We start from the raw sequence: 56,244 nt of genomic DNA on the forward strand, positions 1-56,244 counted from the left end.
ACGCAGATGGGGCAGGAGCGCGCGTAGGGGGACGTAGTCACACGAATCGACATCCTGACAGCCGGAGTCACTCTGTGTGGCGGCTTCACAGAGATTGGATCAGAGCCAAACACACTGGCCATTGACACGGGCAGGAAACAGACCGTCTCCAGCGTGGCCTCGTCCGAGGCCTTGGCCAAGATCTCCTCGACCAGGGACAGACCGATCCGTTCGAAGACCGCCAGCATCGACGAGGTGACCCGGTTCCCGCCCTGCCGGTAGGTGGAGAACAGCGGTGTGCACGACACCTTCTGCTCCAATGGCCCATCGACCCCGGACCTGAGGAAACCCCAGACCGGGACGGGTGAACCTTCGTCCTCGCCTGGGGTCAGCGGCCCCGTGGAGCTCCTGGTGTGCTCCCCTGAACTGGTTGTCGCACAGGGGCCGGCGCCCATCACCGCAGGGGCCGCCGCACGGTGTCGCGGTGCTGGGGCCGCCTCGGCCGCCGCCTTCGGTCCGCCGGTAGTGGCCATACCCCGGCGCGTTGCCGAAAAGCACCCTGGCCCCCACCACGCCCACCGTCCGGCACCACCACCCCAGCTGACTGTTCCCCGCCCGGTGGCTGCGGCACGCGTCTTCTTGCCCGGTGCTCGATCACCGCCCGGACCGGGACCCGGCTGGGGTCACCGTACGACTCGGTTGAGGGGGAACCTCACTCCGGTGAGCTCCTCGGAGACGGTCCACAGGCGCTGCTGGGCGGCCTGGTCGTGGGACTCGGGGCTGGAGTTGACCAGCTTCGGATGCCCCCGGATCTCACCCCGGTTGCCGGGGCCGTAGTACTGCCCGCCGAGGACGGCCGGATCGGTGGCGGCGCGCAGGGTGGGCAGGGCGCCCATCTCGGCCTTCTGGGTGAGCAGCGGTGCGAGCCAGGTGATGGGCACGCGAAACGCGGCGGGTGCGTTGCGGACGAGTTCAGTGTTGGACACGCCGGGATGGGCGGCGACAGCGACCGTGGCGCCGTGCGGTGCGAGTCGGCGCTGCAGTTCGTACGTGAACATCAGGTTGGCGAGTTTGGCCTGGCCGTAGGCGGCGACGCGGCTGTACGAGTTCTCCCACTGCAGGTCGTCGAAGTGGATCGCGGCGCGGATGCGGTGGCCGGTGCTGCTGACCGTCACCACGCGGGACCCGGGGACGGGCAGGAGCCGGTCCAGCAGCAGTCCGGTGAGGGCGAAGTGGCCGAGGTGGTTGGTACCGAACTGCAGCTCGAAGCCGTCGGCGGTGGTCTGCTTGGGGGTGTACATCACGCCGGCGTTGTTGATCAGGAGGTCGATGCGCGAGTGGGCGGCGCGCAGGTCGGCCGCCGCGGACCGGATCGACTCCAGGGAGGTCAGGTCGAGGGCCTGGACGGTGACGTCGCCGGTCATCCGGGCGGCTGCCCTTGTGCCCTTCTCGATGTCGCGGACGGCCAAGACCACCGCAGCCCCGCGAGCGGCGAGCATGCGGGCGGTCTCGAAGCCCAGCCCGGTGTTGGCTCCGGTCACGATCGCCACCCGGCCGTGTTGGTCGGGGATGTTCTGCGCGGTCCAGTTGTCGCTCATGAAGCACTCCTTAAGAACCGCCGGTCTCTTATATCCACCAACGTAAAAGACCGCTGGTCTCCTGTCAAGGGACCGATGATCTTCAAGCTACGCTGAGGGCGTGGCATTTCAGCGGGCGCGCAGCGAGGAGCAGCGGGAGATCCGGCGTCGGGCGATCCTGGACACGGCGGCGGCGATGCTCGACGAAATGCCCGTGGCCGAGGTGAGCCTCAACGAGCTCAGTCGGCGGGTGGGTCTGGCCAAGTCGAACGTTTTGCGATATTTCGAGTCGCGCGAGGCGGTGCTGCTCGAACTGCTGGACGACTTCCTGGAAAGCTGGCTCGCCGAACTGGCGGACGAACTGGCCACAGGCATCGAAGCGCAGTCAGCACCGGAGGAGCGGGCGGGGCAGCTGGCCGAGATTCTCAGCCGGTCACTGGCGGAACGGGTTGTGCTGTGCGACCTCTTCGGCGCCCAGGGGAGCGTCCTGGAGCGCAACGTCTCGGTCGAGGTGGTCAAGCGGCACAAGCGATCCTCCCTCACCAGGCTCGCGACCATGTCCGAGCTCGTGCGCCGTCATGTGCCCGAGCTCGGCGACGAAACACCACTGTTCTGCCTGGTGAGCCTCGTCTCGGCGGGCGCCCTGTCGTCCTACGTCCCGCCTCCGCCCAGCCTCCTCACCGCCTACGCGGAGGAACCCGAGCTCGGCGTGTTCCACCTGGAACTGCGTGACGCTCTACGGGTCTCCTTCACCTCGACGCTCCTGGGCGTACTGCCGCGCGCCTGAACCTTTCCACTTGCGCTTCTCATCCGAGGACCGCAGGTTCGCGCCCTGCCGGGTGCGCCACAAAACCCCAGTACAGAGGGATGGAATAGTCTCAACGCTGGCGGTTTCGAGAACTGATGGCGCCGGGATGGAACCAAGGTGGGACCAGACCTCCCGGCCCGACTCGTCCGCACCCGTGCCGACAGGTCCCGACGCAGCCCCGGGCTCAGTCGAGAAGATCAGCCAACCGCCTCCCGTGCCGCCAGCGACGGCACCACGCCGACCGGGCACCGCCACCCCAGGCTCAGCGGTGGCCCGCCCCCGTGAGTGACGGGAGGAGCTCCCGTTACACACACCGCCTTCATCAGACTCAGCACGAAACACCCGGCGCGGCCCGCAGCGACACGCGAAGGCCCCGTTTCCTGGCACTGCCGGGACAAGCCAGGACGAACCCGAAGCCCACTCACGCGGCGACCCCCACTGAAGAATCGAGGCTGACACCCGAATGCCGTTTTTGAGGAGGACTCGGGAGGGGCCCTTCTCTTCACCAAGGAGATTTTTGGATTTCAGGGATGTCTGAGCGGTGTCTTTGTCGATTCCGTCCTCGGTGTGTTTTCGGAGTTCGGAGTCGACGTGAGACTCCGCTGGAGTTGAGGCAGCCTGCCAGGGTCCCGCAGGGTGTGGTTACGGGACCCCGGTGGATTGCGGGTCAGGTGGTGGTCGAGGAGCGGCCGCCCAGGTGGCGGGCGAGGAAGCGTTCGAGTGTGCCGTACAACTCGATGTTGCTGTCGGCGTTGATGAACCAGTGCCCTTCGTTCTCGTTGAGCAGGTACTCGACCTCGGCGCCACGGGCACGCAGCGCCTCGAAGACCCGGTCGGCGTGGCGGCGCGCCACCCGGACGTCGTTGGCTCCGTGGATCAGCAGAACCGGCGCGGTGATGTCGTCGACCCGGCTGATCGGTGAGCGGGCCAGCATCTGGGTCCGCTCCTCGGGGATCTCGGGGTCACCGAAGTAGCGCAGGTAGTTGTTCACGAGACTGCGTCGGGCGAACGGGACGATCCCTTCGGTCAACTCGGCCAGGTCGCTCATGCCGGTGTAGCTGACCGCGGCAGCGAACCGGTCGGGGGTGAAGGCGGCCCCCACCAGGGCCGCGTAGCCGCCGTAGGAGGAACCGTAAATGCCGACCCGGTCGGGGTCGGTGTAGCCCTGGGCGACGGCCCAGTCCACGGCGTCGAGCAGGTCGTCGTGCATCTTGCCCGCGAACTCGCCGATCGCGGCCTGGGTGTGCGCCTTGCCGTAGCCGGTGGAGCCGCGCATGTTCACCTGGAGCACCGCGTAACCGCGGTTGGCCAGCAGTTGCACCTCGGGGTCGTAGGTCCAGCTGTCGCGGTACCACGGCCCCCCGTGCACCAGCACCACCGTGGGCAGGTCGTGCTGTTCGCCACCGACCGGCAGGGTCAGGTGGACGGGCAGGGACAGTCCGTCGCGGGCGGTCAGCGTGATCGGGGTGACCGGGGCGAGCTGGGCCGGGTCCAGGTGCGGGAAGGGCCGGAACAGGCGCCGGGCCCGCCCCGCGCCGTGGTCGTAGAACCAGGTGACGCGGTGGTCGCGGTCGTGGGTGAAGTCCACGACCCACTTCTGGCCGGTGGCGTCGTTGGACACGAACGCCAGATCTCCGTCGGAGAGCTCGGTCAGGTGCGGCAGGACCTCGGCGAAGTGCGCGTTGAGCGGGTGGATCTCCTGGCGGGCGCCGAGGTAGCGGGCGCCCAACAGTTCCCCGGTGGTCGAGTGCACGATCACCGAGGAGGGGAAGCGGGTGTCGGCCTCCGGGCGTGGGGTGTCCAGGTCGAAGAGGGGGTGGGAATCCACGTCGGTCTGCTCGCCGGTGTCCAAGTCAAGGTGGACCAGGCGGACCAGGTCCGAGCCGGCGGCCGAGCCGATCCACAGTCCCGTGCCGTCCGGGGTGGGCACGATCGGCGTGACCCCGAAGGGCGCGTCGGTGCCCAAGAACCGTGCGATCGGGCGCGGCTCGCCCTGATTCCACCGCGAGTAGACGTGGTCGCCGTTCTCCTCGATGGTGTGGGCCACCACCCGGCTGCCGGTGGCCACCCAGCCGAAGACGTCGCCCGGGTTCTCGGCGACGGTGGTCAGTTCACCGGTGTCCAGATCGAGTTCGAACAGGTCGATCAGGTCGGGGCGGCGCTTGTTGAGCTGCACGTAGATCGTCCCAGGGCGGTCCAGGGGCTGGCTGGTGCCCATCAGCCGCACACCCTCGTAGGGGGTGAGGTCGACCTCGGACTCCTCGGGCCGGGTCATGTCGACCCGGTACAGGTGCATGTTCTCGTCGCCGTTCTTGTCTTGCTGGTAGAGCAGGTAGCGGCCGTCGACGGTCCAGAAGGCGGCCTCGATGTCGCGCTGGTCGTTGGCGGTGACGCGTCGCGCTCCCGAACCCTCGGCATCCTCGGAGGCGGACCAGTCCGAGTCCAGGTCGCGAACGAACACGTTGAGCCGATCCCGCCAGGGGGCGAGGTAGGCGACCTTGGTGCCGTCCGGGGACAGCACGGCCCGGCTGCGGGCGGGCGAGCTGAAAAACTCCTCGACGGCGATCAGCTTCCACAGGGCGGTCATGATGGGTCCTCCTGGTAGAGGGATACGAGCACTGCCCAGTCCAAACTCCGACGTCGCGGCGGACTCAAGACGAACTGAAGTGATCTGCATCACATTAGAATGGAAAACGGTGGGTCAGACCTACCGGAGAAGCCACTACACATCCTCACAGTCAGTGTTTGAGCTCGGGCTCGGCTTCTCATGCTCGCGTTCGTTGTCGCGCTCGCGCTCGACAACGAACGCGAGGTCGTGGTGCGCGGAGGCACCCTGGAGCATGACCAGGACCCAGATCGCGGCGAAGGCCATCACCCCGGCACCGGCGAGACCGGTCACGGTGATCGCTTCGGTAAAAGCGTTCCTGAAAAGGTCGAGGATGGCGTCTCCAGTGTCGTCGCCGACCTCGGCGGCCACCAGCAGCGCCTCCGCCATGGTCGCGGACGCCCGTTCAGCCAGGCCCACGGGTCAGGTCGAACGCTCGGCGGTCGGCGGTCAGCGAGGACGGTCCTGGTGCACCAGGAGACGAGCACCCCGCCCAGGACCGCCGTGCCCAGCGTCGTGCCGATCTCGTAGGCGGTCTCGGAGGTCGCGGCGGTCTGTTCGGCGCGCTCGGGCTTGACCGAGCCCATGATGATGTCGTTGCTCAGGATCAGCGCCATGCCCGCGCCCAGCGCGATCAGCCCGAGCGAGGCCGCGATCAGCGCGAGGCTCGACGTCGGTGTCAGGAAGGCGGTCAGGTCGAACCCGGTCACCGCGGACGAGTCCGGGAAGTCCGTGCTCACCGGTGAGAACGTGGGCAACGTGGCCGTCCAGGAGCCGTGCCCGAACAACGAGCCCGATCACCTGATGCTCGGCAGGACCGACCCCGTCGCCGCGGCCCTGCCCCTGGACGTCTTCGACGACCCGGGGCCGGCCGCCCCCGAGAGGATCACCGACGCGGTGTGCCACGCCGAAGCGCCCCAGGTCGACGCCGAGACCGCCGCCGAGGACCTGGAGCGGATGTCGGGATCACCGCCTGGCGCACCCTGCTCCATGACTGCGGCTGGGACCACGGCCGGGCCGAATCCTGGCTCGGCGCCCAGGCGGTCGCGGCCCTGGGCGGGCCGGAGTCCGGCTGATCTCGTCTGTCGGATCGCCCTTCCCCCCAACGGTCTCTCGATGACCGGGCAGCCGCGTCTCTGGTGGCGGTGATACGCATGATTAAACCCCACTGGTTGACCAATCATCAAATTCTGATGTCGGTGCGGAGTGTCAAAAACCTGCCCTGAAGTGGGTTTATGGTGTTTCGAAAGTCGAGGTCCGGACAGTCAATTCCCAGCAAGTGAGTTGATGTATCAACTACATGTTGCTAGCGTGACGACCAGGTCGAACCAAACAGGCCCGGACCGGCACGAGCCGGTCGGAGGCGGGCACCGCGGTGACAGGGGCAGGCATGAGCGGCGAATCCGGAAAGAAGACGTACGAGGGGCGTTCGATCGCGGTCACCTTCGAGGCGGAGCTTTGTCGGCACGCCGCCGAGTGCGTCCGCGGTCTGCCCGAGGTGTTCGCCATCGAACGGCGTCCGTGGATCCGGCCGGACAACGCCTCCGCCGATCGCACGGCCGAGGTGGTGCGGCGCTGCCCTTCGGGCGCGCTCGATTACCGCCGCGTCGGCTGAGACGACGGCTTTCGACCTTTCGAGCTTTCAGACACGTGGGCGAGGACCATGAGCACAGGTGCACATCTCGCGGCCGACACCTCGATGGGCGCCGTCACGCTGAACGTCGCCGACCTGGACACGATGACCGCCTACCACCGCGACGGGGTCGGCCTGACCGTGCTGGAGCAGACAGGGCCGAAGGTGACCCTCGGCCGGCCCGGCCGGCCGGTCGTCGTTCTCGTGCGGACCCCGGAGCCACGGTACGCCTCACCGGGTGAGGCGGGGCTGTTCCACACCGACATCCTCTTGGACACCGAGGCGGCCCTGGCCGCGGCGCTCGACGAGCGCGGACTCACCAGGGAGCCGATCGGGGACGCGCGGGTCGGCCACATCCACCTCTCCGTCGGCGACGTCGCGACCGCGCGCGACTTCTACGCCACCAGGCTCGGCTTCGACGTGACACTGGCCCTGGGCGACCAGGCCGTGTTCGTCAGCGCCGGCGGATACCACCACCACATGGCGATGAACGTGTGGAAGAGCGGCGGCGCCGGCCGCCGACAGCAGACCCTCGGCCTGGGTCGGGTCGACATCGAGGTCCTGTCCGACGACGACGTCGGCGAACTGACCGAGCGCATGCGGCACTACCGCATCCCGATCCAGGACGACGGAGCGACGGTCCGCTTCGAGGACCCCTGGGCCAACACCGTCCGCCTCAGTACGGCTTCGCACCCGAAGGGCACCGAGTCCTCCCCGAACAGCGTGATCGGGCCGGATGCCCTCTGACCTGAGTGTTCGACTCAAGCGCCGGATTCGCCGGCGCCACAAGGCGGGAAATCACATGACCGTGCAATTGGTGGGCAAGAGCTACAAGTTCGATCTGGGGCCGTTGAAGGTGAGGTTCACCTTCGACTCGCCGTCGCAGGGCAGTTTCGTCGTCGAGGAGGGCGGCGGGCTCGCACCGGACGGCCACGCCGAGACCGTCGCGCTCGACCTGAAGAAGATCCGCGAGGGCGTCTACCTCAACTCGTGGACCGAGGCCGGTGGCGCCACCGTGACCCATGTGGAGGACTTCGCGAACGCGACGCTGTACTCCAACGTCACCGTCGACGGCACCCTGTACAACCTCGTAGGAACCATCACGGAGGCCTGACCATGAACCCCGACACCGTCACCGAAACCGAGCCGGCCGAGCGCAACACCGAGATCGTGCTCACCGCGATGCGCGAGCTCTTCACCGAGAAGGACCTCACCGCGCTGGACCGGTACTGGGCCGAGCCGTACGTGCAGCACAGCCCGCAGATGCCCGACGGCCTCGACACGCTGCGCGCCGTGGTGCCCGGCCTGGAGGGGTTCTCCTGGGAGCCGCAGCGCACCGCGGCCCAGGGAGACCTCGTCTTCACCCACAGCCTCGTCCACGGCTGGGGGCCCGGCCCGGTGGTGATCGTCGACATCTTCCGACTGGAGGACGGCCGCATCGTCGAGCACTGGGACGTCGTCCAGGAACTGACCCTCCCCGAATCCACGGCCAGCGGAAACCCCATGGTGTGAATCGGTGGGCGGGGCGGGGCAGGGCGGCGCGTCAAGCCATGCCGGCCCGAAGCGCGGTTCCGCTCGACCTGATTTCAGGAATGGGGTTTCTCATGGGCCACGGTGCCCAGTGAAAATACGGCTTCGGTGCGAACACGTCCTGTCGCCGCGCGATCCGAACACTGAAAGAGAAGGCAGATCATGGGTTACGTCACTGTCGGGAACGAGAACAGCGCCCCGATCGAGATCTACTACGAGGACCAGGGCACGGGACAGCCCGTCGTGCTCATCCACGGATACCCGCTGAACGGCCACAGCTGGGAGCGGCAGACGCGCGCCCTGCTGGCCGCCGGATACCGCGTCATCACGTACGACCGCCGCGGCTTCGGCGGATCGTCCAAGGCCGGCTCCGGCTACGACTACGACACCTTCGCCGACGACCTGAACACCCTGCTGGAGACCCTGGACCTGCGCGACGTGGTCCTCGTCGGCTTCTCCATGGGCACCGGCGAACTCGCCCGCTACGTGTCCCGCCACGGCCACGAGCGCGTCGCCGGACTCGCGTTCCTCGCCGCGCTGGAGCCCTTCCTCGTCGCCCGCGAGGACAACCCCGAAGGGGTGCCGCAGGAGGTCTTCGACGGTATCGAGGCCACGGCCAGGGACGACCGCTACGCCTGGTTCACGAAGTTCTTCGCCGACTTCTACAACCTCGACGAGAACCTCGGCGGCCGGATCAGCCAGGAGGCGGTCACCAACAGCTGGAACGTCGCGGTCTCCAGCGCCCCGGTGGCGGCCTACGCCGTGGTCCCCTCCTGGATCGAGGACTTCCGTGCCGACGTCGAGGCGGTCCGCGCCAGTGGCAAGCCGGCCCTGATCCTGCACGGCACCGCCGACAACATCCTGCCCATCGACGCCACGGCCCGCCGCTTCCACAAGCTCCTGCCCGAGGCCCGCTACGTGGAGATCGAGAACGCCCCGCACGGACTGCTCTGGACGCACTACGACGAGGTCAACACCGCGCTCCTCGACTTCCTCGGCTAGCGGTTTTCCCGGCCGGTGGCCAGTCGCCCACCGACCGCTCGGGACCGCTGCCCCCTCTGAAAGACCCGTTCGGACCCGGGCGGTCCGACGACACGGTCGTCGGACCGCGCGGCGCGGCATCGATCGGCGGGGTCCCACGCCGTCCCCCGGACTCCAGCGTCCACACGGGCCGGCTACGGGACGTTGCTCCCTCCGGTGTTCGGCGCCGTGCGGGAGTTTCGCGAGAGCGCGTCTCCTCATGCTCCTCGGAGCGTGCGTCATGGCCGTGTTCACGACGTTCTGGACCGGCCTGACCGCCTGGGCCGCACAGCGGCGGCGAGTGCTCGCGGAGGAGCCGCCGCAGCAGCCACAGAGGGAACACGTCCCCACTGCCAGTTGTTGATTGGTCAACTAGATTCACATAGTGTGCCGCTGACCGGAAGTCGTCGGAAAAGAAGGAGTGCTCATGGCTGTCGAAGTGAACGACGCGCCCGCGGTGAAACGTTACGAGGCCCGTGTCGACGGGGCGTCCGAGGTGGCGGGGGTGGCGCAGTACATCCGTACGGACGAACTCGTCGCGTTCGTGCACACCGAGGTGGCGCCGGAGTACGAGGGCCGGGGCGTCGGGTCGGCGCTGGTGCGCACGGCCCTCGACGAGACCCGGGCCGCGGGCCTGCGGGCGCTGCCGACCTGCCCCTTCTTCGCGGCCTGGATCTCCCGTCACCCGGAGTACCAGGACCTGGTGTACCAGTCCAGGAGCAAGGTCGGCGACTGACCGGATCCCGCCCACCCGATGCGGCTGATCGAATGCGGCCCGGACGGCGACCACGGCCGCACGAGGGCCTTCGCGCCGAAGCCTTCGCGCAGCGCGTGGACGCCTCCGTCTCCGCCGCTCGGCCCGGCGACCGCCGCCGCGAGATCCTCGTTCCCCGGGTCGAGGACCCTGGGACCGAGCGCAGCGATGGTCGGGCGCCGGTCACACCCTCGCCCGGTTCGACCGCGGTGCCCGAGAACTCGTGCCCGGGGGACCTCCGGCAGCGTCGCCCCGGTGAGCGGTTGCGCGTGGCCGGAGTCGAGGCCCGTCGGGAGAGTGGTGGACGTGCGGGTCGCCTCCGCGGACACCGGGGAAGACGTTCCTCGGTTTCACCTGCCTCGGGCCGGGACCCGGGGAAACGATCTCATCAGGGGCGATCGCCGCACCAGTGACACCACGTCACGTCCTCACCCCTACGAACGTCATGTGCGGGTGTTGACGCGGCGGCACTACCCGGTGGACGCCCCGGCGGCTTGAATCGCAGAGCACCCGACCACCGCGACGCCGCGGAAGCAAGGACTGGACGACATGGCACTTCCCAAGCTCCACACCATCGAGGACCTCTTCGACTCGCCGCAGCGTACCAACGCGTCGATCTCTCCGGACGGCACCCGGCTGGCCTTCCTGGCACCCTGGAAGAACCGGCTCAACATCTGGGTCCAGGACCTTGAGGACGGCTCCGAGCCGCGGGCCGTCACCGCCGACGAGACCCGCAGCGTACAGAGCTTCGAGTGGGCCGACGACCCGCGCTGGCTGCTCTACCTCCAGGACGACGGCGGGGACCAGAGGTGGCATCTGTACCGGGTCGACCTCGACACCCCCGGTTCGGAAGCGGTCGACCTCACCCCCTTCCCCGGCGCCACGGTCATGGGTTTCGGCACCTCCCCGGTCAGCCCGGGGAAGGTGACCCTGCTGCTCGACACCCGAGACCCCGGGACGTTCGACTCCCACGAGCTCGACATCGCCACGGGCGAAATCGGCCTGCTGGCCGAGAGCCCCGGCCCGGGCAAGATCTGGGTCCAGGCCGGTGACGGATCACTGTTCCTGTCCGAGCTGACCGCCCGGGGCGACGTGGAGTTCTCCCGCCGCGACCCCGCCACCGGCGAGCCGCGCAGGGTCCTGGAGTGGAAGGGCGCCGACTACCCCGTGGGTTCGCCGTGGCAGATCACGCCGGACGGGACCGGCCTGTGGATCGTCTCCAATCGGGGCACCGACCGCACCCGAGTGGTCCGGGTCGACCTGGCCACCGGCGAGGAGACCGAGGTCGACAGCCACCCGGTCTTCGACGTCGACGCGCGCATGATGGTCAACCCCGCCGTGCCCGACCCGCTGATCCGCGACCACCGGGGTGAGCTGCTCGGGGTGCGCTACCTCGGCGAGCGCCAGGTCATCCACGCCCTGGCCCCGCACTTCGCCGAGGTTCTGGCCAACCTGGAACAGCTCTCCGAGGGCGACCTCTCCCACGTGTCCTCCGACCGGGACGGCCGCCGCTGGGTCGTCTCCTTCGAACACGACCGCGACCCCGGCGCCACCTGGTTCTACGACCACGCCACCGGGGAGTCCCGGCTGCTGTTCCGGCCGTTCCCGCACCTGGACCCGGAGACGCTGGCGCCGATGCGCCCGGTCTCCATCACCGCCCGCGACGGGCTGACCCTGCCCTCCTACCTCACCCTGCCCGTCGGGGTGGAGCCGAAGAACCTGCCGCTGGTACTGCTGGTCCACGGCGGCCCCTGGGCCCGCGACGCCTGGGGGTACTTCCCCCCGGCCCAGCTGATGGCCAACCGGGGCTACGCGGTGCTGCAGGTCAACTTCCGCGGCTCGACCGGGTTCGGCAAGGCGCACACCCAGGCCGCGATCGGCGAGTTCGCGGGCAGGATGCACGACGACCTGATCGACGGGGTGGACTGGGCGGTGGCCCAGGGATACGCCGACCCGGACCGGGTGGCGATCGTCGGCGGTTCCTACGGCGGCTACGCGACGCTGGTGGGGGTCACTTTCACCCCGGACCGCTTCGCCGCGGCCGTGGACGTCGTCGGGATCTCGGACCTGGCGAACTTCATGCGGACCCAGCCCCCGTTCGTCCGGCCCGGCCTGATCAACAACTGGTACCGGTACATCGGCGACCCCGAGATTCCCGAGCAGGAGCAGGACATGCTCGCCCGCTCGCCGATCACCCGCATCGACCAGGTCCGCACCCCGCTGATGGTGGTGCAGGGTGCCAACGACCCGCTGGTCGTCAAGGCCGAGTCCGACAACATCGTCGAATCCCTGCGCTCGCGCGGCGTGGAGGTCGAATACATGGTCGTCGAGGGCGAGGGACACGGGTTCGTGAACCCCGAGAACCAGATGGCCGTGTTCGAGGCCGCCGACCGCTTCATCGCCCAGCACCTGGGCGGACGGCCCGGACAGAGCTGACCGCCGCACACCGCACCGTCCCGTCCCGCCCCGGCGAGCCCACAGGCAGGAGCACCCGAAGTGAAATTCCACGAACCCGCACGCGACGTCACCGAACAGAGCAGGACCGCGAACACCGACCACACCGGCCGTGCCAATCGCAACGGCCACACTGACCGCGACGGCCACACCGACCGCGACGGCCGCGCCGAACCGCCCGCGGACCTGAAGCAGGAGGTGCTCAGGGGGCTGGGCGGGGTGTCGGGGATGGTCTACTCCGCCCTGCCGGTCGTGGTCTTCGCCGCGACCGTCCCCTTCATCGCCCTGCCCGCCGCGATCAGCGCCGCCATCGCGTTGGCCCTGATCCTGGGCACGTACCGGCTGTGGCGCGGGGAGCGGCTCATGCCCGCGCTGGGCGGGGTGATCGCCGTCGCTGCCGCCGGCGGCATCGCGGCCTCCACCGGCTCGGCCAACGACTTCTTCCTGTTCGGGATCTGGAGTTCCCTGGCCCTGGCCCTGTTCACTCTGGGCACGGTCCTCGCCCGCCGCCCGGTGACCGGTCTCGTCTGGAACCTCCTCCACGGCAACTCCCACGCCTGGCGTCAGGACCCGCCCTCACTGCGGGTACACGACCTGGCAACACTGGCGGTGACGGCCGTGCTCGCCGCCCGGTTCGTCGTTCGGCAGTGGATGTACCTGGCCGACTCCACCACCGGGCTGGCCGTCGCCGACACGGTGACCGGCTTCCCGCTCACGGTGGTGGCGGTGCTCGTCATCGTCTGGGCGTTCCGCCGCACCACCAGGCGGCTGGTCGCGCCGGACGGCCCCGCGACCGGTCCACGCGGCTGACCCGTCCCTCCCCACGGCCCCGTGCTTCACGGAGCCGCTCTACCAGCTCGCGCGTGCCCGCCGTCCCGGTCACGCGCGACCGACTCCCTGAGGAGGCCGGCCACCGTGCGCCGCAGCCCGACGATCTACTTCACCTCCTACGCGCTGTCCCTGCTGGGATCCGGGATCGCGAGCGTGGTGATTCCGCTTCTGGTGCTCGACCGCACCGGCGACGTCCTCGCGGCGGGCATCATGGCGACCGCGGGCATGGCCGTCTCCGCGCTGACAGGGTTCTTCTCCGGGCTGCTCGTCGACCGGGTCGACCGGCGCGCGATATCGGTCGCGGCCAACCTGCTCACAGCCCTGTCGATGGCGGCGCTGCTGGTCATCGACCTGGCCTGGGGCCTGAACCTGACCTGGTTCCTGGCGGTCGCCGTGGTCGGGGCGTTGATCCGGGTCCCGGGGATGACCGCCCAGGAGACCCTGCTGCCCGCCCTGGCCCGCCTCGGTGAAACAGAGCCCGGCCGGGAGGGGCGTCCGGTCAGGCTGGACCGGCTGGTCGCGGTCCGCGAGACCGTGGGCAACGTGCTCCTGCTGGCCGGTCCCGGTCTGGGCGGGCTGCTGGTCGCGCTGTTCGGCCTGTCCCCGGCGATCCTGCTCGCCACCGCAGCGACCGGCCTGCTCGCCGCGCTGAGCACGCTCGTGCTCGACCCGAGGGCCGGGCGGGTCCCGCCCCGGGACCCCGTCCCGGCGGGCGCCGCCGGTGGTTCGCTGCGCCGGGCCGCGGCAGATCTGGCCGACGGGTGGCGGTTCCTGTTCCGCAACCGGCTGGTTCTCGGATCGACCCTGGTCACCGGGGTGTTCATCGCGGTGCTGAGCATCCTGCAGACCACCCTCATGCCCGCCTACTTCACCGAGCAGAACCTCCCCGCGCTCACAGGTCTGACCCTGAGCGCGATCGCCGCGGGCAGTATCGGGGGCTCGGCCGTCTACGCCGCCTTCGCGCTCCGGGTCCGCCGCCGGGTGTGGTTCGTGATCGGGATGCTGGGCGTCCTGGTCGGCTTCGCAGCGGTGGGCACCATGGCCTCCCCCTGGTTGGTGCTGGGCGGCGCGGCCTTGGCCGGGTTCCTCTTCGCTCCGGCCGGAGGCGTGCTCGGGGTACTGACCATCGAGGCCACCCCGGACGCCATGCGCGGTCGTGTGCTGGGAGCCCAGAACACCGTCATGCTCTCCGCCCCCGCCCTGACCAGCGCCCCGCTCGCGGCCGTGGCCTCGGTGGCCGGTCTGCCCGTGGCCGGGGCCGTGATCGCGGTCCTGGTCGGGGTCACCGCGCTGGCGGCGCTGGCCGCCCCGGCGTTCCGCCGGATCGATGACCTCGGCTCCGAGCCGGAGGAAGCGAACCCCGACCCTTCCTCCGTCCAAGCGTGACGTACGGGCGTTCGAACCGGGGGCCGAAGCAGGCAACGGGAAGGGAGAGATGAGGACCGACAAGAGGAGACCACGACAGGTCTGCGCCCTGCGAGGGCTCAGGTCCCTGCGCCGCCGGGCGTAGATCGTCTCGGCGGGAGATGTCCAGATCGCGTGCCACGTCCGCGACGCTGCGTCCGGCCTGGACCAGGTCCAGCACCTTGCGGCGGAACTCGGCGGGGTATCCACGACGTCCCACGATGCCCTCCTTGAAGGGTCACGTGGTCCCAGGATCCAGAAATCCGACTCCGAAGAACGCGGGACACACCAATCGCTCCACCAGACTCGGTACATGCCACGCCGCCCTCAGCCCTCATGATGTCCGCGCCCGGCTGCGCCGTTCAGGAGCCGTGGCGGGGGGCGGTCGTGGTGCCGCGGACGACGAGGTGGGGTGCGACGACGGTCTCGCCCGGGGTCTCCTCCCCCTCCAGACGGGAGATGGACCGGCCGACCGCCAGGTCGGCCAGGCGGGCCACGTCCTGGGCGATGGTCGTGAGGTCGATGTGGGCGAGTCGGGCCAGGCGGCTGTCGTCGAAGCCGACGACCGAGACCCGGCCCGGCACCTCCACCCCGGATCTGACCAGTACGTCGAGGACGCCCGAGGCACAGTGGTCGTTGAAGGCGAGGACCGCGGTGAACGTCGGGCCGTCGGCGAGGAGTCCACGAGCCGCGCGGGCGCCGTCCTCCTCGCTCGGACCGGCCGCCACGACACGGGCGCGGTCGGCCAGGCCGTGGTGTCGCAGGGCGGTGCGGTAGCCGCGCCGCCGGTCCGCGGCGCCGGGTGCCCGGCCGCCGTCGACGTGGACGATGTCGCGGTGGCCCAGAGCGACCAGGTGGTCCACTGCCTGGCGCGCCCCCTGGTCGTCGGCGGTCCGCACGACCTCCACCCCCGGGACGACGGGTCTCAGCCGCCGGGCGACCGAGACGACGGGCAGCCGCGCGGCGAGCTCGGCCAGGCGGGCGGCGGGGGCCTGCGGACCGAGCAGGATCAGGGCCTCGCAGCGGTCGTCGAGCAGCGACTGCGCCGCGCGTTCCTCACTGCGCCCGGCGGTCACCGCGCTCAGCGCGAGCTGGTATCCGGCCGGTTCGGCCACCGCGTACAAACCTTCGACCAAGTCGGCGTGGAAGGGCTGTTGGAGGCCGAACTGCACACCGAGCAGGCGGGATCGGTGGCTGCGCAGGAGCCTGGCCCGCGTGTCCGGGCGGTAGCCGATCTCCCGAGCGGCCTGGAGGACCCGCTCCCGCGTGGCCTCACCCGCGCCCTTGGCCCCGCGCATGACGATGGAGACCAGAGCCGTGGACACACCCGCGCGCGCCGCGACGTCGGCGAGGGTCGGGCGCCTCCCCCGGGGGCCCGACGGCGTCGGTGGCACCACTGGCCCCTCCTGGTCGGCGTCGACTCCTGCCCGATGATCGTAGGCCACTCCGGGGGGTTCTCCACCACGCGACTATAACGTTCTAGTTTTTACCCGGACCCCCTTGACGCCCCCGTGGCACGGCCGGTCTACTGACGCCAGGAACTAGAACGTTCTAGAAGCGAGGCGGGCAGAGATGTACACGTTGGCGGCCTGCGCCGAGATGCTGTTCCTGGACCAGCCGGTCCAGGACCGCGCACAGCGCATCCACGACCTCGGTTTCGAGGTCGAGATCTGGGACTGGACCCGGCACGACCTGGACGCGCTGGCGCGCACCGGAGCCGTGTTCTCCTCGATGACCGGCTACGTCCGGGGCACCCTGACCGACGCCGAGGGTGCGGCGGAACTGCTGCGCACCGCCGAGGAGTCCGTACGGGCCGCCGACCGCCTGGGCTGCCCCCGGCTGAACCTGCACGGCACCGGCCTGGACGGTCGGGGCCTGCCGGTGCGCCCGGTGACCGGTGAGGCCACCGGGCCCATGTGGATCACCGCCCACCGCACGCTCACCCGCGTCGCCGAACTGGGCGCGCGGGCCGGGGTCACCTTCACCCTGGAGAACCTCAACACCGCCGTGGACCACCCCGGCGTGCCCTTCGCCAGGGCCGCGGACACGCTGGCCCTGGTCGCGTCGGTCGACCACCCCGGACTGCGGATGAACCTCGACCTCTACCACGCACAGATCGGCGAGGGGAACCTCATCGAACTCCTGCGCCGGGCGCACGGCCAGGGTCTCATCGGCGAGGTACAGGTCGCCGACGTCCCGGGGCGCCGCGAGCCCGGAACCGGGGAGATCGCCTACCCGGCCGTCGCCCGCGTGCTCGCCGACCTCGGCTACGACGGCACGGTCGCTCTGGAGGCCTGGGCCTCGGACGACGGCGAACGCGCTCTGGAGCGCTTCCGGGCCGCCTTCACCCCGTGACCTCCGCCCCGAGGGCGCGCGGCACGTGACCACGGATCCTCGACCACATCCAGCACCGCCATCACCGCTACACACGGAGAACGCCATGAGCCCTCACGTCACCGACCACGGCGCAGTCGCGTCCGCCACCGCTCCGCCCCTGGCCATGGGGCTCGTCGGTGCCGGACGGATGGGCGCCTTCCACGCCCGCACCCTCGCCCAACGCCTGCCCGGAGTCCGGCTCGCCGCCGTCGCCGACCCGGCCCCGGGGGCGGCCCGCGCCCTCGCGGACGAGCTCGGCTGCCCCACGGCACTGACCGACATCGACCGGTTGTTCTCCGACCCGGGCATCGACGCGGTCGTGATCGCCACCCCGGCCCGCACCCACGCCGACCTGGTCGTGGCCGCCGCCCGCGCGGGCAAGGCGGTCTACTGCGAGAAGCCGATGGCCGTCTCCCTCGCCGACGCGGACCGCGCCATCGACGCCGCCCGGGAAGCGGGCGTCCAGCTCCAGGTCGGCTTCAACCGGCGCTACGACGCCGGCTTTCGCGCCGCCCGCGCCAGGATCGACGCCGGGGCGGTCGGCACGCCCCAGTTGCTGCGCTCGCTCACCCGCGACCCGAACCTGGCCGACCCGGCCCGGATCCCGCAGTGGACGATCTTCCTGGAGACGCTCATCCACGACTTCGACACCCTGCGCTTCCTCAACCCGGGGGCCGAACCGGTCGAGGTCTGCGCCATGGCCGACGCGCTGGTCCGCCCGGATTTCCGAGACCGGGGGCTGCTCGACACCGCCGTGGTCACCATCAGGTTCGACAACGGGGCCCTGGCGACCGCCGAGGCCAGCTTCCAGGCCGTCTACGGCTACGACGTCCGCGGCGAGGTCTTCGGCTCGGGGGGCATGCTGACCATGGGCGACGCGCGTCGCACGCACCTGACCTCCTACGGCCCCGACGGGATCTCCGCCGACTGCGTCACCTACGACCAGGACCTCTTCCACGACGCCTATGTCGCCGAACTGGCGGACTTCACCGACAGCGTGCGCAGCGGCCGGGCCACGGCCGTCACCGGGGAGGACGCGCGCGCCGCCCTCGCCATCGCCCTCGCCTCCGTCCACTCGGTCACCACCGGCGGTCCCGTTCGCCTCGACGCCCTCAAGGACGCGTGACCCGCTGGTGCGGGTCGCCCCGAGCCCGTGGCCGCCTCGACACGATCGCGTGTGTGCCCGACGGTTCATGCGGAGAAGGCGGTACGTGGTCGAAGCGGCCTTCCTCACCCCAGCGCTTGATCGCACGGCCCCATCGCTCCCGCCGACCGAAGCGGGTGTTCCGTTCCGGGTGTGACGGGGGCTCTGGTCTGTGCCGGGAGGCGATCCCGGCACAGAGCAGAGTCCCCGATCAACCCGGCATGGAACAAGTTAATCTGTACCCCTATGTCCAACGACCAGGATCCTTGGATCGCCTGCTATCGCGCGCTGCTGCCGTGGACGAAGCGTTTCCAGGAGGGAGATTCGCACCGTGCGGTGAGGATCGCCGTGGAACGCTCACTTGTCACGCTGTGGGGTGGGCCAGACCCGGAAAGACCGGCGACCGACGCTGACGTGCACGCGATCGTCGCCGCCTGCAACGCTTACCACCAGGGCTGGTTCGACGCCGTGATCGGCGCCGAGGCCCGCCGCACCTGGCCCGACGGGGAGCGCTGGCCGTTTTCGCTGTGGGTATGGCAGGACTCCTCGCGCGGCCATGGCCGGGGCAGGGCCTTTCGCGACACGATCGGCGAGCACCTCGACTTCTTCGCGAGATTCCGGTTCCAGTCCACGTTGGACTTGGTCGGGTACGCCGAGCACGCTGCCCGGGCGGCGACGGGTGCCGCCCGGCAGCGGGCGGCTGACGCCGTTGTGGATGTGCTGGAGCAGGCCTGGACCCGGGTCGACAGAGAGGGCTGGGATGACGCCGGCTGGTACGAGTACATCGAGGTGGAAGAGCTGGTCGGCTGGACGATGGCGGCCCTGCGGATTCCCGGGCTGATCCCGTCCGAGGCCGCCGAGCGGGTGTACCGGATCGCTGAGCAGGGCGCCTGGGACGGCTGGTCGGAATGGTCGTCGAAGAGCCTGCCGGCTCCGTTCCTCGCCCAGGCGGCACAGGCCGTGGCGGACTGTGTGCGCTAGTGTCCCGGGACGTGTTCCCCCGGGGAACCGCCGACCGCGGCCCCGTCGAGGTCGGCGAGGTCGAGACCGGGTCGTCCTCCTCGGCCTCGGTGGCCCGCTCCTCCGCCGGGGTCGAACCCGTTCAGGCGAATCCGCCCGAGTGCGGTGCGCGCCGGTCGCGGAAATGACCGGTTCCGAAGACCGCGCACACCACCGGGCACACGTGGGCGGTCATCACCGACAGGTCCCACCGATGCCCTGGATGCGCACCCATCCGGCGCTCGTCCGATCCCGCTTTCCGCACAGCGACTTCAGGGTGGACCCAGAGCGAACATAACACACGAAAACAATTAAATCTCTTATGTCGCTTTTATGATACATAAAAATGAAAGCGAATCCGAAAAGGATTCGCGCGGTCCGCATCGCCCCCTCGCCCGATCGCGTCGGCCCCGGGCACGGTCTCCCCCGCTTGTTTGGGACACGCCTCCCCTGGCATCCGCCTTGGCGTGAAGCCTGACCAGGCGCGACGGTACCGAGACACCGGGCGGCCCGTCCTCGCCGGGACACGGGCCGCCCCGAGCCCTCCCACACCCGAGCCTCCCTTTCATTCGAATTGTCCGCTTATTTTGCATTGCCCCTCTCCACCGAACGCCACCAAAGCCAACCAGATCCCACCATCGCATTGACAAAAGCAGTGATTGCAGAAGATGATCAACGCACAAGGGACCCGGGACGGATATCCGAATGCCCGGACAAAGTTCCATCCGGAGCTTTCGTTTGATTCTTCGCTTCGGTCCTTTTCGTGTCGATCTGGAGATGGGGATGCCGTGGCGCACACCGGTGACGGTGCGAAGACCGACCACGTGGGCGAGTCGGTGCTGCTGGCGGCCGGGTTGGCCGACATGGCGTTCAGCGGTGCCGGAGCGGCTCTGCGGAGAGCGAGGGCGCTGCTGATCCGGTCGGACCTGGTCGAGCTGGCCGACGACGGCCGTGAGGAGCTGAGGCGGCGGGGCCGGCTGGCGCTGCGACGGTACGCGCCCGCGTCCGAGTCCCACCTGGAACAGCTCGCCCGAAGGGCCGCCTCCCGGCCCGGTCAGAGCGATGTCTGAGACCGAGGAGCAGATCCTGCTCCGTACCCGGGTGGACTCCGCGTTGCGGGAGTTCGCACGGCAGGAGACGGACCGGCTGCTCGCCATCGACGCCGACCTGACGCCGGTGGCCGAGCAGTTGGCCGTGGCGGTGGCCGACGGCAAGCGCCTGCGCGCCGCCTTCTGCTACTGGGGATGGCGCGCGGCCGGGCAACCGGACAGCGACGCGCTGGTCAGGGCCGCCGCGGCGATGGAGCTGGTGCACGCGGCGGCCGTCATCCACGACGACCTCATCGACGAGAGCCCGATGCGGCACGGCGTACCGAGCGCCCATGTCGCGCTGCGCGCCGCGTTCACCGCCAGGGCTCGCCCTCAGGCCGGGGGCCGCGCCCTGGCCCTGCTGACCGGGGACCTGCTGATGTCGTGGGCCGCGCAGCTGTTCCTCTTCTCCGGCCTGCCCGCGGCCTACCTGTCCCGCGCCCGCGAGCTGTGGGCGGTCATGACCAGGGAGCTGATCGCCGGAGAGTGCCTGGAGGTCCTGCGTACCGGCTCCCGGCCGGACACGGACAGATCGCTCCAGGTGATCCGGTACAAGACCGCCAAGTACACGGTCGAGCACCCCCTGCGCATCGGTGGCGCGATGGCCGGTGCCCCGGGCACGCTGATGGAGGCCTTCACCGCCTACGGGCTTCCCCTCGGGGAGGCGTTCCAGCTGCGGGACGACCTGCTGGGGCTCTTCGGTGACCCGCGACGCACGGGCAAGTCGAACCTGGACGACGTCCGGGGCAACCGGCCGACCGTCCTGTTCGCCGAGACCTGGTCGGCCGCCACCGCGGCCGAACGCCGGGAGCTGCGCGGGCTGCTCGGCCGACGCGGACTGGACGGTGAGGGCCTGTCGAGAGTACGGGCGATCACGCGACGCACCGGGGCCCTCGACCGTGTCGAGAAGATGATCGCCCAGCGCGTCCAGGCCGCCAGCACCGTTCTCGCCCAAACGGACCTACCGGCCGAAGCCTCCGCCGCGCTGTCCCACATGGTGGCCTCGGCCGCGTCCCGCCGGTCCTGACCCGTAGAAGGAGATCCCGTGACCTGCACACCGGAGACCATGGACGCGCTGCGTCTCCTGGGGGACGAACTCGCCGACGCGACGGTGGAGGCGCTCTTCGAACGCGGGGAGGTCGGCAAGTTCAACACCCTCATGCGCTACTTCTCCACGACGGGCCAGGACCTGCCCGACGGGCTGCCGGACGTCGCCCGCGAATATCTGCGCGCCACCGCCACACCGCCGGCCTGGGTCGACTGGGGCGAGGTGGAGAAGGCCCGGCTGTTCTTCATCGACAACAACGTGCACATCTCCACCGCCCTGGCCTTCTCCGCGATGCCCGCCTGCTACGTCATCCCGCACGTGGCCAAGCTGCTCAGCGCCACCCACGCCCTGGAGTACCCCTCGCGGCGCATGGCCGAGACCGGGCAGTTCACCGTCTACCTGATGCAGCCCGACGCCTTCGAGGCGGGGGGCCGCTTCGTCCCGGCGGCCCAGAAGGTGCGTCTGCTGCACGCCTCCATCCGCTACCACATGCGCCGCGAGGGCCGGTGGGACGTGGCCGCGCTCGGCACCCCGATCTGTCAGGAGGACATGATCGGCGGCCAGATGATGTTCTCCCTCCAGGTCCTGGACGCACTGCACCGCCTGGGCATCCACATGTCGGTCGACGGTGCGGAGTCCTACTTCTACGTCTGGCGCATCGTCGGCGAGATGCTCGGTATCGCCCCCGAACACGCCCCGACCGATCTGGACGGCGCCCGGCGGTTCTCCGACCTGTACATGACCAGGCACATGGGTCCCTCCGAAGAGGGGGCACGGCTGACCCGCCAGCTCATCGAACTCTACGAGGAGGTCGTCCCCGGAACCCTCTTCGACCCGGTGGTCGCCGCTCTCATCCGCTATCTCATCGGCGACACCTGCGCCGACTGGCTCCAGGTTCCGCGGACCGGCTGGGACACGGCCGTCAAGGTCTCCCCCGCCCTGCTCGGGATCTTCGAGCGCATCGAGGACCGCTCTCCGATGGGGGCGTGGGCCCTGGATCACCTCGGCAACCTCATCACCCACCTGGAACTCAGCTCTCTCACCCGTGGCCGGGTCATGCAGTACGCCATCCCCGAGCGGCTCAAGGACGAGTACGGTGTCACCTCCACCGTCCCTCGCACCGGCCGCTGGACTCCGCCGCCCCTGACGCCCCACACCTGAGCGGCTCCGACAGGCGCGGCCCTCCATCGCACCCGACACGGGACGGGGCCCGGGGAGACGCTCGGCCGAGCGTCTCCCCTGGCTCCGAGTGACGGCCGACCGACTCGGCGCATCGCGATGGCCGTGGGAATCCGCCGACCGCACCGGGGCCGCCGACCGCACCGGGGCACGAACCGCACCCGCCGGGGCCGGCCGGGCCCCCTACAGCCAGTCGTGCTCGCGTGCGTACCGCGCCGCCTCGTGCCGGGTGCGGGTCTGGGTCTTCTGCATCGCGTTGGACAGGTAGTTGCGCACCGTGCCCTCCGCCAGGTGGAGACGACCGGAGATCTCCGCGACGGAGTACCCCTCGCCGGTCTCCCGCAGGACGTCGACCTCCCGGTCGGTGAGCGGGCAGTCGTCGATGACGGCGAGCGCGGACACGTCGGGATCGACCCACCGCCTGCCCTGGTGCAGGGTCGCGACGACGGAGGCGATGTGCGACGGTTCCGCCGACTTGGTGACGAATCCCTGGACACCGAGTCTGAGCGCCTTGCGGAGCACGCCGGGCCGGGCGTGGCGGGTCAGCATCAGGATCACCTGGTCCGGCAGTTCACGGCGGATCTCCGCGACGGCGCCGAGTCCGTCCACGCCGGGCATCTCCAGATCGATGACGAGCACGTCGGGGCGGTGGCGCAGGGTGGCCGCCACGGCCCGCTCACCGTCCTCGGCCTCGGCGAGCACGGTGATGTCGCCCTCCAGGGGGAGCAACGAGGCCAGCGCCTTGCGGAGGAGTGCCTCGTCGTCGGCGAGCACCACGGTGGTCATCGGTCGTCCTTCCGCTGCGGCAATGTCGCGGCGGTCAGGAACCGCCCGTCCTTCTGCTCCACCGTCAGTGTGCCGCCGTCGCGTTCCAGGCGTTCCCGGAGGGTGGAGAGTCCCCGGAGTTCGGGCGGTCCGTTGTCCGGCGCGCCGTCGTTGTCGATGATGATGCCCGCCCTGGAGAGGGTGATCCGCACCCGCTCGGCCTGGGCGTGCCGCAGGATGTTGGTCGTCGTCTCCCGCAGGACCTGGCCGAGGAACTCGGCCGCGCGGGCGTCGACCTCGGCCTCGCGGTCGACGCGAACGTCGATGCCCGCGGCCTCGAAGAGGTTCTTGGCGTTCTCCAGCTCCGCGGACAGGTTGAGCCGCCGCTGCGCGTGGGCCAGTTCCTTGGTCTGGGCGATGGTGTCGCCGACCAGGGCGTGCACCTCGCCCAGTTCCCGCTCCACCCGCTCGATGTCGGCGTGCAGCAGCTTCCGGGCGAGCGCGACCTTGAGCTTCACCACGTGCAGGGTGTGGCCCTGGATGTCGTGCAGGTCACCGGCGAAACGCACGCGTTCGCGGGCCACGGCCAGCTCGGCCTCGCGTTCCCGCGACTCCTCCAGCTCCGTGACGAGGCCGGAGACCAGGTGGCCGAGGAAGGTGAGGGCGAATCCCGTCACTGCGACGCTCGTGGAGCCGACGGCGTACCGGCCCAGCACCCCGAGAAGGTCCTGCGACTCCATCGACAGCCGCACCGCGACCACGGCGACGGCGAAGGCGACCAGCCCCAGAGCCGCCGCCCGGCGGTGGCGCGGCAGCCGGAGGACGACGATGGTGCCCACCACGGAGAGGCCGTAGGAGGCGGACGTCTCGTCCATCACCAGCACTCCGACGGTCCACACGGCCACGGCGACGGCCAGGCAGGAGAGCGCCACACCGGAGAGGTTCCCCACGGCCCACCCGGAGACGGACACCAGGGCGGCCACCAGACCCAGCGCCAGGACGGCGGACTGTTCCCAGCTCTGGGCGTTGTTCGCGATCAGGAGCGCGCCCACGGCGGAGAGCGCAGCGGACACGAGGTTGAGGGTGAGACTGCGCAGGAGCTCTTGCTTGACCTGGGCGGATTCGCGCACGGATGGGGCCCTCCGGTGTCGGGCTGCGGGGTCCGTCCCAGGATTCTCCCAGCTTCGCCGCGCCACCAGTGACGCCACGTCATGACCTCACACGGGGAAAAGTCATGGCGGAGTGGTGACGTGACCGCACTGCCGGACGGGAGCGCCGACGGCTGGAATGGTGCCATGTCCTCTACACCGGTCATCGACGTCGAACGTCTGAATGTGAGATACGGCGATTTCCACGCCGTGAAGGACCTGTCCTTCCAGGTAAGGCGCGGGGAGTTGTACGCCCTGCTCGGCACGAACGGGGCGGGCAAGACCTCGACCCTGGAGACCGTCGAGGGCCACCGCCCCGCCACGTCCGGCACGGTGCGGGTCTTCGGACGCGACCCGCGCGACCGCGGGTCCGTGCGGCCCCGGACGGGGATCATGCTCCAGGAGAGCGGTTTCTCCCCGGACCTGACGGTGCGGGAGTCGATCCGGCTGGTCGGGGGGCTCACCCGGCGCACCGACCGGGTCGAGCGCCTGCTCGGCGTCGTCGGCCTCGAACACAAGGCCGACACCAGGGTGTCCCGGCTCTCCGGCGGAGAGAAGCGGCGGCTGGACTTCGCCACCGCCGTGTACGGGACGCCGGAGCTGATCTTCCTGGACGAGCCCACCACCGGTCTGGACATCCAGTCCCGGGACGACCTGTGGGACGCCGTGGACCGGCTGCGCGAGGACGGCTCCACCGTCGTGCTCACCACGCACTACCTGGAGGAGGCCCAGCAGCGCGCCGACCGTATCGGGCTCATGCACCAGGGGGTGTTCCACCGGGAGGGGACCGTCTCCGAACTCACGCGGACGCTGCCCGCCACCATCCGCTTCTCCCTCCCGCTCTCCGCGCCCGAGCCGCCACCGCCGGCCGTGGGCGAGGGCGAGGGCAGGTTCCTCATCGAGACCCCCGGTCTCCAGAAGGACCTGCACGTCCTCCTGGACTGGGCGCGGGACCACGCGGTGGAGCTGCGGGACCTCCAGGCCGGACCGACCCGGCTCGACGACGTCTTCCGCGCCATCGGCGAGGAGTAGGCCGCGCGGCCCCTCATCGCCCGCTCTTTCGAAACCTCCAGGAAAAGGGACCTTCGCCATGCTCGCGATCGCTCACGGTGAGCTGATCCAGATCTTCCGTAACCGGCTGGTACTGGTCACCATGCTCGTCATGCCCGCGGCGGCCAGTGCGTTCTACATCTACCTGCACGATCGCATCCCCGGGCTGGCCGTCGGCACGGTGGCCGCTGTACTGATGTTCCTCGTAGTGGTGATGGGGCTCTACACCACAGCGGTGACCACGCTCGCCTCCCGCCGCCAGAACCTCTTCCTCAAGCGGCTGCGCTCGACCGCGGTGGACGACGCGCGCATCCTCACCGGGCTGCTGCTCCCGGTCACCGCCATCACGGTCGTCCAGGTGGCCGTGGTCCTGACCGTGCTGTCGATCGTCGCCGAACCGCCGGCCGACCTCCTGCTCCTGGTGGCGGCCACACTCGCGACGGTCGTCATGATGCTCGGCCTGGCGCTGGCCACGGCCGGGGTGACCAACTCGCCCGAACACGCCCAGGTGACCACCCTGCCCGTCCTTCTCGGCGTGCTCGTCGTGTCCGGCTGGGTGGGGTTCACCGGAACCGAGGAGCTCACCCTGCTCAAGCGGCTGCTCCCCGGCGGGGCGGCGGCGGAGCTGGTCGTCGACGCCTGGGACGGCGGCGCCCCGGTCGCGGACTCCCTGTTCCTGCTGGCGCCCACCCTGGCCTGGGTCGTCGTCGCCGTCGGCCTGGCCGCCCGGATCTTCCGGTGGGAGCCCCGCCGCTGACGGCCTCGGCGACACGCCCGTGGACGTTCGGGTGAGCGCGGTGCGGACACGGAAGTATCGACGCGAGTCGGCGGACGCCCGGGCCGAGGGCGTGCTCCACACGGAACGGATCCCGAGGAACCCGAGAGGGGCACCATGGACATGACCCTGCCACAACGGCTCTACCTGCTCAGCTACGACATCGACGGGAACCGGTTCGACCCCGTCAGCACCCCCTACCGGGGGCACCTGCTGCGCGCCGCGGCGCTGACCGAGCTGATCATCGGCGGCCTGCTCCGCGACAACGGCGGCAGGGCCGAGCGCACCGGCCGAACGCCGGACGACCCGTTCCTGGCCGACGTGCTGTCCGGTCTGTCCCCGAACGAACCGGGCCATTGGATCAACGCCGTCCCGGACCGGGAGTGGAAGGCCGAGACGACCGTTCGCGAGCAGCTCCTCGCGAACGGGTCGATCACCGTGGTCCGAGGCCGGGTGCTGGGGATCTTCCCCTCCCGCAAGGTCACCCTCGACCACCCCGAACGGGTCCGTCTGCTGCGCGAGCGCACGCGCGACGCGGTCCTCGCGGGCCGTGAGGCGGCCTCGGTCCCCATCGAGGACGCGGCTCTGGCCGCGATCGCGGTCGAGGGGGACGTCTGGACGGTGTTCACGCCGGCGGAGCGTCAGCGGCACCGGGCCGAGGTCAAGGCGCTCCGCGAACGTTTCGAGGCCGAGGTCCCCGGGATGCTCAACGCGATCCTCACGGCGGTCGTGAACCGCAGGGCCGGCACCTCCTAGCCGTACCGACCCGACACCACGCCACGCCGGATCCCGGCGGGGCGATCGACGAGATCCAGAGAACAGGGAGTCCACCGTCATGTCCACGGATCACCCCGCCCGTCCGCAGAACCACGACGCCGTCGGCGACGCCTCCCCGGTGCGACCGGGGTGGACCGAGATCGTGGTCGGCCTGCTCGCACTGTCGATCACCGTGGTCGCGCTCGTCCCCCTCGGGCCGGCCGGCCCCCTGGACCCGGACCCGGTGACGTTCGGGCTCATCACGGCCGCCTGGTCGGGCATCGCCGGGCTCGTCGGCTTCGCCGCGGCCTGGGCGGTGCGCGTCCGCTCGCTCGGCGCCTTCGGAATTCGTCGCACCACGTGGCGCTGGATGCTCATCGGCGCGGGGTGGGGCGTGATCGCGCTCGTCGTGAAGGGCGCCGTGATCCTCGCCATCACCGCGCTGACCGGATTCGACGAGGACCCCCAGGGCATGTACTACGACGCGGCCGGCGGAGGCGGGCTCGCCCTGGTCCTGACCATCCTGTTCCTGGCCGTGCTGACCCCCATCGGCGAGGAGTTCCTCTTCCGCGGTGTCGTCACCAACGCCTTGTTGCGCTACGGGCCGGTCGTCGGGGTCCTCGGCGGCTCGGCGATCTTCGCCGTCTTCCACGGCGTCAACATCATCCTGCCCGCCGCGTTCGTGGTGGGCGTCATCGCCGCCGAGGTGATGCGCCGCAGCGGTTCGGTCTGGCCCGCGGTGGCCGTCCACTCCGTCAACAACCTCGCCCTGCCCCTGCTGGTGCTCTTCACCGGATTCACCGGCCCGGCCTGACCCACCGACGGACGCCGACCCGGCGGAGGCGGGCCGGTGGGACCCGCCCCCGGGGCGTCGGCGTGACCGACGAACGGGCGAGGCCGCGGGGAGGGGTGCCGCGGCGGCGTCCGGTGCCGGTGGGTCAGAGGGATCCGCTCGGTGCGCGGGCGGCCACCGGTACGGGGTCCCGCCACGAGGCGGACAGGGCCTTGCGGTCGGCGACCGACCAGGGCAGCGCGATCCCGTCGCTGTCGGCCACCTCGTGCGGTGACAGATCGGCGATGCCGGGAACGTGCGCGTGCGCCGCGAAGGCCGCGCGGACGTAGCGGTGACCCGTGTCCGGAGCGAGGAACACCACGGTGCGCCCCGCCGTGCGCCCGCCCTCCCACCCGGCGGCCAGGTAGGCCGCTCCGGCGGACAGCCCGGCGAACACGCCGCTGTCCCTCAGCAGTGCCACCGCGCCTGCCCGCGCGTACTCGAACGAGACCCAGTGGATCCGGTCGTACAGTTCGTGGCGCACGTTGCGGAACTCGATCGAGCTGCCGATACCGGCGATGATCATGTCGGGGTCGGCGGTGTGCTCGGCATTGAAGGTGACGCTGCCGAAGGGCTGGATGCCGACCAGCTCCACGTCCCGTCCCGCCGCCCGCAGGTAGCAGCCCAGGGCGCCGGTCGAGGAGCCGGTGCCCACACCGCTGACGATGGTCAGCGGCCCGGTCGGCACCTCTCGGTCGAGCTGTTCGGCCACCTCGCGGTAACCGACGTAGTGGATCGCGTCATGGTACTGGCGCATCCAGTGGAATCCGGGGTTCTCCAGCAGCAGCCTCCCGACCCGCTCGACCCGCCGGTTCTGGTCCAGCATCAGGTCGTCCGACGGCGGCATCTGTTCGAGGGTCGCGCCCAGGACCTCCAGCTGTACCCGCAACGTCTCGTCCACCGTGCTGGAACCCACGATGTGGCAGCGCATCCCGTACCGGTGGCAGGCCAGCGCGAGGGCCAGTGCGTAGATGCCGCTGGAGCTGTCCACCAGTGTGTCGCCGGGGCGCACCGCCCCCGTGTCCAGCAGATGACGCACGGCGCCCAAGGCCGAGCGCACCTTCATCACCTCGAACCGCAGGCAGACCAGGTCGGGGGCGAGCCGGATGCAATCGGGGTCCGCGATGGCGTCCGCGTAGTGCTCGTGCACGGTGCTCAGTCCTCCCCACCGGGACGACCGCCCGGGCGGCGCAGGGCGAACAGATAGGTCTGCACGTCATCGCCGGGCCAGTCCTCGACGTGCACGACCTCGGCGTCGAACCCGGCCCGCAGGCCCAGCGCCACGATGTCGCGCAGCGGTGCGGTGTTCGACAGGATCAGGTACACCACCCCGCCGGCGGCGAGCAGGTCCCGGGCCACCAACTGGTCGAAGAACCGGGTCGCGATGTCACGCCCCAGGCACAGGTTGCGCACGATCTCCGGATCGTCCGACAGTGGCAGTTCGATGGCCGGCGGGTTGAACGTGACGACGTCCACCTGCTCCCCGCCGGGGAATCCCTCCCACACGTCGGTCACGAGTGGGACCAGCGGTGGACCGTCCGCGCCGACGATCCGCTCGTAGTGCCGGGTGGTGGTGCGCACGCTCTCCGGATGCACGTCCAGCGCGTAGACGACGCTCGCGCCACGGACTCCGGCCACCACGGCCTCCACGCCCAGGCCCGCACCCATGGCGGCGTAGCGCAGACCGGCGACCGGCAGCGTCCCGTCGAGCAACCGGGTGTGCACCAGCCGGCTGGTCTCACCCGGGTGGAACACACCCGGAGGCAGGTCGAAGTGCCAGCCGTTCCAGGTGTAGGCGCGGTGCTCGTGGATGGCCCGGCCGGGGTTGTTGATCGCCCGGATCTCCTCGGCGGACAGCGTCTGTGGCAGCAATCCGTGCAGCTCCCAGCCGGTGGCGGCGCCCGGTCGGACCGGTGTGCCGGTCCTGTGGGCCGGAGAGGACGGTGAATGCACGGTCGTTTTCCCTTCGGTCGATCACCGAGGCCGCCCGTGATCCGACGCGCCCCGCGTTCGCACTGCCCATCCCGCCGACACCCGCGCCGAGGGCGATGGGCGATGACTTGATGAAAACGATTATCAGTATTAGCACACGGAACGCAGGCGGTGAATACACACATGGTCACCACACCGGCACCGTCCGCTACTCACGACCGGCTGCCAGGGGCGATGTCGACCCTGCCTCCCCGTTTCCCGAAACCCCTCCGGACGGGGTGCTCCCCGGGGTCGGCCCCGGCCCCGAAGGCCCGCGATCCGCCGTGCGACGGTCCACGGCGTTCGCCCCGATGGTGCCGCGCCGGCCACCGGTGACGACCGCGCGGCTGTGGTGGCCCGACTGGACACCGGGACGGGAACGTCGCGGGCATCGCCGCCGAAGGCGCGTCATCGTCCACCTCCGCCCGGAGGACCCTCCTCTCCCTGGTGACGCGTCGACGGAGTGGAGGAGCGCGCGTGGGTCTCGGGCGGCCCGGGCCGCCCGAGACCCACGGCCCGTGTCAGCCGCCCGGGGTGGCGGTGCGGACCGGCTGTCTGAGGATGGTGCGCAGTTTCTCCGGGGCGACCTTGCGGAAGTCACTGAGGTAGATCTCGTGGTGTTTGCCGGTCATGCTCAGCCCGTGGTCCGGGATGAACGCGTGGTGCATCCGCGTGAGCACATCCGCCTCGTCGTCGAACGAGCCGACGTGCAACGTCTGCGCGCAACGGCCCTCGGACAGCGACTCCAACCGGAGGTCGTCCAGGCGCGCGGGCCGGTTCTTCGCCCCGGCGCTCTCGACGGCCGCGGCGAACATGTCCTGGTCGGCCCAGTCCGGGACCATGATCATCAGCGTCCAGTCCCATAGCGACTTGTCGCGCGCCGCCGTGAAGGCGTCCATGTCCTCGGCCCACCACAGGGCTTCCAGTGGCATGACGACGTGGTCGCGTCCGAGTTCCCGCTTGCCGGCGAACTTGAGCTTGTAGGCCACCGGGTAGAGCGTCTCGATCGCCTCGGCGAAGGCGGGGGTGTTGGGATCCCCGTGGCCGTCGATCATGAGGTACCGCAGCTTCGGGACCTCCACGATCCGGAACAGGCCCTGTTTCGCCTGATAGGCGTCGAGGGTCTTCTTGAAATCGATCTTCTCGGTCATTCGGGCACCCGGGCTCGGACTGCGAGCCACGACCTTTCCGCCTCCAAGAGGCTCAGCGAATACGAGAACACCTCACGCGCCGCCGTCTCCAGGGGCGCCTGCGCGCGTTCGGCCTCCCGGATCACGGCGATGCGCTCCTCCACCCGGGCCAGCCTGACGCGCAGGGCACCGACGTACTCCTCCTCGGAGAGCAGCGGCAGGTTGGCGATGCCCACCAGCAGCGGGTGCGGGACCGGCCGCGGCTCCTCGATGAGGGCGAGCGCACCGCGCTCGGCGACCCGCCTTCCTTCGGGGGTGGCGTGGAACACCCGGCGGGACTTCGCCCCGCCGGCGGCCTCCGGGACGTGGACCAGGCCCCGCTTCTCCAACTTGGTGAGCAGGTAGTAGATCGAGGAGAACCCGATGTCCGTCCACTGGCGGATGCCGCGTCGCTCTATGACCTGTTCCAGGTCGTAACCGTGCCGGGGGTGTTCGATGACCAGGCCCAGGAGGGTGAGTTCGGCGGGTGTCAGCTGCATGACGCTATTCTAGCACTAGAATATGACGCCGGGGGACACGCCCCGAGCGGTCACGTCGGGGCGGGACCACGGGGCTCGGGCCGCACCGGATCCACTGCGCCCGCCGGCCACGGAGCCCCCCGCGCGCGGAACACGCCGCGACCCGAGAGGGCGACCCACCGGGGACCCACCCGAAACCGACACCCGAAGGTGACCCAGATCACATTCACGCCCTGTCAGGGATCCGGACACCGTCTCGTTCAGGGGGCGAGCGAACAGACAGGGAGAAGAACATGCGACACCGCATCATCGTCCTCGGAGCCGGATACGCGGGTGCCTCCTCCGCCGGACGCCTCGCGCGTCGTCTCCATCCCTCCGACGTCGAGATCACCGTCGTCAACGCCGAGCCCGACTTCGTCGAGCGGATGCGCCTGCATCAGCTCGCCACCGGCCGGGAACCGCGCCGACACGGGCTGGCGGAGATGTTCGCGGGAACGGGGATCCGGCTGCGGTCGGCACGTGTCACCGCCATCGACGCCGACCGGCGGACCGTCACCGTGACCGACGGCGAGGACACCGACCGGCTGGCATACGACACCCTCCTCTACGCGCTCGGCAGCACCGCCGCGGACCACGGGGTCCCGGGTGTGCGCGAGCACGGCTTCCACGTCGCGGACCGGCCCTCGGCGCTGCGCCTGCGGCGGCGTCTGGAGGAGCTGGGCGAGAACGGGACGGTGCTGGTCGTCGGCGGCAACCTGACCGCGATCGAGGTCGCCACCGAGATCGCCGAATCCCGCCCCGGGCTACGGGTGGCCCTCGCCACCAGCGGCGAACCGGGCGGCTGGATGGGCTCGAAGGCCCGCCGCCACCTGATGCGCGCCTTCGAGCGGTTCGGCGTCGACGTCCACGAGAACACCACCGTCACACGGGTCGAGGCGACCGGCGCCATCGCCGCCGACGGCGCCTCCCTGGCCGCCGACGCGGTCGTATGGGCGGCCGGTTTCGCCGCCCACCCCATCGCCGGCGACGGCGGACTCCACGTCGAGGACGACGGCCGGATCACGGTCGACCGCATGATGCGGTCGGTCTCGCACCCGGAGGTCTACGCCGCCGGTGACGGTGTCCACGTCATCGGCGACAACGGGCGGACGCTGCCGATGTCCTGCGCTTCGGCGGGGTTCACCGGGATGCAGGCCACGGCGGCGATCGTGGGGGACCTGACCGGCCGCGGGATCCCGGAGAGGCCGCTGGCGTACTTCGGCAACTGCGTCAGCCTCGGGCGCGGGGACGGGATCTTCCAGGTGGTCGACGGCGAGGCGCGATCGAGGCCCTGGTCCCTGCGCGGCCGGACGGCCGCGTTCGTCAAGGCGTTCGTGCTCCGGGGCACCGCGTGGAACATGAGGAACCCGACCTACGGGCTGCCGACCCGCAGGTACCGCCTGGCCGCCGCGCCCGTCCGCTCGACCGAGGCGGTCGCCGACTAACGTGGCCCTCATGGACGCCGTCGCCGTGGAGCTGTTCGAGGCCAACCGGGGCCGGTTGGCCTCGCTCGCCTACCGTCTCCTCGGCTCGGCCGCCGACGCCGAGGACGCCGTGCAGGACGCGTTCCTGCGCTGGCAGTCCGCCGACCGGGGCCGCATCGAGGTGCCCGAGGCGTGGCTGACCACGGTGGTCACCAACCTGTCCCTCGACCGGCTCCGCTCGGCGAGGACGCGACGCGAACGCGCGGTCGGCGCCTGGCTGCCCGAGCCCCTCCTCGACGGCGACCCGATGCTGGGCCCGGCCGACACCGTCGAGCAACGTGAATCGGTCACCCTGGCGATGCTGATGCTCATGGAACGCCTCTCGCCGGTCGAGCGGGCCGTCTACGTGCTGCGCGAGGCCTTCTCCTACAGCCACGCCGAGATCGCCGGGATCCTCGACATCACCGAGTCCGCGAGCCAACAGCACGCCCACCGGGCCCGGCGCCGGGTCGCCGCCGAGCGCAAGCGCGACGAGGTCGATCGTGTCACCGCCCGCCGCATCGTCGAGGCGTTCGTCGACGCCGCCTCCTCGGGTCGCACCGAACGGCTGGTGGCCTTGCTGGCCGACGACGCGATAGCGATCACCGACGGCGCCGGGCTGGCCCGGAAACCGTTGTGGTACTCGACCCCCGAGCGGATCGCCGTCGTCGCGCGGGCCGGTTTCACGTCGACTCCGGCGAAGCGGAGGCTGATCGGCGGGTCCCCCTCGATCCACGCCGGCCTGGTCAACGGGTCCCCCGCCGTGATCGCCGTGTTCGAGGAGCGGGTGCTGGGCACGGTGGTCCTGGACGTGCGCGACGGCAGGATCGCGGCCGTGCGCGGCATCGCCGCCCCGCACCGTCTCGGCCGCCTCACGCAGGAGTGGCGTCGGCGGGAGCACGACGCCCCCCTCATCGAAGCGTGGTGAGGGCACGGACCCTTCGCCTTCGGTGACAGCGCCGGAGCGCGACCGGTCCCTGGCGGACGCACGCGCCGGGGGCGGGCCCGGCCGTGGCCGGGCCCGCTCCGGGTATCGGGATCAGAGGGTACGGAGCGTGGCGAAGAAGGCGCGGATGTCGCCGACGACGACCTCGGGGACCTCCAGGGCGGCGAAGTGTCCCCCCTTCTCGAAGCGGTTCCAGTGGACGATGTTCGTGTTGTCGCGTTCGGCGAAGACCCGGATGGTCTGGAAGTCGTCGGCGAAGACGGCGACCCCGGTGGGCGCGTGGTTCACCTGCGGCTCCTCCTGGGCCCGCGCGTTCTCGAAGTAGCCGTGGCCCATGCCGGAGGCGGCGTTCGCGAACCAGTTCACGCTCACCTCCAGGAGGATCTTCTCCAGGGGCACGAGCGAGGTGCCGTTGCCGAAGGAGTTGAACAGCTCGCTGTAGGCGAGCAGCCCCACCGGAGAGTCGCTGAGGCCGACCGCGACGGTCTGGGGGCGGGAGGCGTTCATGGTGTTGTAGCCGCCCACGGACTGGAACCACCGCATGTGCGCCAGGCCGGCGTGGTCCCGCGGCTCCAGGCGCTCGAACTCGGCGGGGTCGCCCGAGGGGAACGAGAAGAGCTGGAGGACGTGCAGGCCGAGGAAGCCCTCGGGGTTCGACAGGCCGAGTTCGCGGGCGACCATCGCGCCGTTGTCGGAACCGTGCACACCGTAGGACTCGTAGCCGAGTCGGCGCATCAGGGTGTCGTAGGCGGCGGCGACGCGGGAGGTGGTCCAGCCGGCGGTGAGCGGCTGGGAGAAGCCGTATCCGGGGGCGTCCGGGATCACGAGGTGGAAGGCGTCCTCGGCGCGACCGCCGTGGGCGACCGGGTCGATGAGCGCGTCGATGAGGTCGAGGTGGTCGACCGAGGAACCCGGGTAGGTGTGCGCGAGCAGCAGCGGCGTGGCCTCGGGGTGGGGCGAGCGCACGTGCATGAAGTGGATCGTCTGTCCGTCGATCCCGGTCGTGAAGTGCGGTACGGAGTTGATGCGCGCCTCGGCCGCGCGCCAGTCGAAGTCGAGCCAGGCGGTGACCGCCTCGCGCAGGTAGGAGTCGGGGGTCCCGGCCTCCCAGCCGTCGATCGGGGAGGGCTGGGGCAGGCGGGTGCGGGCGAGGCGCTCGCGGAGGTCGTCGAGTTCGGCGTCCAGGACGGTGACGGTGAAGGGGCGGATCTCGGTGGAAGCGTCGCTGTTCGTCATGTCTTCGACTGTAGGGTTCCATTAGGAAGATATCGTTCCTCATGGATCGCGTGAGTTCGGAAGAGTTCGAAAGGGGCGCCCGGGTGCCCGATGCCGCCGCCAGGCTCCTGTCCCTGCTGTCCCTGTTGCAGTCGCGACCCGACTGGCCGGGTCGCGAACTCGCCGAACGCCTGGGGGTCAGCGGACGCACCATCCGCAACGACGTCGAACGGCTCCGAGAACTCGGCTACCCGGTGGACGCGACCCGGGGGTCCGCGGGCGGGTACCGGCTCGGGGCGGGCGGCAGGATGCCGCCGCTGCTGCTGGACGACGAGGAGGCCGTCGCCGTGGCCGTGGGGCTCCGCGTCGCGTCGGGGGTCTCCGGTGTGGCCGAGGCGGGTGGCCGTGCGCTCGCCAAGCTCGAACAGGTGCTGCCCGGACGTCTGCGTCCGACCGTGGAGGCGCTGCACGGCACGATCGAGCGCGCGCCCGAGAACACCGACACCGACGCACCCGACCCCGAGGTCGACGCGTCCGTGCTGCGGACGGTGGCGACCGCCGTTCGCGACGTCGAGTGGCTGCGCTTCGACCACGAGGGCGAGGACGTGCCGCGGCTCGTCGAACCGTATCGGCTGCTCAGCTGGCAGCGCCGCTGGTACCTTGTCGCGCGCGACCCGCACGACGGCGGGTGGGGCACCTACCGCGTCGACCGCATGACGCCGCGGATGCGGACCGGGCGGCGTTTCGAGCCGGTCCCCCCGCCCGGTGGCGATCACACGGCCTTCGCCATGCGCACGATCGCGGCGCACGGCTGGAAGGCGCACGCGAGGTTGCACGTCGACGCGCCCGCCGACGAGGTGCTCGCCCGTATCAATCCGGCGGTCGGGGTGGTCGAGCCGATCGATGAGGCGAGTTCGGTGCTCGTCACCGGTGCCGACAGCCTCGACACCATCGCCGTGTACGCGGGCATGCTCGGCATGGACTTCACCGTGGAGTCGCCGGCCGAACTGGTGCCGCTGTTGCACGCGCTCTCCGAGCGGTACGCGCGATCGGTGGCGGGCTCGGAGCCGTGATGCCGGGGCCACCGGGCGGCCCGGTACCGCCGTGCCGGGCGGACCGCCCGAACGGTACGCGCGACAGCGCCGAGGTCCGACCGGACGTCCTCCGGAGCGGCCCCGGCCCGTCGGCCGTACGAGAGATGTGGGTATGTTCGTGGCGCGCGGGACCCCACCCCCACCGACCCCCCGACGCCTTCGGAGGCCGCGATGACCCCCCTGCTGTGGCTGGGCGCCCTGGGCGCCTGGACGTTCGTCGTCGTCTTCTCGATCGACGGGTGGACCCGGCCCGGGTACCACCCGGTCCGACACCCGGTCAGCGCGTTGGCGCTGGGGCCGCGGGGCCGGTTGCAGACGGCGAACTTCGTCCTGTGCGGCGCGGCGATCACCGCCGGGGCGGTCGCGGTGGCCGGAGCCCTGGACAGCGGGGTGCTCGCCCTCGCCATCGGGGTCTTCGGCCTGGCGCTGATCGCGTCGGGCGTGTTCCCCATGGACCCGATGCGGGGCTACCCGCCGGGCACCCCCGACGGCACTCCGACGGAGGTGTCCGGGCGCCATGAGCTGCACGACCGGGCGGGGGCGGTCGTCTTCCTCTCACTGCCGGTCGCGGCGGTCATCGCTGCGTTCGCGGTTCCCGACCTCGTGTGGAAGTGGTACTCCGGGCTGACCGGGATCGTCACGCTCGCCTTGTTCTTCGCGTTCGGGCAGGCCTGGGAGAAGGACTCCCCGCGCACCGGCCTCCTCCAGCGCGCGACGATCGTCGTCGGCTGGCTCTGGCTCGGCCTGCTGTTCGCGTACGCGGCCCGCTAGCGTCCGGACGGTCACTCGTACTCCGTGCCGCCCTTGCGGGTGAGGTAGTCGTCGGAGACGAACTTGGCGATCGCGCGCCCGCCCAGGACCTCGGAGTGGCGCTCGCGGGCGGGCCGGACCACGAGGCCCTCCCGCAGGTGCTCGCCACGACCGCTCCAGGTCTCCTCGCCCCGGGCCGCGGCCGACAGCGCCGTCCGGTCGTAGGGCCCGTGGTAGAGCTCGGGCACCGCGGGCAGGCCCACCTCCTTCAGGAGGCCGGGCAGGTCCGCGGCGTCGACCCAGGTCACGGCGCCGTCGACGTCCAGGCGGATGTCGAACACCGCGTAGCCGGGTCGGTCACTGCGGCCCTTCTCGCCGTACCCCAGGTCCTGCACACCGGTGCCGAACACCTCGCCGAACACGCCCACCCGGGCGGCGCCGAAGCGCTCGGCCACCCTGCGCGCGGCCTCGGGGACCCGGTGGGCCGTCACCGTGCGCCAGTACAGGTTGTCCTGCGCGCGGACCAGCACCAGGTTGCGCGACCCGTGCCCCTTGGACGAGACCAGCTCCTCCCCCGTCTCCGCGACCAGCGTGAACAGGCAGGCCGTGCCGTGGATCTTCTCGGTCGCCACGACCGGCTCCCCCGGCGCGAAGACGTCGGGGTGGCGCTTGATGTTCTCCACCTCGATCCACCGCAACAGGTCCGGGGCCCCGACGATCTCACCGCTCATGTGCAGCGGGACCTCGGGCACCCACTTGGTGACACCGAGCTCGGCGGCGAAGTCCGTGCCGGCCTCCTGGGCCGCCGCCAGGTCGCGGTCGGCCAGCGCCCGGGGGCGGCAGACGATGCCCTGGGACAGCTCTCCGCGCAGCCGGATGGCCTTGACCCGGTCGCGACGGGAGCCGGCGAGCTTTCCGGTCAGGCCGAGTTCGTCGATGAGGTCGTCGGGCAGGAGCGCGCCCTCGGGGATGTAGAGGGCCCGGTCACCGGTGCGGTAGGCGCCCTTGGCCACGACCGCGCGGAAGAGACCGACCTGCGCCAGCTCCAACGCGTCGGCGTTGGGGTGGGGGTGGATCGTGAGCCGCTCGGCGGTGACCCGAAGGGTGGACATGGCACTTCCTTCGTGCGGTGGGGGAAGCGCCCGAGGCGGCGCTTCGACGACCCGGCCCACTATGGCCGAGGGCGCGTCCGGGCCGCCAACGACTTTTCCGCCGCGCGGCACGGGGGCCGTACCCCGGGCGGTACGCCGGAAGCCGGCCCGACCGTCATGGTCGGACCGGCTTCCGGGTACGGGTGTCACACCCCCTGGGAGGGGATCAGACCAGGTCGAAGCGGTCCAGCTCCATCACCTTGGTCCACGCGGCGACGAAGTCCGCGACGAACTTCTCCTTCGCGTCGTCGGAGGCGTAGACCTCGGCCAGGGCGCGCAGCTCGGAGTTGGAGCCGAACACCAGGTCGACACGGCTGCCGGTCCACTTGACCGCGCCGGACTCGTCCTTGGCCTCGAACGTCTGCGACGTCTCGGAGGTCTCGCCGGTCGGGGTCCAGGTGGTACCCAGGTCGAGCAGGTTGACGAAGAAGTCGTTCGTCAGGGTGCCCGGCCGGTCGGTGAGGACGCCGACCCCGGAGCCGTCGTAGTTGGCGCCCAGCGCACGCAGGCCGCCGACCAGGACGGTCGTCTCCGGAGCGCTCAGGCCCAGCAGGTTGGCCTTGTCGAGGAGCAGGTACTCGGCCGGGAGGCGGTTGCCCTCGCCGTAGTAGTTGCGGAAGCCGTCGGCGACCGGTTCGAGGTAGGTGAACGCCTCGACGTCCGTCTGCTCGACGGTGGCGTCCACACGGCCCGGGGTGAAGGGCACGACGACGTCCTGGCCTGCGGCCTTGGCGGCCTGCTCCACACCGACACCGCCGGCGAGCACGATCAGGTCGGCGAGCGACACCTTCTTCGCGGAGGAGGCGTTGAACTTCTCGGCGATGCCTTCGAGGACGCCCAGGACGTTGCGCAGTTCGGCCGGGTTGTTGACCTCCCAGCCGATCTGCGGCTCCAGGCGGACGCGGGCGCCGTTGGCGCCGCCGCGCTTGTCGCTGTCGCGGTAGGTCGAGGCCGAGGCCCACGCCGCGGACACGAGCTGGGAGACGCCCAGGCCGGACTCGGCGATCTTCGCCTTCAGCTCGGCGATCTCCGCCTCACCGATGACCTCGCCCTCCTGCTCGGGGAGCGGGTCCTGCCAGATCAGCGTCTCCTCCGGGACCTCCGGGCCGAGGTAGCGCGTCTTCGGGCCCATGTCGCGGTGGGTCAGCTTGTACCAGGCGCGGGCGAACGCGTCCGCGAACTGCTCGGGGTTCTCGTAGAAGCGGCGCGAGATCTGCTCGTAGACCGGGTCGAAGCGCAGCGACAGGTCGGTCGTGAGCATCGTCGGCTTGTGCTTCTTGGCCGGGTCGTGGGCGTCGGGGATGATCTCCTCGGCGTCCTTGGCGATCCACTGGTGGGCGCCGGCCGGGCTCTTGGTGAGCTCGTACTCGAACTCGAAGAGGTTCTTGAAGAAGCCGTGGCTCCACTGGGCGGGCGTGGTCGTCCAGGTGACTTCGAGGCCCGAGGTGATGGTGTCGGCGCCCTTGCCGGTGCCGTGGTTGTTCTTCCAGCCCAGGCCCTGCGACTCCAGGCCGGCGGCCTCCGGGTCGGCCTCGACGTTGGTGTCGGGGGCCGCGCCGTGGGTCTTGCCGAAGGTGTGGCCGCCGGCGATGAGGGCGACGGTCTCCTCGTCGTTCATGCCCATGCGGCCGAAGGTGTCGCGGATGTCGTGGGCTGCCGCGAGCGGGTCCGGGTTGCCGTTGGGGCCCTCGGGGTTGACGTAGATGAGGCCCATCTGGACGGCGGCCAGCGGCTTCTCCAGCTCACGGTCGCCGCTGTAGCGCTTGTCGTCGAGCCAGGTGCTCTCGGGACCCCAGTAGACGTCCTCGTCGGCCTCCCAGACGTCCTCGCGTCCGCCTCCGAAACCGAAGGTCTCGAAGCCCATGGATTCGAGCGCGACGTTGCCGGAGAGGATGAGGAGGTCGGCCCAGGAGATGTTCTGGCCGTACTTCTTCTTGACCGGCCACAGCAGGCGCCGGGCCTTGTCGAGGTTGGCGTTGTCCGGCCAGCTGTTGAGCGGGGCGAACCGCTGCTGGCCGGCGCTGCCGCCGCCGCGGCCGTCGAACAGTCGGTAGGTGCCCGCGCTGTGCCAGGACATGCGGATGACGAGCGGGCCGTAGTGCCCGAAGTCGGCCGGCCACCAGTCCTGGGAGGTGGTGAGGACCTCGGCGATGTCCGCCTTCACGGCGTCCAGGTCCAGCGCCTTGAACGCCTCCGCGTAGTCGAAGCCCTCACCGAGGGGGTTCGCCACGGCCGGGTTCTTGGCCAGGATCTTCAGGTTGAGCCGGTTCGGCCACCACTCGCGGTTGCCGCCGCCCTGGGTGGGGTGCGGAGCGCGGTCGTGCGCGACGGGGCATCCTCCCGAGGCCTCCGTGTTCGGGGTGGGAGTGACTACCTCGTTGTTTTCGGACATCGATTTCCTTCCGGAACGGGGAAGAGTTGGACCCGGTGAGTCGGGTGCGGCTCTGGAACGATTCAGGAACCGTGGCTGCCGGAGCAGTCGGGGCACAGTCCCCAATAGACGACCTCGGCCTCGTCGATCGAGAAGCCGTGGTCGGTGGAAGCGGTGAGGCACGGCGCGTGGCCGACGGCGCAGTCGACATCCGCTATGGCACCGCAGGTCCGGCACACGACGTGGTGGTGGTTGTCACCGATCCGCGTCTCGTAACGGGCCACGGAGCCCTGTGGCTGGATGCGCCGCACCAGACCCGCGCCGGTCAACGCCTTGAGCACGTCGTAGACGGCCTGGCCGGACACCGTGCCGATCTGCCCGCGGACGATGTCGATGATCGACTCCGTGTCCGTGTGCGGGTTGTCGTGCACGGCGGCGAGTACCGCCATCCGCGGACTCGTCACCCGCAGAGCGGACTCGCGCAGCATTCGCTCGAAATCCGAAGGGGTTGGCATGCCTCGAAGTCTGCCGTCTTTTCTGGAACAAGTCAAGTTATGTGATCGATCAACCTTAACCGGGGTCCGGGCCGGACCGGAACCCCGTTCCGGACCGAGGGGGTTCCGGCCGTGGGGGAACGAGCGGGGCGGTGGCGTCGTCGCGGCGTCCGGGACGCGCCGGGCCGGGGCGCGCGCCGGTGGCGGGCCGCCCCTCACCCGCGGGTCCGGACGACGCCTCGGAGGAAAAGGGCCGGTGTGCGGCATCGTTCACGCGGTCGGACCCGACCGTCTTCCGGGCGCGGGCCGGGGCCTCCTCCGGGAGAGGTGAGGAACGTACAAGACCGCCGGGCGGTGCGCGCGTGACGATGGGCGCATGGAGAACACCGAACATCCCACCGGGGTCGGCGCCGGGACCGCCGAGGCACCCGTGCGCTTCGATACCGCGATCGCCGTCCTGCTCCGCGACGACCTCGCCGTGTGGCAGCGCCTCAATGTGGCGTCGTTCCTCGTCAGCGGCTTGGGCACCCACGTCCCCGAGGTCGTGGGCGCCCCCTACCGGGACGGGGACGACACCCTCTACCTCCCGATGTTCCGCCAGCCGGTGCTGGTGTTCGAGGGGGACGGGGAGACCCTGACCCGGACGCACTCCAAGGCCGTCGCGCGGGACCTGGCCGTCGCCGTGTTCACCTCCGACCTGTTCGCCACCGGCAACGACCGGGACAACCGGGCGGCGGTGCGGGCGGTCGGCCGGGACTCACTGGACCTGGCCGGGATCGCCGTGTACGGGCCGAGGAACGCCGTGGCCAAGGTCCTCAAGGGAGCCAGGATGCACCCCTGAGCGGATCGCGGCGGGCCCGGGCGTAGTGCCCGGGGGGCATGCCGAGGATCCGTTTGAAGTGCCGGTTGAGGTGCGCCTGGTCGTGGAAGCCGGAGGCCGTCGCCGCGTCGGCCGGTGTCCGCCCCTCACGGAGCAGGCCGCGGGCCAGGTCCACCCGGCGCCCGACGAGGTAGCGGTGCGGAGGCATGCCGAACCGTCGGCTGAAGGACCGGACCAGATGGGCGGGGTGGACGTGCAGCACGGCGGCGGCCTCTTCGAGCGGGAGGCCCTCCACCACCCGTGAGTCGAGGAGGTCGCGCAGTCGGCCCGCCGTCGTCGACCGGTCGGCGACCCGTGGCGGCTCCGGGTCCCCCCGCAGGTGGCCGCGCAGGCGTTCGGTGATGAACGCGAGGCGGCTCTCGGCCTCCAGTTCGCCGCCCGGTTCCAGGACGGCCCGGTGCAGGGCGTGGATCCGCTGCCGCAGCAGCGCGTCGTCCATGGTCGGGTGGTCGACCGAGCGGCCCACCAGGTCGACGCCGATCCGCCCCGGTTCCAGGTAGAGGACGCGCTTGCGCAACCCCTGCTCCGAGGTGGGGGTGCCGTTGTGCGGGACGTGCGGGGGCAGGAGGGTGACCGTGCGTTCCAGGGCGCCGTGCCGGTGTCGGCCCAGGTCGTAGCGGACCAGGCCGGCGTCGATGATGAGCAGCGCCCAGGTGTCGTGGGTGTGCATCGGGTAGGCGTGCCCGAGCATGTGGGTGTGGAAGACCTCGGTGACACCCGGCACGTTCGGTCTGACGACCAGGGTGTCGGCGTGTCCGTCCATGGGCACAGGGTACGTCGGTGGACGGCGACGGCGTGCGGACCGGGTGGGTCCGCACGCCGTGCGTGGATCGGGGACGGTCAGTCCGTGCCGGACTCCATGGCGGCGTGGTCGAGCAGCAGCTCGTCCTCCGGGCCACGGCCCCGGGAGGCGATCGTCTCGGCGCCGCCCTCGGGCATCGCGCCGATGAGGCCGGTGGAGGCGGCCTGGGCCGCACCCAGGGTGGCGTCCTCGCCGGTGCCGACCATGCCCAGACGCGCGTACTCCTCCAGCTTGGCGCGGGAGTCGGCGATGTCCAGGTTGCGCATGGTCAGCTGACCGATGCGGTCGGTGGGGCCGAAGGCGGAGTCCTCGGTCCGCTCCATGGACAGCTTGTCCGGGTGGTAGCTGAACGCCGGACCGGTGGTGTCGAGGAGGGAGTAGTCCTCGCCACGGCGCAGGCGCAGGGTCACCTCGCCGGTGACGGCGGTGCCCACCCAGCGCTGGAGGGACTCGCGCAGCATCAGCGCCTGCGGCTCCAGCCAGCGGCCCTCGTACATGAGGCGGCCCAGGCGGCGGCCCTCGGTGTGGTACGCGGCGAGGGTGTCCTCGTTGTGGATCGCGTTGACGAGGCGCTCGTAGGCGAGGTGCAGGAGGGCCATGCCGGGCGCCTCGTAGATGCCGCGGCTCTTGGCCTCGATGATGCGGTTCTCGATCTGGTCGGACATGCCCAGACCGTGACGGCCGCCGACGGCGTTGGCCTCCAGGACCAGGTCGACGGCGGACTCGAAGGTCTTGCCGTTGATGGTGACCGGGCGGCCCTGCTCGAAGCCGACGGTGACGTCCTCGGGGGCGATCTCCACCTCGGGGTCCCAGAACCGGACGCCCATGATGGGGTCGACGATCTCGATGCCGGTGTCCAGGTGCTCCAGCGACTTGGCCTCGTGGGTGGCGCCCCAGATGTTGGCGTCGGTGGAGTAGGCCTTCTCGGTGCTGTCGCGGTAGGGGAGGTCCCGCTCCAGGAGCCACTCGGACATCTCCTTGCGACCGCCGAGTTCGTTGACGAAGTCGGCGTCCAGCCAGGGCTTGTAGATGCGCAGGGCGGGGTTGGCCAGCAGGCCGTAGCGGTAGAACCGCTCGATGTCGTTGCCCTTGTAGGTGGAGCCGTCACCCCAGATCTGCACGCCGTCCTCCAGCATCGCGCGCACCAGCAGGGTGCCGGTGACCGCGCGGCCGAGGGGCGTGGTGTTGAAGTAGACGCGCCCGCCCGACCTGATGTGGAACGCACCGCAGGCCAGGGCGGCCAGGCCCTCTTCGACCAGGGCCGCACGGCCGTCGACGAGCCGCGCGATCTCCGCGCCGTAGTCGTGGGCGCGACCGGGGACCGAGGCGATGTCGGGTTCGTCGTACTGGCCGATGTCGGCGGTGTAGGTGCACGGGACGGCGCCCTTCTCGCGCATCCACGCCACCGCCACCGAGGTGTCGAGACCTCCGGAGAAGGCGATGCCGACACGGTCGCCGACGGGCAGAGAGGTGAGTACCTTGGACATGGCAATAAGTATGCATCACAATGAATGCACATGCAAAATGAGGGCGCGCCCGGCCGTGTGAGCCTCGTCATCATGGGCTGGGCCCCGGAGCGCTCCCGGTCGGCGCCTCCGCCGGCGCGATCGACCGACCGCGGTCGTGCGCGGTCGTGCGCCCGCCCCGGGTCGCCGGCGGGGTTCGGGGAGAGGGACGTGCGGGGGTCCCGTGCCCCGGAGGCCGTCGTCCTCGGGGACCGGAGTAGGGTCCGGGACGACGGCTCCGGGGCCGGCCCGGGGCGAGCGAGAAGGGACACGTCCATGCGCGTCGCCGTTCTGGGTACCGGTGAGGTCGCCCTCACCCTGGTCCCCGCGTTCCTGGGGTCGGGGCACGACGTCGTCGTCGGCACCCGGGACCCCGCCGCCACTCTCGCGCGGAACCCGTCGTTCGGGGTCCCGGTCACCGTCTTCGCCGAGGCGGTGCGCGACGCGGACCTCGTGGTGAACGCGATCTCCGGCCCCGTCTGCGTCACCGCGCTCGCCCCGCTGGCGGAGGCGCTGGCCGGGAGGATCCTCATGGACGTGTCGAGCCCGTTCGACTTCTCCCGGGAGGACGAGATCGTCCTGGACCCGGTCAACACCGACAGCCTCGGCGAACGGCTCCAGCGGGCGTTGCCCGAGGCACGGGTGGTGAAGACCTTCAACACCCTGGCCGCGGAGGTGATGACCTCGCCCGAGGTCGCCGGTGCCGACCACTCCGTGTTCCTCAGCGGTGACGACGATTCCGCCAAGGACGTGGTCGGCGACCTGCTGCGGGGGTGGGGCTGGTCCGACGTGATCGACCTGGGCCCGATCGGAACGGCCCGTGCCACGGAGATGATGTTGCCGATGTGGATGAGCCTGTACAAGACCCTGGGCACCCACCGGTTCGGTTTCAAGATCGCGCGGTGACTGTCCGGAGGCGGGCCACCCGGGCCTCGAAGCCCTCCGGGTGTCCGTCGTGCCCCGGGGGGAGGTCGGCACCGGCGGTGGGCCGAACCCGCGGGCGTTCCCGTACCGGGGTGAAAGGCCCCAGAAGACCCATCGGGAACTCCGACACCAAAACCGCGTAGGTCTCTTGCGACACTCCGAAAAATCGTGAAGGTTCTCTTCTGGGCGGGCACGGGTCGCGTACCTTCACCACGAGGACACGACCCGGAACCCGTCGGGCCTCACCCCCAGGAGAGCCGCCGGAAGGAGCCACGTTGGCGCACCCGACCCGACCCACCTCCCCGATCCCCCGCCGGGGCACGATCATGAGCGGGACCCTGGCCACCGCGCTGGCCGTCGTGCTGGCGCCCGCCCTGCCGGCTGCCGCCGCGCCCGTCCCGCACCCCGGGGCCGCCGTGGCCTCGGCCGATTGCCGGGTCGACTCCGAGGCACCGCCCAAACGCCAGATGCGCGCCGAGTGGATCGCCGGGGTCCACAACATCGACTGGCCCAGCCGCACCGGGCTCACCCCGGAGCAACAACGGGCCGAGCTGACCACCCTGTACGACCGCACGGTCGACAACGGGATGAACGCGGTATTCGTGCAGATCCGGCCGACCGCGGACGCCTTCTGGCCGTCCCCGCACGAACCCTGGTCCGAATGGCTGACCGGGACCCAGGGACGCGACCCCGGTTACGACCCGCTGGCGTTCGCCGTCGAGCAGGCCCACGCCCGAGGGCTGGAGTTCCACGGCTGGTTCAACCCGTACCGGGTGGCCATGCACGCCGATCCCGGTCGACTCGCCGCGGATCACCCGGCCCGCCGCAACCCCGAGTGGACCTTCACGTACGGCGGACGGCTCTACTACGACCCCGGCATTCCCGAGGTGCGGGAGTTCGTCATCGAGGCGATGATGCACGCCGTCGAGAACTACGACATGGACGGCGTGCACTTCGACGACTACTTCTACCCCTATCCGGTGGCCGGGCAGGAGATCCCCGACGCCGACACCTTCGCCGAGTACGGCGACGGGTACGACGACATCGGCGACTGGCGCCGGGAGAACGTCAACGCCATGGTGCGGGAGATGGACGCCGCGGTGCACGCCGCCAAACCGCACGCGAAGTTCGGCATCAGCCCGTTCGGCATCTGGCGCAACTCCGCGACCGACCGGCGGGGGTCGGCCACCAACGGGCTCCAGTCCTACGACGCGCAGTTCGCCGACAGTCGCAGGTGGGTCCACGAGGGGTGGGTCGACTACATCAATCCGCAGGTCTACTGGGAGATCGGCCTGCCGGTCGCCGACTACGCGGTCCTGGTGCCCTGGTGGGAACAGGTGGTGGAGGGCACCGACGTACACCTGTACATCGGGCAGGCCGCCTACAAGGTCGGCAACCCGGGCGCCTGGTCGGACCCGCGCGAGCTGGCCCGGCATCTGGAGTTCAACCGGGATCACCCCGGAGTGCTGGGCGACGTGTACTTCAGCGCGAAGTCGCTGCGGACCAACGCCGCCGACGCCATGGCGATCGTCCACGACGAGCACTACCGGTACCCGGCGTTGGTCCCCCTGCACGAGGAACTGCCCGGGGCGGCGCCGTCCGCGCCGCGGGTGACCGGCGGTGCGAGCGGCGACGGGGTGGAGCTGGACATCCGCCCCGGACGCGGAGACCTGCCCGCCTACTACGCGGTGTACGCGCTCGACGGGGCTCCCGGACGCGAGGCCGAGTGCGCCATCGCCGACCCGCGCACCCTGGTGGGGACGGTGCGCGCCGGGGAGGACGGGCGGGCGACGTTCACCGGTGAGGGCGGGGGGCGCACCTACTACGTCACCGCGTTGGACCGGACCCACCACGAGAGCGGCGTGAGCAACCCGAGGCACGTGCGCTGAGCCGGGGCGACCGCCGTGCCGGGCGGTCGCCCCGACGTTCCTGACGCCCGGGTCTCACGGGAAGGCACACGGGGCCCGGGGCGTCGAGGTCGGAGCGTCGCGGCGTTCGTCCGGCCGACGGCCGTGGACACCCTCGGGAACACGTGCGCCGCCCGCCCCGCGGAGCGGCGCGCGGCCGGTGACACGGCGGAGGTCCCGGAGCCCGACTCCGGTCACGCGGCGCGGCCGGACCGGGCGATTTGACCTCGACACGTGTTGAGGTTGTGGAATTCTCCCGGGTGCGATCGCGCCCGCGGAGGAGGGGACACGTGCACACGACGAACGGGGCGGACCGCCATCGGCACGGGGGTGCCGCGTGACCGCCGAGGCGGGCGCGCGGGAGCACGCGCGACTGTGGGGGCCGCCGTACCGGCCCATCGTGGCCGGGGTGTTCGGCCTGATGACGTTCATCGCCTTCGAGGTCTTCGCCATCACCACCGCCCTACCGGTCATCACCCGGAGCCTGGGCGCCGAGCACTGGTACTCACTGGCCTTCGCCGCGACCGCCACGACCGGGCTCGTCGGCATGACCGTCGGCGGTCGCTGGGCCGACCTGCGCGGGGTGCGGCGTCCGCTGGTGGCGGGCGGAACGATGTTCCTCGCCGGAATCGCGCTGTGCGCGCTCGCACCCGACATGTCGGTCTTCATCCTGGGCCGGATGTTGCAGGGTGTGGGCGGCGGCATCGACTCGGTGGTGCTGTACGTGGTCATCGCCCGGTTCATCCCCGAGGCGCTGCGCGCTCGCATGTTCGGTGTGCTGACCGCCGCCTGGTTGCTCCCGTCGATCCTGGGGCCGCTGGTCACCGGAGCGCTGGTGGAGCTGGTGCACTGGCGACTGGTGTTCGCCTTGGTGCTGGTGGGGTCGGCGGCCTCGTTGGCGGTGCTGCTGGGCGCGGTCCGCAGCGCGCCGCGTCCGGACCTCCCGGGTTCGCCCGTGGGCCGCAGGGGCCTGTGGGCGCTCGCGGCGGCCACCGCCGTCCTGGGGCTGCACCTGGTCGGGCAGCAGCCCCTGCCCTGGATCGCGGTGGGGACGGTGGTGGGCGTGGTGGCCGTGGTGGTCACCGCGGGCCGGCTGCTGCCCTCCGGAACGCTGCGGGCGCGCGCGGGGATCCCCCGGCTGGTCGCCTTCCGGGGCGTGCTCGGGGCGACCGACGCGGCCACCGACATCTATCTTCCGCTGTACCTCCAGCACCGGTTGGACTTCTCCCCCATGGCGTCGGGCGCGGTGGTCGCGATCGGGGCGTTCGGCTGGGCGCTGGGCGCCTGGCTCCAGGGGCGGTCGGGTTCCACCGCGGGTTCGCCCGCCTCGTTGCGCCTGGCCGCGGCGTTGACCCTGTGCGGGCCCTTGGCGGTGCTGGGACTGGTCACGGGCGTGCTGCCGCTCTGGGCGACCGTGATCGGGTGCGTCCTGATGGGAACGGGCATGGGCCTGGCCTACCCGCAGGTGAGTTCGCTGGTGCTCGCCCTGTCACCGGTCGAGGGGCAGGGCGGCAACAGTTCGGCGCTCCAGGTGTCGGAATCGCTCGGTACGTCGTTGCTGATCGCCGTCACCGGCGCCGTGCTCACCGCCTCCGCGTTGGCGGGCTACGGGCTCCTGTACGGGGTGGTCGCGGGGGCGGGCGTGCTGTCGGTCCTCCTGACGCTGACGTTCACCGTTCCGCCGAAGGGTCCGGGTTCCATCTGATCCCGTCGTGGTCCCCGGCATCGCCCGCCCCGCTCCCGAAGGAGGTCGCGAGGCCGATGGTGCGGTATCCGACGGGAGGCGCCTCGTGAGGGCACCGCCGCACCGGGGTGATCACGACGCGCGACCGCCCCTTATCCCGGGTTCACACGGGCGGGGTAACGTCCGTTCGGACCGCGAGAGGCTTGACAGAGGGAGTGTGGTGCGATGTTCGACGACGCCATCGGCTGGGCCAAGGGGCTCTTCGGCGAAGCGGCCGAGGACGTGGCCGGGGACGCGGCCGATCTCGGCGAGACGGCCCAGGGATACGGCGAAGCCGCGTTCGGGGAGATGGGCGACGTCGCCCAGGGGTACGGCGAGGTGGGGGACCTCGCGCAGGGGTACGGCGAAACGGCTTTCGGGGAGACCACCGAGGCCGTGCAGGGATACGGCGAGGCCGCGTTCGGAGAGGCGGCCGAGGCCGCACAGGGGTTCCAGGATCAGGTCGGCGGGTTCGTGGAGGACCCGGGCGGTGCCGTGGCCGACGCCGCCCGCGACCGGTTGTTCGACGGGGAGGGCTGATCCTCCCCGCACCGTGCGCCGGTCCGGTCGGGTCCGCCGGTGCGGGACGGGCGGCCCGCCGGGGGATCCGGTCCCCGACGGACCGCCGCACCCCCGTCACGGGGCGCCTCGGCGGAGGAGGTCAGCCGAAGTCCACGTCACTGCACAGGTAGTACACCTGGTCCTGGTGGGAGGCCTTCCAGATCGTGTAGACGATGTGGTGGCCGGTGTACCCCGAGGTGCTGACGTCGATGAGGTAGTCGTTGCCGGGCGGGTACTGGCCGGTCTGCGCGACCAGCTCCAGGTCGTCCCAGCCGGGGGCCTCGGTGGTCGGGTCGAAGCCCTGCCGGGTGACGTACACCTGGAAGTAGTCCGCTCCGTGCGACGCCTGGTCGTAGAGGTGGATGGTGAAGTCGTCGTCGACCGCGGTGGTCTCCCACGCGCCGGGGGTGTCGAGGGAGTCGTAACGGCCGCCCTCGGTGTTGCCGCCGCTGCACAGGGTGCCGTCGGGCACCTGGCCGCGGTGGTCGCCGCCGACGTTGTCGCGGTACAGGCCGTTCCAGTTCCACATGGCGTTGGGGTCGTCCTGCCACGCCTGCCAGCACATGGGGTCTTCCTGCGCCATGCCGGGGTTGAGGTGGTCCTGGCCCCAGCGCTCGAAGCAGCCGTAGTTGCGGGAGGCGGGGTCGACCACGGAACCGTGCGCGGCGGCGGGGGCCGCCGTGGCGGTCAGGGCGAGCAGGGGCAGCGCCGCCAGGGTGAGCGCACGGGCGGCCAAGGGGAGGCGGGCCCGTGCGGTGGTCGTCGCGGTGGTGTCGTGCGTCATCGTGTTCTCCGTCGGTCTCGGCCGGATGGGGCCGCGCGACGGGGAGCACTCCCGGGCCGATTGTTACCCGGCGGAGCCGAGTCGAAACACAGCGCTGGAGAACGCGTGGGCGTGACCGCCCGGTGACGGCGCCCGGGTGCCGCCCCGGCCCGCGGTCACGGGGATGCCTCCGCCTCTCCGACCCGGGGCCGCTCCGGATCACGGCGGCGGGAGCGCCGGCGAGGGCGGACGACCGGCGTGACGGAGCATCGGGAAAGGGATGACGAACAGGCCTTTCGCCATTCCGGGACGCGGTCCCCGAAATGGTTCCGCCATATGGTGTTTACATATCACCATTCGCGGGTTACCTTTCTGGAACACCGCAGGAGTGGCCGTGAACCGACACGGACACTCGGCGGCACAGCACCATCCGTCCATTCATCAACCCGCTCACGATGCGACTGGGAGCGCTCCCACCTACCAGTCCACCTCCCCTGCCGAACGAACCGGAAAAGACCGCCGGACCCTTTTCGTTTTCCGATTCGACCGTTTCCGGGAACGGGCACCCGGCACCCGTTCCCCTGCCCGAAGACCTTTCCCCCTTCCGGGAAGGCGTCGCCCGCCCCCCTGCCGGGGCGGGCGTTCGGCACGTCCGGGCCTGCGATCATGGGCCCGACGTCCCGGATCAGGACATCCGGGGCACGGACCTGGGGGGAAACCGTGGCCGACCTGCTGGAGACCGACACCGTCGTCGTGGGCCTGGGCGCGATGGGCGCGCAGACGCTGTGGCGGCTGGCCCGGCAGGGGGTCGACGCGATCGGGATCGAACGGTTCTCCCCCGGCCACGATCGGGGCTCCAGCCACGGGGAGTCGCGCATCATCCGCACCGCCTACCTGGAGGGTGAGGAGTACGTCCCGTTCGTGCGGGCCGCCTGGCGGGCCTGGGCCGAACTGGAGGAGGCGTCCGGGGAGGAACTGGTCCGGCGCACCGGGGCGCTCATGCTGGGCGCGCCGGACAGCGCCGCGGTGACGGGCTCGCTGGCCGCCGCCGAGCGGCACGGGCTCGCCGTCGAGCACCTGACCACCGCCGACCTGGCCGCGCGTTTCCCCCAGCACGCGGTGCGTCCCGGCGAGGAGGGCGTGTTCGAACAGGAGGGTGGCGCGGTCCTGCCCGAGGCCGCGATCCTGGCGGCGGTACGCCTGGCCCGCGCGGCCGGCGCCCGGGTGCTCACCGACACCGCGGTCACCCGGATCGAGCCCGACGCCGACCGGCCCCGGGTGCACCTCGGCGACACCGTGGTCCGCGCCCGCCGGGTGGTGGTGACCGTCGGATCGTGGCTGCCGACGCTGCTGCCCTCGCTGGCCGGGCTCGGCGGCGGCATCCGTGTGGAACGCCGGGTCCTGGGCTGGTTCCGTCTCACCGAGGACGCTCCACCGCACGCGCGGGGGCCGGTGTTCGCCCGCGACGAGCCCGACGGCACGCTCTGGTACGGGTTCCCGAGTCTGGACGGGCGCACCGTGAAGATCGGTGTGCACGCCGAGGCCCCCGGGGCACCCCGACGGCCCGGCGCCCAGTGGGGCGAGCCGGTCGACCCGGACGCGGGCCCCCGCGCCCCCGACGAGGCCGACGCCCGCAGGCTCGGCGAACTGGCCGCCGGGCTGCGCGGCGTCGAACCGCTGCCCGAGCGCATGGCGGCGTGCATGTACACGATGACCTCCGACGAGCACTTCGTCATCGGCCACCACCGGGACCTGCCGGGGCTGGTCGTCGCCGGCGGCTTCTCCGGGCACGGCTACAAGTTCGCCTCCGCCGTGGGATCGGCCCTGGCCGACCTGGCCCGGAACGGCTCGACCGACCTGCCCGTGACGATGTTCGATCCGCACCGGTGGGACCGCCGGGTCCCCGGGAGGCCGTGACCGGGGCGAGAGGGACGTGCGATCATCTCCCCAGCGCGGCGCGAGCGCACCCCGTCCCCTCGCCCCTCCCGGAAGGACCCCTCATGCAGAACACCACCCGGCGGACCGCGCTCGTCACCGGCGCCTCCTCCGGCATCGGCCGGGCCGTCGCCGCCGACCTGGTCCGGCGCGGGTACCGCGTGTACGGCACGAGCCGCAGGCCGGAGGCGGTCACCGAGCCCGTGGCCGGCGTCGAGTACCTGGCGCTGGACCTCACCGACGAGGCGTCGATCGTCGCGTGCGCGCGGGCCGCCGGTGAGGTGGACGTGCTCGTCAACAACGCGGGCGAGAGCCAGAGCGGGCCGCTGGAGGAGCTGCCCGTGGACGCCCTGGAGCGGCTGTTCCGGCTGAACGTGTTCGGCGCGGTGCGCCTGACCCAGCTGGTGCTGCCCGGGATGCGGGAACGCCGGTACGGAAGGGTGATCATGGTCGGGTCGATGCTGGCCAGCTTCCCCCTGGCGCACCGGTCCTCCTACGTGGCGTCCAAGGCCGCGATCAAGGGGTTCGCGAACGCGCTGCGCCGCGAGGTGTCCCCCTACGGGATCGGTGTGGCCACGGTGGAACCGGGGTCGATCAACACCGGCATCAGCGAGCGCCGCACCCAGTACCTGCGGGACGGTTCGCCCTACACCGACGACTACCGCACCATGCTCGCGGCGCTCAACGCCAACGAGGCGTCGGGCATCCCCGCGGAGACGGTGGCCCGCACGGTGCTGCGCGCGGTGGAGGACGTCCGGCCCCGGCCGCTGTACGCGGTGGGCAGCAACGCGCCGTTGGTGTTCGCGCTGCGCCGGCTGCTGCCGCGTTCGGTCATCCTGGACATCGTCGCCCGCAGGCACGGGCTGCGATGAGCCGGTAAGGGCGGGGCGGCGCGGACCCGGGTGAGCGCTGTCCTAGGTTGGGCGGTACAGATCGGTGACAACCGTGGAGAGGTGCCGCGTGAGCGTCGTCAAGTTCAACGTCCTGACCGTCCCCGAGGGCGAGGGGGCCACCCTGGAGGAGCGGTTCGCCAACCGGGCCGGCCTGGTGGAGGGGCAGCCGGGGTTCGAGGAGTTCCAGTTGCTGCGTCCGGTGGAGGGCACCGACAAGTACCTGGTGTACACCCGGTGGCGGTCGCAGGAGGACTTCGAGAACTGGCTGAACAGCCGGGAGTTCCGTCAGGGGCACGCGCAGGCGGCGGCCGACGCGGGTCGGACCGGCCACGGTCACGGTCACGGCCACGGCGGTCCGGCCGCGACCGGCAGTGAGCTGTGGGGCTTCGAGGTCGTCCAGCGGGTCTCGGCCGAGCGGTGACCCCGTGACCGGCCCCGGGTGCCCGCGCGACGCGGGCACCCGGACCACCCCTGCGGACCACCCGGCGGCGGCCCGTCCCGGAGGCGATGGGCCGACCGTGGGGATCAGGGGGCCGGCGGGGCGCGGGCCTCGATGAGGAAGCGGGTGGCCATGGTCACATCCCGGCCCCTTCGGGAACCATGGGTTTTCTCCCGCCCCATAGGTCCGGTCATGGGTTGAAAAGGTCACCCCGAGTGGGGGACTCCGAAGACGCCCCGGCCACAATGAGACGCCATGGGAACCCTGCTCCGACTCGTCCGCTCCGTCGCGCCCCTGCCCGCCGTCACGGCCGGTCTGATCGCGGTGCTGGTGGGTGTGACCAGTTCGGCCGCGATCGTGTTCACCGCCGCCGAGGCCGCCGGTGCCGACGCCGGGCAGATCGCCTCGTGGATGCTGGCCCTGTGCGTGGGCATGGCCGTCACCTGTGCGGGCCTGTCCCTGCGGTATCGGGCCCCGGTGGTGATCGCGTGGTCCACCCCCGGGGCCGCGCTGTTGGCGGTGGGACTGGACGGCGTGACCCTGGAGCAGGCGATCGGGGCGTTCGTGTTCTCGGCGGCGCTGATCACCCTGAGCGGTGTCACGGGGCTGTTCGAGAAGGTCATGGACCGGATCCCCGTACCGCTGGCCGCCGGGCTGCTGGCCGGGGTACTGCTCCAGTTCGGGGTGGGTCTGTTCACCGGCATGGAGGGCGACTTCGTCGTGGTGGCCGCCATGTTCGGGGTGTACCTGCTGGTCCGCCGGTGGTCGCCGCGCTACGCGGTCCTGGCCGCGCTGCTCTCCGGTGTGATCGTGGCCGCGCTGCGGGGGTCCCTGGACCTGTCCGGGGTGCGTCCGCAGGTGGCGGTGCCGGTGTTGGTCGTCCCCGAGTTCTCCTGGCAGGCGCTGGTGAGCGTGGGGGTGCCCCTGTTCGTGGTGACGATGGCGTCGCAGAACCTGCCCGGGGTGGCGGTCCTGCGCAACGACGGCTACCGGGTGCCGATCTCCCCCGTGATCGCGTGGACCGGGGCGACCACCATGGTGCTGGCGCCCTTCGGCTGCTTCGGATTGAACCTGGCGGCGATCACCGCGGCGATCTGCACGGGGCCGCAGGCGCACCCCGACCGGGAGCGGAGGTTCCTGGCGAGGGTGTGGGCCGGGGTGTTCTACCTGTGCGTGGGCGTGTTCGGGGCGACCGTGGCCGCCCTGTTGGTGGCGTTGCCCTCAGCGCTGATCATGGCGATCGCCGGGATCGGTCTGCTCGGCACGATCGGGGGCTCCCTGAACTCGGCGCTGTCCGACGAGCGTGCCCGGGAGGCCGCGTTGGTGACGTTCCTGGCGACGGCGTCGGGGATCACCCTGCTGGGGATCGGATCGGCCTTCTGGGGCCTGGTGGCGGGTGCACTGACGTGGGCGATCACCGTGCGTCGGCGGCCGAAGTCGGAAACGGAGACGGACACCGAGACGGTGGAGAGGCCCGGGGAGCCGGAGCGCGAGACCTCCTGAGGGCTGGGATGGACCAAGGGCGCGGTCACGCCCGCGCCGGGCGACCGGCTCCGGTTCCGGGGGATCCGGGACGAGCGGGAGATGCGGGATCTGATGGAGCGGGCGTTCCAGGGCGGCCTCGACGCCCACCACCGGAGCGAAGCGGCCACCAAGACCCCGGCCGAGATCGTCTCCGACGGGTTCGAGGAGGAGTTCGCCCGGTACTCGACGCCGCGTTCGTGGTGGCGGATCGCGACCCTGCCCGACGGGGAGCCGGTGGGCTTCGTGCCGCCCGCGCGCAACGCCTACCACCCGATCATCGGCCACATCGCGGTGCTGCCCGAGCACCGGGGCCACGGGTACATCGACGACATCCTCGCCGAGGGCACCCGGGTGCCGGTGGAGGAGGGCGGCGTCACGTACGCCCGAGCGTCCACCGACCTGGGGAACACGCCCATGGCGGCGGCCTTCGCCCGAGCGGGCTACGCCACCGTCGGCGAGGTCGTCGACATGACGTGGGACGCTCCGCTGTAGGGGATCGACCGAGGGGGTCGCGCCGGTGATCGGCGCGACCCCCTTCACCACGCTCGAAGGAAGGGTCCCGGCCCGCGAGGGGCGGATGGAGGCCGCGCCCGCAACGGGCCCGGGAGAAGGGCGGCGGGTCCCGGTCAGGCGGTGGCGATGATCCGGCCCACCTCGGCCACGGCCGCCATCAGGTCCTGCGGGTCGGCGGTCATCCCCGCGATGACCAGGTCGACCTCCTCCAGGCCGGCGCGGGCCAGGAGTGCCTTGTCGTTGGTCGCCCACTCCCCCCGCTCGGCCAGCACCGCGTGGGCCGTGTGGGCGGCGGCCTGGGCGATGAGGCCGGCGGTCTGGGTCACCCGGCCGTAGGGCGCGTGACCGTGCTGGGCGTACCCCAGGGTGGCGGCGGCGAGTCCGCGCCACCGGGGCGGCGCGCTCAGACGCAGCGCGTCGGGGTACTCGGGGCGGGGCAGGTCGCCGACGAGGGCGCGCCCCAGGGCGAGTTCGGCGACGACCAGGTAGGTGGGGACGCCCACCAGGTGGAACATGAGGGGTTCCACGTCGAAGCCCCCCACCCGGGCCCGCTCCATCTGGTGCTCGACCGCGTCGAGGTCGCGGTAGTGCACGTCCACCCGGCGGCCGTCGATCCGCAGCCAGGCGCCGCCGTTGAAGACCCCGCCGCCCCAGCCGCCGATCTCCGACACCTCGCCCGGCCACCCCAGGGCCCGCAGGTCCTCCGGGTCGAAGTCCCCCCGGTAGTAGATCGCCAGGTCCCAGTCGCTGTCGGGTCGGTGTTCCCCCCGGGCGCGGGATCCGCCCAGGGTCACCGCCCGCACCCCGGGCAGTCCGGCCAGCCGGTCGGCGGTGTCGGAGAGGAAGCGTTCATCGTCGGTGGTGCCCATGCCGCTCATACTGTCACCGGCGCGCGCGGGCCCGTCCGTCGGACCGGGGGTCAGGGCGTCCGACGATCACCGTCGGCACCCGGCAGGGACGGATCGAGGCGGTCACGGC

The 56,244-nt window shown here is 71.1% G+C and carries 55 protein-coding genes (1 of these 55 only partly in view); 35 read left to right on the forward strand and 20 right to left on the reverse strand.

Going from position 1 to position 56,244, the window contains the following annotated elements:
- Together RM479_RS19380 and RM479_RS19385 are read right to left on the reverse strand one after the other, a co-directional pair.
- Positions 1–299 (reverse strand): hypothetical protein (locus RM479_RS19380; protein ID WP_311513132.1); only part of this gene is annotated, 299 nt, incomplete at its 3' end.
- Positions 300–662: 363 nt separating this feature from the next.
- Positions 663–1,577 carry an SDR family NAD(P)-dependent oxidoreductase gene (locus RM479_RS19385; protein ID WP_311513133.1) on the reverse strand — a complete coding sequence of 305 codons (915 nt, stop codon included), beginning with the start codon at positions 1,575–1,577 and terminating at the stop codon, positions 663–665.
- 100 nt (positions 1,578–1,677) lie between these two features.
- On the opposite strand from RM479_RS19385, the gene RM479_RS19390 reads away from it, so the two are divergent.
- Positions 1,678–2,343 carry a TetR/AcrR family transcriptional regulator gene (locus tag RM479_RS19390; RefSeq protein WP_311513134.1) on the forward strand — a complete coding sequence of 222 codons (666 nt, stop codon included), beginning with the start codon at positions 1,678–1,680 and terminating at the stop codon, positions 2,341–2,343.
- Positions 2,344–3,031: 688 nt separating this feature from the next.
- On the opposite strand, the gene RM479_RS19395 is transcribed toward RM479_RS19390, so the two are convergent.
- Together RM479_RS19395 and RM479_RS19400 are read right to left on the reverse strand one after the other, a co-directional pair.
- The gene (locus tag RM479_RS19395) at positions 3,032–4,951 is read right to left on the reverse strand and encodes a S9 family peptidase (protein ID WP_311513135.1); all 1,920 of its coding nucleotides are present in this window, start codon (positions 4,949–4,951) and stop codon (positions 3,032–3,034) included.
- 135 nt (positions 4,952–5,086) lie between these two features.
- Positions 5,087–5,389, reverse strand: coding sequence for a hypothetical protein (locus tag RM479_RS19400; RefSeq protein WP_311513136.1), 303 nt, complete (start codon positions 5,387–5,389; stop codon positions 5,087–5,089).
- Positions 5,390–5,566: 177 nt separating this feature from the next.
- On the opposite strand from RM479_RS19400, the gene RM479_RS19405 reads away from it, so the two are divergent.
- The 10 genes from RM479_RS19405 (at position 5,567) to RM479_RS19450 (ending at position 14,577) form a co-directional block, all read left to right on the forward strand.
- On the forward strand, positions 5,567–6,118 hold the full coding sequence (locus tag RM479_RS19405) for a hypothetical protein (RefSeq protein ID WP_311513137.1): 552 nt from the start codon (positions 5,567–5,569) through the stop codon (positions 6,116–6,118).
- A gap of 241 nt (positions 6,119–6,359) precedes the next feature.
- The gene (locus tag RM479_RS19410) at positions 6,360–6,584 is read left to right on the forward strand and encodes a (4Fe-4S)-binding protein (RefSeq protein WP_311511237.1); all 225 of its coding nucleotides are present in this window, start codon (positions 6,360–6,362) and stop codon (positions 6,582–6,584) included.
- 48 nt (positions 6,585–6,632) lie between these two features.
- Positions 6,633–7,349 carry a VOC family protein gene (locus RM479_RS19415; RefSeq protein ID WP_311513138.1) on the forward strand — a complete coding sequence of 239 codons (717 nt, stop codon included), beginning with the start codon at positions 6,633–6,635 and terminating at the stop codon, positions 7,347–7,349.
- A 55-nt stretch (positions 7,350–7,404) separates the two neighbouring features.
- Complete coding sequence (locus RM479_RS19420) at positions 7,405–7,716, forward strand: MoaF-related domain-containing protein (protein WP_311513139.1); 312 nt, start codon at positions 7,405–7,407, stop codon at positions 7,714–7,716.
- A 2-nt stretch (positions 7,717–7,718) separates the two neighbouring features.
- Complete coding sequence (locus RM479_RS19425) at positions 7,719–8,114, forward strand: nuclear transport factor 2 family protein (RefSeq protein ID WP_311513140.1); 396 nt, start codon at positions 7,719–7,721, stop codon at positions 8,112–8,114.
- A 180-nt stretch (positions 8,115–8,294) separates the two neighbouring features.
- Positions 8,295–9,134: an alpha/beta fold hydrolase gene (locus RM479_RS19430; RefSeq protein WP_311513141.1), complete on the forward strand. Its 840-nt coding sequence runs from the start codon at positions 8,295–8,297 to the stop codon at positions 9,132–9,134.
- Between the two features lie 445 nt (positions 9,135–9,579).
- Entirely contained in the window at positions 9,580–9,888 is a 309-nt protein-coding gene (locus tag RM479_RS19435) for a GNAT family N-acetyltransferase (protein WP_311511235.1), read from the forward strand.
- Between the two features lie 567 nt (positions 9,889–10,455).
- The gene (locus tag RM479_RS19440; protein WP_311513142.1) at positions 10,456–12,342 is read left to right on the forward strand and encodes a S9 family peptidase; all 1,887 of its coding nucleotides are present in this window, start codon (positions 10,456–10,458) and stop codon (positions 12,340–12,342) included.
- Between the two features lie 60 nt (positions 12,343–12,402).
- Positions 12,403–13,170, forward strand: coding sequence for a DUF3159 domain-containing protein (locus tag RM479_RS19445; RefSeq protein ID WP_311513143.1), 768 nt, complete (start codon positions 12,403–12,405; stop codon positions 13,168–13,170).
- 105 nt (positions 13,171–13,275) lie between these two features.
- Positions 13,276–14,577 carry an MFS transporter gene (locus RM479_RS19450; RefSeq protein ID WP_311513144.1) on the forward strand — a complete coding sequence of 434 codons (1,302 nt, stop codon included), beginning with the start codon at positions 13,276–13,278 and terminating at the stop codon, positions 14,575–14,577.
- Between the two features lie 380 nt (positions 14,578–14,957).
- Here the strand turns inward: RM479_RS19450 and RM479_RS19455 are convergent, their stop codons facing one another.
- Positions 14,958–15,989, reverse strand: a complete 1,032-nt coding sequence (locus RM479_RS19455) for a LacI family DNA-binding transcriptional regulator (RefSeq protein ID WP_311513145.1) — start codon at positions 15,987–15,989, stop codon at positions 14,958–14,960.
- A gap of 178 nt (positions 15,990–16,167) precedes the next feature.
- On the opposite strand from RM479_RS19455, the gene RM479_RS19460 reads away from it, so the two are divergent.
- The 6 genes from RM479_RS19460 (at position 16,168) to RM479_RS19485 (ending at position 22,411) form a co-directional block, all read left to right on the forward strand.
- The gene (locus RM479_RS19460; RefSeq protein ID WP_311513146.1) at positions 16,168–16,950 is read left to right on the forward strand and encodes a TIM barrel protein; all 783 of its coding nucleotides are present in this window, start codon (positions 16,168–16,170) and stop codon (positions 16,948–16,950) included.
- Between the two features lie 85 nt (positions 16,951–17,035).
- Positions 17,036–18,097, forward strand: coding sequence for a Gfo/Idh/MocA family oxidoreductase (locus tag RM479_RS19465; RefSeq protein ID WP_311513147.1), 1,062 nt, complete (start codon positions 17,036–17,038; stop codon positions 18,095–18,097).
- 264 nt (positions 18,098–18,361) lie between these two features.
- A complete protein-coding gene (locus tag RM479_RS19470) occupies positions 18,362–19,096 on the forward strand; it encodes a hypothetical protein (RefSeq protein WP_311513148.1) in 735 nt (244 codons plus the stop codon).
- An 806-nt stretch (positions 19,097–19,902) separates the two neighbouring features.
- Positions 19,903–20,184: a hypothetical protein gene (locus RM479_RS19475; RefSeq protein WP_311513149.1), complete on the forward strand. Its 282-nt coding sequence runs from the start codon at positions 19,903–19,905 to the stop codon at positions 20,182–20,184.
- Positions 20,177–21,229: a polyprenyl synthetase family protein gene (locus RM479_RS19480; protein WP_311513150.1), complete on the forward strand. Its 1,053-nt coding sequence runs from the start codon at positions 20,177–20,179 to the stop codon at positions 21,227–21,229. Before RM479_RS19475 ends, RM479_RS19480 begins: the two co-directional genes overlap by 8 nt.
- 18 nt (positions 21,230–21,247) lie before the next feature.
- On the forward strand, positions 21,248–22,411 hold the full coding sequence (locus RM479_RS19485) for an oxygenase MpaB family protein (RefSeq protein WP_311513151.1): 1,164 nt from the start codon (positions 21,248–21,250) through the stop codon (positions 22,409–22,411).
- A 201-nt stretch (positions 22,412–22,612) separates the two neighbouring features.
- On the opposite strand, the gene RM479_RS19490 is transcribed toward RM479_RS19485, so the two are convergent.
- Both RM479_RS19490 and RM479_RS19495 read right to left on the reverse strand, forming a co-directional pair.
- Positions 22,613–23,215 carry a response regulator transcription factor gene (locus RM479_RS19490; RefSeq protein WP_311513152.1) on the reverse strand — a complete coding sequence of 201 codons (603 nt, stop codon included), beginning with the start codon at positions 23,213–23,215 and terminating at the stop codon, positions 22,613–22,615.
- Positions 23,212–24,324 carry a sensor histidine kinase gene (locus RM479_RS19495; protein ID WP_311513153.1) on the reverse strand — a complete coding sequence of 371 codons (1,113 nt, stop codon included), beginning with the start codon at positions 24,322–24,324 and terminating at the stop codon, positions 23,212–23,214. Before RM479_RS19495 ends, RM479_RS19490 begins: the two co-directional genes overlap by 4 nt.
- A 165-nt stretch (positions 24,325–24,489) precedes the next feature.
- Here RM479_RS19495 and RM479_RS19500 point away from each other — a divergent pair, with 165 nt between their 5' ends.
- From RM479_RS19500 to RM479_RS19515, 4 genes are all read left to right on the forward strand, one after another.
- On the forward strand, positions 24,490–25,374 hold the full coding sequence (locus tag RM479_RS19500) for an ABC transporter ATP-binding protein (RefSeq protein WP_311513154.1): 885 nt from the start codon (positions 24,490–24,492) through the stop codon (positions 25,372–25,374).
- Between the two features lie 58 nt (positions 25,375–25,432).
- On the forward strand, positions 25,433–26,149 hold the full coding sequence (locus RM479_RS19505) for an ABC transporter permease (protein ID WP_311513155.1): 717 nt from the start codon (positions 25,433–25,435) through the stop codon (positions 26,147–26,149).
- 141 nt (positions 26,150–26,290) lie between these two features.
- Positions 26,291–26,923 carry a GOLPH3/VPS74 family protein gene (locus tag RM479_RS19510; RefSeq protein ID WP_311513156.1) on the forward strand — a complete coding sequence of 211 codons (633 nt, stop codon included), beginning with the start codon at positions 26,291–26,293 and terminating at the stop codon, positions 26,921–26,923.
- Positions 26,924–27,002: 79 nt separating this feature from the next.
- On the forward strand, positions 27,003–27,737 hold the full coding sequence (locus tag RM479_RS19515) for a CPBP family intramembrane glutamic endopeptidase (RefSeq protein WP_311513157.1): 735 nt from the start codon (positions 27,003–27,005) through the stop codon (positions 27,735–27,737).
- Positions 27,738–27,861: 124 nt separating this feature from the next.
- On the opposite strand, the gene RM479_RS19520 is transcribed toward RM479_RS19515, so the two are convergent.
- The 4 genes from RM479_RS19520 to RM479_RS19535 form a co-directional block, all read right to left on the reverse strand.
- Positions 27,862–28,905: a pyridoxal-phosphate dependent enzyme gene (locus RM479_RS19520; RefSeq protein WP_311513158.1), complete on the reverse strand. Its 1,044-nt coding sequence runs from the start codon at positions 28,903–28,905 to the stop codon at positions 27,862–27,864.
- A 5-nt stretch (positions 28,906–28,910) separates the two neighbouring features.
- Positions 28,911–29,708: a class I SAM-dependent methyltransferase gene (locus RM479_RS19525; RefSeq protein ID WP_311513159.1), complete on the reverse strand. Its 798-nt coding sequence runs from the start codon at positions 29,706–29,708 to the stop codon at positions 28,911–28,913.
- Positions 29,709–30,247: 539 nt separating this feature from the next.
- A complete protein-coding gene (locus tag RM479_RS19530; RefSeq protein WP_311513160.1) occupies positions 30,248–30,877 on the reverse strand; it encodes a GyrI-like domain-containing protein in 630 nt (209 codons plus the stop codon).
- Positions 30,874–31,395: a PadR family transcriptional regulator gene (locus RM479_RS19535; protein ID WP_311513161.1), complete on the reverse strand. Its 522-nt coding sequence runs from the start codon at positions 31,393–31,395 to the stop codon at positions 30,874–30,876. Before RM479_RS19535 ends, RM479_RS19530 begins: the two co-directional genes overlap by 4 nt.
- Positions 31,396–31,667: 272 nt before the next feature.
- Here RM479_RS19535 and RM479_RS19540 point away from each other — a divergent pair, with 272 nt between their 5' ends.
- Together RM479_RS19540 and sigJ are read left to right on the forward strand one after the other, a co-directional pair.
- Complete coding sequence (locus RM479_RS19540; RefSeq protein WP_311513162.1) at positions 31,668–32,858, forward strand: NAD(P)/FAD-dependent oxidoreductase; 1,191 nt, start codon at positions 31,668–31,670, stop codon at positions 32,856–32,858.
- A 10-nt stretch (positions 32,859–32,868) separates the two neighbouring features.
- Entirely contained in the window at positions 32,869–33,804 is a 936-nt protein-coding gene (gene sigJ, locus RM479_RS19545; RefSeq protein ID WP_311513163.1) for an RNA polymerase sigma factor SigJ, read from the forward strand.
- 111 nt (positions 33,805–33,915) lie between these two features.
- Here the strand turns inward: sigJ and RM479_RS19550 are convergent, their stop codons facing one another.
- Entirely contained in the window at positions 33,916–35,058 is a 1,143-nt protein-coding gene (locus tag RM479_RS19550) for an epoxide hydrolase family protein (protein ID WP_311513164.1), read from the reverse strand.
- A gap of 83 nt (positions 35,059–35,141) precedes the next feature.
- On the opposite strand from RM479_RS19550, the gene RM479_RS19555 reads away from it, so the two are divergent.
- Both RM479_RS19555 and RM479_RS19560 read left to right on the forward strand, forming a co-directional pair.
- A complete protein-coding gene (locus RM479_RS19555; RefSeq protein WP_311513165.1) occupies positions 35,142–36,110 on the forward strand; it encodes a helix-turn-helix transcriptional regulator in 969 nt (322 codons plus the stop codon).
- A gap of 192 nt (positions 36,111–36,302) precedes the next feature.
- Positions 36,303–36,902: a DUF998 domain-containing protein gene (locus RM479_RS19560; protein WP_311513166.1), complete on the forward strand. Its 600-nt coding sequence runs from the start codon at positions 36,303–36,305 to the stop codon at positions 36,900–36,902.
- Positions 36,903–36,913: 11 nt separating this feature from the next.
- Here the strand turns inward: RM479_RS19560 and RM479_RS19565 are convergent, their stop codons facing one another.
- From RM479_RS19565 to RM479_RS19575, 3 genes are all read right to left on the reverse strand, one after another.
- Positions 36,914–37,993, reverse strand: a complete 1,080-nt coding sequence (locus RM479_RS19565) for an RNA ligase (ATP) (RefSeq protein ID WP_311513167.1) — start codon at positions 37,991–37,993, stop codon at positions 36,914–36,916.
- Between the two features lie 205 nt (positions 37,994–38,198).
- Positions 38,199–40,424 (reverse strand): catalase/peroxidase HPI, encoded by a 2,226-nt coding sequence (gene katG, locus RM479_RS19570; RefSeq protein WP_311513168.1) that lies wholly within the window; start codon positions 40,422–40,424, stop codon positions 38,199–38,201.
- Positions 40,425–40,486: 62 nt separating this feature from the next.
- Positions 40,487–40,918, reverse strand: a complete 432-nt coding sequence (locus RM479_RS19575; RefSeq protein ID WP_274808930.1) for a Fur family transcriptional regulator — start codon at positions 40,916–40,918, stop codon at positions 40,487–40,489.
- A gap of 355 nt (positions 40,919–41,273) precedes the next feature.
- Here RM479_RS19575 and RM479_RS19580 point away from each other — a divergent pair, with 355 nt between their 5' ends.
- On the forward strand, positions 41,274–41,738 hold the full coding sequence (locus RM479_RS19580; protein ID WP_311513169.1) for a DUF2000 domain-containing protein: 465 nt from the start codon (positions 41,274–41,276) through the stop codon (positions 41,736–41,738).
- Here the strand turns inward: RM479_RS19580 and RM479_RS19585 are convergent.
- Positions 41,713–42,540: a helix-turn-helix domain-containing protein gene (locus RM479_RS19585; protein WP_311513170.1), complete on the reverse strand. Its 828-nt coding sequence runs from the start codon at positions 42,538–42,540 to the stop codon at positions 41,713–41,715. The two genes, RM479_RS19580 and RM479_RS19585, sit on opposite strands and share 26 nt — an antisense overlap.
- A 77-nt stretch (positions 42,541–42,617) precedes the next feature.
- The gene (argG, locus tag RM479_RS19590; RefSeq protein WP_311513171.1) at positions 42,618–44,066 is read right to left on the reverse strand and encodes an argininosuccinate synthase; all 1,449 of its coding nucleotides are present in this window, start codon (positions 44,064–44,066) and stop codon (positions 42,618–42,620) included.
- A 294-nt stretch (positions 44,067–44,360) separates the two neighbouring features.
- Here argG and RM479_RS19595 point away from each other — a divergent pair, with 294 nt between their 5' ends.
- From RM479_RS19595 to RM479_RS19610, 4 genes are all read left to right on the forward strand, one after another.
- Positions 44,361–44,990 carry an NADPH-dependent F420 reductase gene (locus tag RM479_RS19595; protein WP_311513172.1) on the forward strand — a complete coding sequence of 210 codons (630 nt, stop codon included), beginning with the start codon at positions 44,361–44,363 and terminating at the stop codon, positions 44,988–44,990.
- 293 nt (positions 44,991–45,283) lie between these two features.
- The gene (locus RM479_RS19600) at positions 45,284–46,897 is read left to right on the forward strand and encodes a glycoside hydrolase family 10 protein (protein WP_397222634.1); all 1,614 of its coding nucleotides are present in this window, start codon (positions 45,284–45,286) and stop codon (positions 46,895–46,897) included.
- Between the two features lie 355 nt (positions 46,898–47,252).
- A complete protein-coding gene (locus RM479_RS19605) occupies positions 47,253–48,620 on the forward strand; it encodes an MFS transporter (protein ID WP_311513173.1) in 1,368 nt (455 codons plus the stop codon).
- Positions 48,621–48,824: 204 nt separating this feature from the next.
- Positions 48,825–49,178: a hypothetical protein gene (locus RM479_RS19610; protein ID WP_311513174.1), complete on the forward strand. Its 354-nt coding sequence runs from the start codon at positions 48,825–48,827 to the stop codon at positions 49,176–49,178.
- A gap of 121 nt (positions 49,179–49,299) precedes the next feature.
- Here the strand turns inward: RM479_RS19610 and RM479_RS19615 are convergent, their stop codons facing one another.
- Positions 49,300–49,983, reverse strand: coding sequence for a lytic polysaccharide monooxygenase auxiliary activity family 9 protein (locus RM479_RS19615; RefSeq protein WP_311513175.1), 684 nt, complete (start codon positions 49,981–49,983; stop codon positions 49,300–49,302).
- 699 nt (positions 49,984–50,682) lie between these two features.
- Between RM479_RS19615 and solA the strand changes: the two genes are divergently transcribed.
- The 5 genes from solA (at position 50,683) to RM479_RS19640 (ending at position 55,245) form a co-directional block, all read left to right on the forward strand.
- Positions 50,683–51,879: an N-methyl-L-tryptophan oxidase gene (gene solA, locus RM479_RS19620; protein ID WP_311513176.1), complete on the forward strand. Its 1,197-nt coding sequence runs from the start codon at positions 50,683–50,685 to the stop codon at positions 51,877–51,879.
- Between the two features lie 83 nt (positions 51,880–51,962).
- A complete protein-coding gene (locus tag RM479_RS19625) occupies positions 51,963–52,769 on the forward strand; it encodes an SDR family oxidoreductase (RefSeq protein ID WP_311513177.1) in 807 nt (268 codons plus the stop codon).
- Positions 52,770–52,857: 88 nt separating this feature from the next.
- The gene (locus RM479_RS19630) at positions 52,858–53,211 is read left to right on the forward strand and encodes an antibiotic biosynthesis monooxygenase family protein (RefSeq protein ID WP_274808920.1); all 354 of its coding nucleotides are present in this window, start codon (positions 52,858–52,860) and stop codon (positions 53,209–53,211) included.
- A 273-nt stretch (positions 53,212–53,484) separates the two neighbouring features.
- The gene (locus tag RM479_RS19635) at positions 53,485–54,732 is read left to right on the forward strand and encodes a benzoate/H(+) symporter BenE family transporter (protein ID WP_311513178.1); all 1,248 of its coding nucleotides are present in this window, start codon (positions 53,485–53,487) and stop codon (positions 54,730–54,732) included.
- A gap of 81 nt (positions 54,733–54,813) precedes the next feature.
- On the forward strand, positions 54,814–55,245 hold the full coding sequence (locus tag RM479_RS19640) for a GNAT family N-acetyltransferase (RefSeq protein WP_311513179.1): 432 nt from the start codon (positions 54,814–54,816) through the stop codon (positions 55,243–55,245).
- 134 nt (positions 55,246–55,379) lie between these two features.
- Here RM479_RS19640 and RM479_RS19645 read toward each other — a convergent pair whose 3' ends face one another.
- Both RM479_RS19645 and RM479_RS19650 read right to left on the reverse strand, forming a co-directional pair.
- Positions 55,380–56,135, reverse strand: coding sequence for a nucleotidyltransferase domain-containing protein (locus RM479_RS19645; RefSeq protein ID WP_311513180.1), 756 nt, complete (start codon positions 56,133–56,135; stop codon positions 55,380–55,382).
- A gap of 50 nt (positions 56,136–56,185) precedes the next feature.
- Positions 56,186–56,244 carry the end of a DUF418 domain-containing protein gene (locus RM479_RS19650; RefSeq protein ID WP_311513181.1) on the reverse strand. 1,075 nt of this gene lie beyond the right edge of the window, so the window shows 59 of its 1,134 coding nt (coding positions 1,076–1,134); its start codon lies beyond the right edge, outside the window; the stop codon is at positions 56,186–56,188.

Source organism: Nocardiopsis lambiniae, from assembly GCF_031845465.1.
GTDB classification, from domain to species: domain Bacteria; phylum Actinomycetota; class Actinomycetes; order Streptosporangiales; family Streptosporangiaceae; genus Nocardiopsis; species Nocardiopsis lambiniae.

What these genes read in the sequence shown, in the direction of transcription:
- RM479_RS19645 (WP_311513180.1), bottom strand. Translation starts at nt 56,135, where the DNA reads ATGGGCACCACCGACGATGAACGCTTCCTCTCCGACACCGCCGACCGG.
- RM479_RS19385 (WP_311513133.1), bottom strand. Translation starts at nt 1,577, where the DNA reads ATGAGCGACAACTGGACCGCGCAGAACATCCCCGACCAACACGGCCGG.
- RM479_RS19430 (WP_311513141.1), top strand. Translation starts at nt 8,295, where the DNA reads ATGGGTTACGTCACTGTCGGGAACGAGAACAGCGCCCCGATCGAGATC.
- RM479_RS19530 (WP_311513160.1), bottom strand. Translation starts at nt 30,877, where the DNA reads ATGACCGAGAAGATCGATTTCAAGAAGACCCTCGACGCCTATCAGGCG.
- RM479_RS19440 (WP_311513142.1), top strand. Translation starts at nt 10,456, where the DNA reads ATGGCACTTCCCAAGCTCCACACCATCGAGGACCTCTTCGACTCGCCG.
- RM479_RS19615 (WP_311513175.1), bottom strand. Translation starts at nt 49,983, where the DNA reads ATGACGCACGACACCACCGCGACGACCACCGCACGGGCCCGCCTCCCC.
- RM479_RS19505 (WP_311513155.1), top strand. Translation starts at nt 25,433, where the DNA reads ATGCTCGCGATCGCTCACGGTGAGCTGATCCAGATCTTCCGTAACCGG.
- RM479_RS19595 (WP_311513172.1), top strand. Translation starts at nt 44,361, where the DNA reads ATGCGCGTCGCCGTTCTGGGTACCGGTGAGGTCGCCCTCACCCTGGTC.
- RM479_RS19415 (WP_311513138.1), top strand. Translation starts at nt 6,633, where the DNA reads ATGAGCACAGGTGCACATCTCGCGGCCGACACCTCGATGGGCGCCGTC.
- RM479_RS19585 (WP_311513170.1), bottom strand. Translation starts at nt 42,540, where the DNA reads ATGGACGGACACGCCGACACCCTGGTCGTCAGACCGAACGTGCCGGGT.
- RM479_RS19435 (WP_311511235.1), top strand. Translation starts at nt 9,580, where the DNA reads ATGGCTGTCGAAGTGAACGACGCGCCCGCGGTGAAACGTTACGAGGCC.
- RM479_RS19575 (WP_274808930.1), bottom strand. Translation starts at nt 40,918, where the DNA reads ATGCCAACCCCTTCGGATTTCGAGCGAATGCTGCGCGAGTCCGCTCTG.
- RM479_RS19425 (WP_311513140.1), top strand. Translation starts at nt 7,719, where the DNA reads ATGAACCCCGACACCGTCACCGAAACCGAGCCGGCCGAGCGCAACACC.
- RM479_RS19625 (WP_311513177.1), top strand. Translation starts at nt 51,963, where the DNA reads ATGCAGAACACCACCCGGCGGACCGCGCTCGTCACCGGCGCCTCCTCC.
- RM479_RS19515 (WP_311513157.1), top strand. Translation starts at nt 27,003, where the DNA reads ATGTCCACGGATCACCCCGCCCGTCCGCAGAACCACGACGCCGTCGGC.
- RM479_RS19535 (WP_311513161.1), bottom strand. Translation starts at nt 31,395, where the DNA reads ATGCAGCTGACACCCGCCGAACTCACCCTCCTGGGCCTGGTCATCGAA.
- katG (WP_311513168.1), bottom strand. Translation starts at nt 40,424, where the DNA reads ATGTCCGAAAACAACGAGGTAGTCACTCCCACCCCGAACACGGAGGCC.
- RM479_RS19470 (WP_311513148.1), top strand. Translation starts at nt 18,362, where the DNA reads ATGTCCAACGACCAGGATCCTTGGATCGCCTGCTATCGCGCGCTGCTG.
- RM479_RS19395 (WP_311513135.1), bottom strand. Translation starts at nt 4,951, where the DNA reads ATGACCGCCCTGTGGAAGCTGATCGCCGTCGAGGAGTTTTTCAGCTCG.
- RM479_RS19635 (WP_311513178.1), top strand. Translation starts at nt 53,485, where the DNA reads ATGGGAACCCTGCTCCGACTCGTCCGCTCCGTCGCGCCCCTGCCCGCC.
- RM479_RS19540 (WP_311513162.1), top strand. Translation starts at nt 31,668, where the DNA reads ATGCGACACCGCATCATCGTCCTCGGAGCCGGATACGCGGGTGCCTCC.
- RM479_RS19580 (WP_311513169.1), top strand. Translation starts at nt 41,274, where the DNA reads ATGGAGAACACCGAACATCCCACCGGGGTCGGCGCCGGGACCGCCGAG.
- RM479_RS19565 (WP_311513167.1), bottom strand. Translation starts at nt 37,993, where the DNA reads ATGTCCACCCTTCGGGTCACCGCCGAGCGGCTCACGATCCACCCCCAC.
- RM479_RS19460 (WP_311513146.1), top strand. Translation starts at nt 16,168, where the DNA reads ATGTACACGTTGGCGGCCTGCGCCGAGATGCTGTTCCTGGACCAGCCG.
- RM479_RS19500 (WP_311513154.1), top strand. Translation starts at nt 24,490, where the DNA reads ATGTCCTCTACACCGGTCATCGACGTCGAACGTCTGAATGTGAGATAC.
- RM479_RS19640 (WP_311513179.1), top strand. Translation starts at nt 54,814, where the DNA reads ATGCGGGATCTGATGGAGCGGGCGTTCCAGGGCGGCCTCGACGCCCAC.
- RM479_RS19510 (WP_311513156.1), top strand. Translation starts at nt 26,291, where the DNA reads ATGACCCTGCCACAACGGCTCTACCTGCTCAGCTACGACATCGACGGG.
- RM479_RS19480 (WP_311513150.1), top strand. Translation starts at nt 20,177, where the DNA reads ATGTCTGAGACCGAGGAGCAGATCCTGCTCCGTACCCGGGTGGACTCC.
- RM479_RS19420 (WP_311513139.1), top strand. Translation starts at nt 7,405, where the DNA reads ATGACCGTGCAATTGGTGGGCAAGAGCTACAAGTTCGATCTGGGGCCG.
- RM479_RS19490 (WP_311513152.1), bottom strand. Translation starts at nt 23,215, where the DNA reads ATGACCACCGTGGTGCTCGCCGACGACGAGGCACTCCTCCGCAAGGCG.
- argG (WP_311513171.1), bottom strand. Translation starts at nt 44,066, where the DNA reads ATGTCCAAGGTACTCACCTCTCTGCCCGTCGGCGACCGTGTCGGCATC.
- RM479_RS19465 (WP_311513147.1), top strand. Translation starts at nt 17,036, where the DNA reads ATGAGCCCTCACGTCACCGACCACGGCGCAGTCGCGTCCGCCACCGCT.
- RM479_RS19560 (WP_311513166.1), top strand. Translation starts at nt 36,303, where the DNA reads ATGACCCCCCTGCTGTGGCTGGGCGCCCTGGGCGCCTGGACGTTCGTC.
- sigJ (WP_311513163.1), top strand. Translation starts at nt 32,869, where the DNA reads ATGGACGCCGTCGCCGTGGAGCTGTTCGAGGCCAACCGGGGCCGGTTG.
- RM479_RS19550 (WP_311513164.1), bottom strand. Translation starts at nt 35,058, where the DNA reads ATGACGAACAGCGACGCTTCCACCGAGATCCGCCCCTTCACCGTCACC.
- RM479_RS19610 (WP_311513174.1), top strand. Translation starts at nt 48,825, where the DNA reads ATGTTCGACGACGCCATCGGCTGGGCCAAGGGGCTCTTCGGCGAAGCG.
- RM479_RS19410 (WP_311511237.1), top strand. Translation starts at nt 6,360, where the DNA reads ATGAGCGGCGAATCCGGAAAGAAGACGTACGAGGGGCGTTCGATCGCG.